We start from the raw sequence: 57,235 nt of genomic DNA on the forward strand, positions 1-57,235 counted from the left end.
TGCGCCTGCTGGCCGGAATTAACGGTTCTGAACTGCATATCTATCGTGACTGCGGCCATTGGGCGCAGTGGGAACATGCCGACAATTTCAACCAGCTGGTGCTGGATTTTCTGGCGCGCAAATAAGGAGCCGTGATGACAACGCTATCTCTCGAACAGCTGGCGCAACGACTGCGCGATGCCGAAGTCCAGGGGCGGGCCATTGAACCGCTGCGCGATCTCCTCGGCACCGATAATGCGGAGGCAGCCTACGCCATCCAGCGGATTAACGTCCAGCACCACGTGGCGAACGGACGGCGGGTGGTGGGGCGCAAGGTGGGGCTGACCCATCCTAAAGTGCAGCAGCAGCTGGGCGTTGACCAGCCGGACTTCGGCACCCTGTTTGCCGACATGTGCTACGGCGATAACGCCGCTGTGCCGTTCTCCCGGGTGCTGCAGCCGAAAGTGGAAGCCGAAATCGCCCTGGTGCTTAAACACGACCTGCCGCATGCCGATACCACCTTTGATGAGCTGTACGCCGCTATCGACTGGGTGTTGCCCGCGCTGGAAGTGGTCGGCAGCCGTATCCGCGACTGGTCGATTGGTTTTGTCGATACGGTCGCCGATAACGCCTCCTGCGGCGTTTATGTCCTGGGCAGTCCGGCGCGGCGTCCGGCCGGACTGGATCTGAAAAATTGCGCTATGCGTATGACCCGTAACGAGGAAGAGGTGTCCAGCGGGCACGGCAGCGAATGTCTTGGCCATCCGCTCAATGCGGCGGTGTGGCTGGCGCGCAAAATGGCCAGCCTCGGCGAGCCGCTGCGGGCGGGCGATATTGTGCTGACCGGGGCGTTAGGCCCGATGGTGGCGATTAACGCCGGCGATCGCTTTGCCGCCCACATTGATGGTTTAGGTTCAGTAGCGGCAACGTTTGCCGCCGAAGAGGGAAGCAGTGATGAGTAAACGCAAAGTCGCCATTATCGGCTCCGGTAATATCGGCACCGATTTAATGATCAAAATTCTGCGCCATGGCCAACACCTGGAGATGGCGGTGATGGTCGGTATCGACCCTGAATCCGACGGTCTGGCCCGCGCCCGGCGCATGGGCGTCGCCACCACTCATGAGGGCGTCGGCGGCCTGATGCAGATGGCGGAGTTTGCCGATATCGATATTGTATTTGACGCCACCAGCGCCGGGGCGCACGTGAAAAACGACGCCGCGCTGCGGGAAGCCAAACCGGAGATCCGCATGATCGACCTGACGCCGGCGGCCATCGGCCCGTACTGCGTGCCGGTGGTCAATCTTGAGGCCAATCTTGCCGAGGGTAATGTCAATATGGTGACCTGCGGCGGCCAGGCGACCATCCCGATGGTGGCGGCGGTATCGCGGGTGGCCAAAGTGCACTATGCGGAAATCGTCGCCTCGATTGCCAGTAAATCTGCCGGTCCGGGAACACGCGCTAACATCGACGAATTCACTGAAACCACCTCGCAGGCTATAGAGAAAGTCGGCGGCGCGGCAAAAGGTAAAGCGATTATCGTACTGAACCCGGCGGAGCCGCCGCTGATGATGCGCGATACTGTATATCTCCTGAGCGAAGCGGCGTCGCAGCAGGAAATTGCCGCGTCGATTGCGGAGATGGCGGCCGCGGTGCAGGCCTATGTCCCGGGATATCGCCTGAAACAGCAGGTGCAGTTTGAGGTGATTCCCGAAGATAAGCCGGTCAACCTGCCGGGCATTGGCCGCTTCTCCGGTCTGAAAACGGCGGTTTACCTCGAGGTTGAAGGGGCGGCGCACTATCTGCCTGCCTACGCGGGTAACCTCGATATTATGACCTCGGCTGCGCTGGCGACGGCGGAAAAAATGGCCCAGTCAATGAATGACGCGGCGGGAGAAGCAGCATGAACGGCAAAAAAATCTATATCTCAGACGTGACCCTGCGCGACGGGATGCACGCGATTCGCCATCAATACTCGCTCGACAATGTGCGCCAGATTGCCCAGGCGCTGGATAGCGCAGGAGTGGATTCTATTGAGGTGGCCCACGGCGACGGCCTGCAAGGTTCGAGCTTCAATTACGGCTTCGGCGCCTACAGCGATCTGCAGTGGATTGAAGCGGCGGCGGAGTCGGTCAGCCGGGCGAAAATCGCCACTTTACTGCTCCCTGGTATCGGAACTCTGCACGACCTGAAAAATGCCTATCAGGCCGGGGCGCGGGTGGTGCGTGTGGCAACCCATTGCACGGAAGCGGATGTTTCCGCCCAGCATATCGCCTTTGCCCGCGAGCTGGGGATGGACACCGTTGGCTTCCTGATGATGAGCCATATGATCAGCCCGGAACAGCTGGCCCAGCAGGCGCTTAAGATGGAATCCTACGGCGCGACCTGCATTTACGTGGTCGATTCCGGCGGGGCGATGAATATGCACGATATTCGCGATCGTTTCCGCGCCCTTAGGGCGGTGCTCAAGCCGGAAACCGCCACCGGGATGCATGCGCACCATAACCTGAGCCTCGGCGTCGCCAACTCCATCGCCGCGGTGGAAGAGGGCTGCGACCGCATCGATGCCAGCCTTGCCGGCATGGGGGCCGGGGCGGGGAATGCGCCGCTGGAGGTCTTTATTGCTGCGGCGGACAAGCTTGGCTGGAACCACGGCACCGATCTGTATGCGCTGATGAACGCGGCCGATGAACGGGTGCGGCCGCTACAGGATCGTCCGGTACGCGTCGATCGCGAAACCCTGGCGCTGGGCTATGCCGGAGTTTACTCCAGCTTTCTGCGCCACAGCGAAGTGGCGGCCGCGCGCTACGGTCTGAGCGCGGTCGATATTCTCGTCGAGCTGGGCAAGCGACGGATGGTGGGCGGCCAGGAAGATATGATCGTCGATGTGGCGCTGGACCTGCTCAACCGCGCGAAATAAAAACCGGCGGCTGGCAACGAATCAGCCGTCCTTCACCTGCACCGTTTTCGCTATCGCACAGGTACCCTATGACCACGACAACCTCTGGATCGGCTTCACGCCTGATGTTAACCATCGGGCTCTGTTTTATGGTTGCCCTGATGGAAGGGCTGGATCTTCAGGCGGCCGGGATCGCCGCCGCCGGGATGGCTCACGCCTTCGCGCTCGATAATATGCAAATGGGCTGGATCTTCAGCGCCGGTATTCTCGGGTTACTTCCCGGCGCGCTGGTGGGGGGAATCCTGGCTGACCGCCACGGCCGCAAACGGCTGCTGATCGCTGCGGTCACGCTGTTCGGCCTGTTTTCCATCGCTACCGCGCTGGCAGGGAGCTTTCCGATGCTGCTGTTGGCACGCCTGATGACCGGTGTGGGGCTGGGGGCGGCGCTGCCGAATCTTATTGCATTGACCTCCGAAGCGGCCGGTCCGCGATTTCGCGGTACCGCCGTCAGCCTGATGTACTGCGGGGTGCCGGTGGGCGCCGCGCTGGCAGCGGTGCTGGGATTCTGGGGGGAAACCTCCGCCTGGCAGACGGTGTTTTGGGTCGGCGGCGTTGTGCCGCTGCTGCTGGTGCCGATGCTGCTGCGCTGGCTGCCTGAGTCCGCCGTCTTTCGCGCCGGTATGCAGAGTGCGCCGCTACGGACGCTGCTGGCGCCGGAAAACGCCAGCGCCACGCTGCTGCTGTGGCTGTGCTATTTCTTTACGCTGCTGGTGGTCTACATGCTGATCAACTGGCTGCCCATGCTGCTGATAGGTCAGGGATTTCGCGCCGGTCAGGCGGCTGGCGTCATGTTTGTTTTGCAGCTGGGAGCCGCCTGCGGCACGCTGCTGCTGGGGGTATTGCTGGATAAACTGAGTCCGCTGCTGATGTCGCTGCTGATCTATTGCGGTATGCTGGCGTCGCTGCTGGCGCTGGGCTGCGCCTCCTCCTTTCCGGCGATGCTGCTCTCGGGTTTTGTGGCCGGGCTGTTTGCCACCGGCGGGCAAAGCGTACTGTACGCGCTGGCGCCGCTGTTCTACCGCACGGAAATTCGCGCCACCGGGGTGGGGACGGCGGTGGCCGTCGGGCGGCTGGGGGCGATGAGCGGTCCGCTGCTGGCGGGAAAAATGCTGGCGCTGGGCGCCGGTACCGTTGGGGTAATGGCCGCCGCCGCGCCGGGGATTCTGCTGGCTGGCGTGGCGGTATTCTGGCTGATGAATCGCCAGAGACGGCAATCAATAGCCTGATGACGGTGCCGGGTTATGTTTCAGGACCCGGCACCGCGCCACCTTGCGCAACGGCAGACTTTGGCATACGGTAAATCATCACCCATTGATCATCTCTGCCGCCATGTCTTTTCAATCCCGGTTACTTAGCGATATTCCCGGCATTCGCTACGCCTTTCTCGATGTCCACGAAACGGCCGCCTTTCCTTACAGCGAAATGGCCCCGGTGAAGCTGGTGCACGGCAATGTGGTTCATCATTTTCAGCAGCCGGCGCCGCTTACCGACCGCCCGCATGCCGACGCGGTTTTTACCGCATCAAGTGGGCAAAAGGTGGGAGTGGTGACTGCCGATTGTCTGCCGATGCTGATGGCTTCCCGCGACGGGCGCTTTGTCTGCAGCGTACATGCGGGCTGGCGCGGTGCGGCGACCGGCATTATTGCTAATAGCCTCGATCTCTTTGCCCGACATGGCATACCGCCGGACGAGGTCGTGGTAGCGATCGGGCCGCATATTCAGGTCTGCTGCTATGAAGTGTCGGCGGCATTTTATCAGGCGCTGTTGGCGACGCCGGTGGCCGGGCTGGTCAAACAGCACCGCGATCGGCTGTTTCTGCACCGCCGTGGCCCTGAGCCTGCGGCGGAAAAAGCGCGGGCGACGGGCGACGACACAATGTGGTTCGATCTGCGGGCTTTTGGCCAGCTGCTGTTACGCCGCGCCGGGGTGCCGGAAAGTCATATTGAATGGCTGGGCAGCTGTACCTACTGTACGCCGCAGTCGCTGGGGTCGTTCCGGCGGCGTACGCACTTCCCGGCAGAGAAAACGTTCCAGTACTCGTGGATTATGCGCGAGGCCTGATATCACCCGGCATCGCGCTGCCGCGCTACAGTACCGTAAACCCGTGGGTCCCGTCGTTTGCCAGCTGGGCCACGAGGCCATACTCCCACTCCAGATAGGCCTGCATCGCTTCGCGGGAATTATCGGTTCCTTCATAGGGGCGACGATAGCGATCGCTACGCGCGCTGATCAGACGGGTTGCGCCATGCTCCAGCGGCAGACCTGAAGCGATCCACCCGGCGGTGCCTCCGCTTAATACCTGCACCGGTTTGCCGGTCAGCGCCGCCACTTCGTCGACGGCGTAGCGTGCCAGCAGGCTGCTGCCACAGGTCAGTACGTAACGGCTGGCAGAGGGAATCAGCGCCAGCGCCTGTTTCAGCCGCGAGCGTATCAGCCAGTATGCCCCGGGAATATGCCGCGCCACATAGTTGGCGCTGGTGGTGAAATCCAGAACCACCGTTCCCGGTTCGCGCAACAGCGCCGCCAGCCGGGATGCGTCGATCTCCTCTGCCGCAGGCGCCGCGGGCAGGCTGGCGGCCGGTACACCGCGTTCGCTAAAGTTCGCCGCGCTCAGACCGCGCAGGATTGCCGTTTCCCAGCCCATTTGCGCCAGCCACGAGGCGGTTATCGCCGCGCGAATACCATCATCATCCACTAAGACCAGACGTGCGCCGCGAACGCTGGCGTGGTGATCGGTCTCCTGGACCAGCTGGCCGCCCGGTGCGCTGAGGCTTCCCGGCAGGTGACCTGCGGCGTACTCCTCCGGACTGCGGACGTCAAAAAGATAGGTGGTGCGGTCGGTCTGCTGCTGCCAGCGCCGGAGCGTGGCCCGGTCGATAACCGCCACTCCGGCTTTTTCCGCCAGCTGGCTGACCTGCTGAAGACGCGCCGTCGAAGCCCGCGATTCCTCGGCATAGCGGCGCTGCTGGTCGCGATCGAGGGCCAGTCCGGCCAGCGTCCAACCGATGGTGCCGTTACGTAAGGCATAGACCGGGTTGCTCACGCCGGCATTGATCAACGACTGGGCGCCGATAATGCTGCGGGTGCGTCCCGCACAGTTGACGACGATTGGCGTCTGCGGCGAATCGACCAGTCCGTCAATACGCAGCGCCAGCTCACCGCCGGGAACGCTGATACCGCCCGGAATACTCATGGTCTGATACTCATCGAACCGTCGGGCGTCGACAATCAGCACCGGCTGACGGCTGTCAATCAGCGCCTTCAGCTCTCCCGCGTCCAGAGAGGGGGTCTGCCGTTGGCTCTCCACCAGCTCGCCGAACGCTTTGCTGGGGGAGTTAACGTCCTGGAAGAGCGCGCCGCCGCTGCGCTGCCAACCCTTCAGGCCGCCTTCCAGCAGCGCGACATCTTGATATCCCCAGCCGCGCAGGCGATCGACGGCCTGGGCGGCCAGCCCCTCGCCGTTATCGTAAACGGTGAGCGGCGTCGTCAGCCGCGGCACCCGACGGTGGATCTCCAGCTCGAGCTTGCTCAGCGGAAGATTGGCCGCAAACAGCGGGTGAGCGGTGGCAAAATCCGCTTCTTCACGCACGTCAATCAGCGCCAGTTCGGCGTGGTCGAGCAGCGACTGGCGCACTTGTGCCGGCTGGCGATAAGTGTGGATGGGCATATTAATTATCCTTCGGGAAATCCCAGATATTGGGTAAGTGGCGATTGGAGTAGCCGGAAATAAAGGGTTTGATGAGACCTTCCGGCGTATAGACGGCACGTTTAACGGCGCCAATATTGCCGCCGTAGACATGGATACTGATCGACACGCTCTCCGCCAGCGCGTTACTGACGCGGTGAATATCACCATCGCGGGAGGAGACTTTTTCGACCTCGCCCGGGGAGAGTCGTCCGGCAATACCGTCGGCCACCGGAAGGCCTGTCGCATCGAGGCGATAGCGCTGATTCTCTTCCGCGCCGCGTAGCATGCCGATGACGCCCCACACGCGGTGATCGTGAATCGGCGTGGCCTGCCCGGGCCCCCAGACAAAGCTGACGATCGAAAAGCGTTGTCCGGAATCGGCGTGCAGCAGGTATTGCTGATAGTGGTGGGGATGCGGCAACGCGTACTCGTCCGGCAGCCAGTCATCCTGCCGGACCAGCCGCGCCAGGCGCTGCGCCACCGCCTCCAGCAGAGGCGATTCGTCAGTGAACTGCCGATGAAGGGCATCAACTTCTTGAATAAAATGGCGTAGTTTTTCCAGTCGTGGTGCGGTCATGTACGGTTCCTGTCAGAGGGACTGGTCATTACGCTAACAAAGGCGTTAATATTATTTAAATGCAATTTACGCATATATTAATATGCAAAATTCACATTAAGGATTCTATGCGCATCGACGACATTGACGCCCTGCTGGCGACGGTACAGTTTTCTTCCCTCAATCAGGCGGCGGAATATCTGGGAATTACCCAGTCGGCCATTACCCGACGGCTGCAGCGTCTGGAGCAAACTCTCGGGGTGACTCTGTTGGAGCGCCAGACCCGGCCGTTGACGCTAACTGCTGCCGGGCACCGGGTTTATGAGCAATGCCTGAGCATCAAGCGGGAGACAAAAAAGCTGTACGGGCTGCTGGATCCGCAGGCCGAACCGCACGGTATTTTGCGCCTCGGCGTACCGCAGAGCGTGGCGGAAATTGCGCTTCAGCCGGCGCTGCTGGCGCTACGCCAGCAGTTTCCGCAGCTCCAGCCGCAGGTCACCTGCGGCTGGAGCGGGTTGCTGCAAAAGCGGCTCGAGAGTGTCGAGCTGGATGGCATGCTGGCGATGGGGCCGGCACAGCAGGTCTTTGCCGACGGCTATGTCGGCCGGTTGCTGTGTTCGCTGGATATTGTGGTGATTGCGGCGAAAAGCCTGCGCCTGCAGGCCGCTGAACTGCGGGACTGCGCGTCTCAGGGCTGGGTGCTTAACCCTGACGGCTGCGGACTGCGGGCAGGGTTAATTCGTGAACTACAGGCTCAGGGGCTGCGGCTTCAGCTGAACGTCGAAACAGCGGGCGCTCACCTGCAAATTGGCCTCGTCGCTCAGGGTCAAGGGTTGGGTCTGGTGCCGCGTGCGGCGCTGGCCGCCAGCCCGTGGCGCGATGAGGTGACAGCCCTGACGTTAGCCGATTTCCAGCCGGCGGTCTGCTTGTGGCAGGTGAGCGCACAGAATCTGGCGAATCTACAGCAGCCGTTCACTTTTTTTGCCGGGAAAATCGTCCAGCAGTTAACTCTATCTGACTGAATAGTATATTAAATTACCAAAATGCTAATTTTGCATATTAAGATATGATAAAAATGCATTTTGCTCATTAACTGCCGATGTATAGGGTAACGACAGGCGCCGCCGCTGCGGCCACCGTTACCCGACGCAAGGAGTTATGTTATGAGCATTCAGTTTCTCGGGATGATCGGCCATCGCCTCTCATCCGAAACCATCGCCCCGGCAGGACCGGTTTTTGACCGCGACTATATCGTGCGCTTTGCGCAAACTCACGAAGCGGCCGGCTTCGATCGCCTGCTGGTGGGGCATTGGTCCGATCAGCCGGATGGCTTTCTGGTTACCGCGCTGGCCGGGTTATCGACGGAGAAAATCAATTTTCTGCTGGCCCATCGCCCGGGATTCGTCTCGCCGACGCTGGCGGCACGTAAGTTTGCTACCCTGGAGCATCTGCTCGGCGGGCGTCTGGCGGTGCATATCATCAGCGGCGGCAACGATGCCGAACAGCGTCGGGATGGTGACTACCTCAACCATGACGAGCGCTACGCGCGTACCGATGCTTTCCTGGATACGGTGCGAAAAGTCTGGACTGCGGAACAGCCCGTTGATATCGACAATGACTTTTATCAGGCCGAGCAGGCGTGGTCGGCAATCCGCCCGCTGCAACAACCGCACATTCCGATCTACTTCGGCGGCTCGTCCGAGGCCGCCATTGCGGTAGCCGGTAAACATGCTGATGTTTTTGCCCTGTGGGGCGAATCGTTAGGGCAAACGGCGGAGACCATCCGTCGGGTGCGGGCCGAAGCCGCGAAGCATCAGCGCCACATTGATTTTAGCGTCTCATTCCGGCCGATTATTGCCGACAGCGAAGCGCAGGCCTGGGAGAAGGCCGAGCATATTTTACATGTCGCTTCCGAACGGGCGGCGCAGGCGGGCCAGGGTTTCAAAGCGAAGCCAGACAGCGAAGGGGCACGGCGCCTGCGGGCCACGGCAGAACAGGGAAATGTGGTGGATAAACGTCTGTGGACCGGTATTGCGAAACTGGTTGGCGGCGGCCATAACTCCACCGCGCTGGTCGGAACGGCGGAACAGGTTGCCGATGCGCTGCTGGATTATTACGACCTCGGGGTGCGCAACTTCCTGATTCGCGGCTTCGATCCATTAAACGATGCGCGGGAATACGGGAAGGCTCTGCTGCCGATTGCTCGCGAAAAAGCGGCTCAGCGCGCGATTCAGGAGCGCGCATCGTGACGCTTTCCGGTCAACAGCCCCTGCGGCCGCAGGCCGACTGGTTGCGGCAGCTAACCCACATTCGTCAGCAGATGGCCGAACAGGCGGCAGAGCTTGACCGCAGCGGCGATTTTCCCCACCACAATCTCGCGCTCCTGCATCAGAGCGGTTTTCTGAGCCTTGCCACGCCGGCGCAGTATGGCGGGGCGGGGGCGGATTTGGCCCGGCTGCAGCAGGCGATTACCGCCATTGCGTGGGGGGAACCGGCGACGGCGCTGATCGTCTGTATGCAGTATCTGCATCATCTGCGTCTGGCGGAGAGCGACGGCTGGGCGGAACCGCTGCGTCGGCAGGTCTATCGCGATGCCGTCGAGCGGGGGGGATTGATCAACAGCCTGAGGGTTGAACCTGAACTCGGCTCGCCGGCGCGCGGGGGCTGCCGCAGACGGTTGCAACACGTACCGCCGACGGCTGGCGTCTTAACGGACACAAACTCTATACCACCGGCGTTGAAGGGCTGAGCTGGCTGGCTATCTGGGCACGAAGCGACGATCTCGACCCGCAGGTCGGCACCTGGCTGGTACCGCGAGAAAGTGACGGTGTCACCATTATTAAAAGCTGGGACCATGCCGGAATGCGCGCGACCGGCAGCCATGAAGTGATACTGAAAAATGTACCGATCCCCCGGCAAAATGCGGTGGATATCTGGCCGGCATCTGCGCCTCCCGCCGCGGATGCCGAACGTTTCCGTCTCTTCGCCAATCGACAGACCGCGCTGTTAGCCGCGATCTATGACGGCGTGGCCCGCGCGGCGCGGGACTGGTTGCTGGGCTGGCTAAGTACGCGGGCGCCGGCCAACCTCGGGCACCCGCTCTCCCGTCTACCGCGTGTGCAGGAAAAAACAGGTCAGATAGAAGGCTGGCTGCTGACGAACCGCTGTCTGCTGCAACAGGCCGCCGGACTGGAATTGACCGCCACCGAGGCCAATCTGGCCAAGGTCACCATTACCGACAACGCGGTGCAGGTCGTGACTCTGGCGCTGGAGCTTACCGGCAATCATGGCCTTAGCCGACAACATCCTCTTGAACGCCACTATCGCAACGTGCTGTGCGGGCGCGTGCATACGCCGCAGAGCGACAGCGCGTGGCAGGCGGCGGGTCAACACGCTTTTCAATCATAAGGATAATGTTTATGCACGAACGAACAATAACAAGATTGGCCGCGGGGCTCTCGCTGCTGGCGCTGAGCGCTTTGGCGTCGGCGCAGGAGCGCATCACCCTGCGAATTGCCGATCAGAAAGGGGGCATGCGCTCGCAGCTCGAAGCGGCCAACGCGCTGCAAAACCTTGGCTATGAGATCAAGTGGGCTGAGTTTCCGGCCGCCGCACCGCTGGCGGAAGCGCTGAACGCCGGCGCGGTAGACGCCGGGATTATTGGCGATGCGCCGCTGTTATTTGCCCTCGCCAACGGCGCGCCGGTAAAGGCCATTGCCGTCGATAAAAGCAACCCGGCGGGCACGGCCGTGCTGGTTCCTCCGGGAAGATCGCTAAAGCGCGCCGCGGATTTAAAAGGTAAGCGGATCGCCACCGGGAAAGGTTCGATCGGTCATTACGTGGCGCTGAAAGCCCTGCAGCAGGCGGGGATCTCACCGACAGAGGTGCAGTGGGTATTTCTCGGCCCGGTCGATGCCAAAGTGGCTTTACTCAACGGCTCGGTCGATGCCTGGGCGACCTGGGAACCCTATACCACCCAGCTGGTGAAAACCGCCGAAGGTCAGATTCTGGTGAGCGGTAAAGGGCTGCTGCCGGGGAATACGTTTCTGGCGGCAACGGATGAAAGCTTAAAGGATCCGGCTAAGCGCGCGGCGCTACAGGATTATCTCACCCGCCTGGCTGGGGCGGAGCGCTGGGCTTACGCCAATCTCGAGAGCTATGGCAAAACCCTTGGTGACATCATCCGTTTCCCGCCGGACATTGCCCGGGCGCAGTTTGCTAACCGCCAGTCGCAGTGGCAGCGTCTGGACTCGCGCACCATTGAACAGCAGCAGGCGACCGCCGACTTTTATCAGGCCAATGGTCTGATTCGCGCGAAGCTGGATGTCACGCCGACCTTTGATACCCGATTTACGCTGCCTGATGTCCCGGCCGCTCAGGAGAACAGACCATGAATCAGTCCGCTTTCTCACGCCGCCGCTTTTTACAGCTCAGCGGTGGAACCATGCTGGCAGCGGCCGCCTGGCCGCTGTGGGCGCATACGATGACCACGATACCGGCGGAGGGCGGAAACGGTGAAAACCTGGCGCTGCGGCTGGCGGAACCCTACAAGCTGAAGCTGGCCATCAACAAGAGCGCGGTTTGCCTCGCGCCGGTGGCGGTCGCTGAGCAGCAGAAGTTTTTCAGCAAATACAATCTTGAGGTTGAGTTCGTTAACTTCGGCAACTCGACCGATGTGCTGTTGGAGGCCATCGCGACCGGCAAGGCCGATGCCGGCGTCGGGATGGCGCTGCGCTGGTTGAAGGCGCTGGAGCAGGGTTTTGACGTCAAGTTGACGGCCGGAACGCACGGCGGCTGTCTGAATCTGCTGACGGCAAAAAATTCGCCGTTTGGCGGCCTGGAGAGTCTGAAAGGGCAGACGATTGGCGTCACCGATATGGCCGGACCGGACAAAAACTTCTTCGCTATTTTGCTCAAACGCCATGGCATCGATCCGATAAGCGACGTGCAGTGGAAAGTTTACCCGGCGGATCTGCTCAGTATCGCGCTGGATAAGCAGGAGATTGCCGCCATCAGCGGCAGCGAGCCCTTCAGCTTCCGCCTGCTGCAAAGCGGGAAATATCAGCTGATCGCCAGCAATATGAGCGGCGATTACGCCAACCTGAGCTGCTGCGTGCTGGGGGTAAGCGGGGCGCTGGCCCGGGATCACAAACCGGTTGCCGCCGCGCTGACCCAGGCGATTCTCGAGGCGCACAGCTACGCATCGGCTCACCCCGAAAGCGTGGCGCAATCGTTCATGGCCCATGCATTAAACACCGATGAGGCCGAAGTCTCGGGGATCCTTCATGGCCAGGGGCATGGACACCACGCCGTAGGAGAAGCCTTTGTGAATGAATTGACCCAGTACGTGAGCGATCTGCAGCGGGTACAGGTGATCAAACCGGGGACCAATCCTCACCAGTTTGCGGAGAGTATTTATGCCAACGTATTCGCCTGATCGGGCGCTGTCGCGCGCCGGGGGGCGCTATCCGTTGTGGTCTGAAGGGCTGCTGGCCGCCGCGCTGTGGCTGGCGGGCGGGATGTTTACTTTGGCGTGGCCGGATGTCGGGCGACGCTGGCCCTACAGCGCGGGGTGGGCGATGAGTCAGCTCGCCATCGCCGGTGGACTGCTGGCGCTGGCGCTAAGTTGCCGCTACTGGCATCAGCGGGGCGGTCGTCTGCTCGCGGCCGGAAAGTGGCTGGCGCTGCTGCCGCTGCTGTTTACGTTATGGCAGTGGCTGACGGCAAAAACAGCGATCCTGCCGGTGCCGTTTTTTGCGCCGCCGCAGGCGCTGATCGAAGTCCTGGTCGACGACTGGCCGCGGCTGCTGGATAGTCTGCTGCACTCTCTGGGGCTGCTCGGGCTTGGGGTGCTGCTCGGCACCTCCTGCGGTTTTATCAGCGGGCTGGCGATTGGCTGGTCGCAGCGTATCGGCTACTGGCTGCATCCGGTCCTGCGCCTGCTTGGCCCGGTGCCCTCAACGGCGCTCTTGCCGCTATGCCTGTTTATTTTTCCCTCCAGCTTTGGGGCAAGCGTGTTTCTGATTGCGCTGAGTACCTGGTTTCCGGTCACCGTGCTGACCTGGTCCGGGGTCATGAGTATCGATAAAGCCTGGTATGACGTCGCCCGCACGCTGGGGGCCAGCCAGCGTTTTCTGATTTTACGGGTGGCGATTCCCGCCTCGCTGCCGAATGTGTTTGTCGGCTTGTTCATGGGGCTGGGCGCATCGTTCTCAGTGCTGATCGTCGCTGAAATGGTTGGCGTGAAATCGGGCATCGGTTTTTATTTGCAGTGGGCGCAGGGCTGGGCGGCTTACCCCAATATGTATGCCGCGCTGCTGGTCATGGCCTTTCTCTGTTCCGGCCTGATAAGCGGGCTGTTTATGGTGCGCGATCGGCTGCTGAAGTGGCAGCGAGGAGGGATGACATGGTAGCGACAGCGGCATCCCAGAACAGCGCCCGGGTTGGCGCGGGCATCGAGATTCACCATTTGCACCATGCCTTTTCCCTCGGCAGGGAAACGGTGCCGGTGCTGGAAAATATCAGTCTGCGGCTGCGTCCGGGAGAGAGCGTGGCGCTACTGGGACCTTCGGGCTGCGGTAAGTCGACGCTGCTGCGGCTACTGGCGGGACTGGAACCCATGCAGGGCGGGCAGATCCGGATAGATGACGCGCCGATGGGCGGTCCGGGGCCCGACCGCATTCTGGTGTTTCAGGATCCGACGCTCTATCCGTGGCTGACGGTGCGGCAAAATGTGCTGTTGGGGCCGCAGGCGCAGGGCAAAAAAGGGCGTGAAGCGCAGGCCGATGCGCTGATAACGCGTATCGGTCTGCAGGGATTCAGCCAGGCGTGGCCCCGGCAGCTTTCCGGCGGGATGGCCCAGCGGGCCGCGCTGGCGCGCGCGCTGCTCAACGAGCCGCGTTTACTGCTGCTCGATGAGCCCCTCGGCAAACTGGACTCGCTGACCCGCATCGGCATGCAGCGCGAGCTGATTACGCTCTGGCAGCAGCAGGGCTACACCAGCCTGCTGGTGACCCATGACATTGAAGAGGCGCTGCTGCTATGCGAACGCGTGCTGGTGATGTCGCCGCGGCCGGGGCGTATCATTGGAGAATTTACGCTACCGCTGGCCTTTCCCCGGCATCGGGATAACCCGCAGCTGTTGCAGCACCGACAGGATATTTTACGCATGTTGGGGCAGGCGGAGGACTGGTAGTCTGGCGCAGGAGCAACGGATGGACCCGGACAGGCCGCGATGGCGCTGTCCGGGCGTGGTGATGCGATCAGAAGTCCATTTTCACCGTAAACTGCACTTCCCGCGGATCGCCAATCTGATTGCCCAGGTTGTTTGTGGCGATGGATGAGGTGTAGTAGGTCTTATCAAACAGGTTCTTCACGTTAACCTGCAGCGTCACCGGATATTGCAGCTTCATCTTATAGGCGGCGAAGACATCGGCGACCGCGTAGCCCTGCAGATAATAGTCCGCGCCGTTGGTGCCGGAGCGTTTGCTCACCGCGCGACCGCCGCCGCCGACGGTCAGCGTATTGCTGTCGTAGACGTTATGGATGTCGTAGCTGAGGAACAACGAACCGGTGTGTTTCGGGACGTTGGGCAGCGGCTTACCGGCATAGTCAGGATCGTCGAGCACTTTCGCGTCGGTATAGCCGTAGCTGGCGATCACGCTCAGGTTATCGGTAATCGAACCGGCCAGATCCACCTCGACGCCGCGTGAACGCACTTTCCCGGCGGTCTTGGCGACAGTCTCATCGCCGACGGCTTCGGTGTACAGCACGTTGCGTTTATGGATATCAAACAGCGCGATGTTGGCGGTGATACCGCTTAACAGATCGAACTTGGCGCCCACTTCATAGGATGTAGACTCTTCGGGCGGCAGATTGCCGATGTAGCTGGCGATCGATGACTGCGGCATAAACGACTGCGCCACGTTACCGAACAGCGACACGGTTGGCGTGAGCTTATACACCAGACCAAATTTCGGCGTCCATTTCTGGTCGCTGCTGTCGGTGTTGACGTTGAACGGACGCCCTTTGCCGGCGTACTGGGTGTAATACTGATAGCGCATCCCGGCGACGGCAATCCACTTGTCGGTCAGATAGAGCGCATCCTGAACGTAGGCGGCGTAGCTCTCCTGCTGAATACGCTGATCGCTATCGGAGTCCGAAACGGTGCTGCAGGTGCCGACAGTGCCGTAGACCGGGTTATAAATATTAAACCCTTTCACATTCTTACAGCGGATCATATCGGTGCGCAGCAGATCGTAATTCTCATAGGCGATGCCGGTGAGGACTTCGTTATAAAACCCGCCGACGACCACGTTGCCCTGTAAATCGGCGCGAGTTGTGTGCATCTTTTGCGTTGAGCCGTGGGTGGCGTCAACGCGGCGGGTCAGATCGCCGGTGGCCGAATCGTAGGCCGTCACCCGGGCCTGGTTATCGTTGTAGTGATCCTGGCTGTAACTGTAGTCAAAGCGGGCGGTCCAGGCATCGTTCAGGCGATATTCGGCGTTCAGCTGCGCCAGATCGGAATAACCATCGGTCACGTTAAACGGCTCGTCAAAGCGCGTTTTCCGATCGACGTTGACCGCGTGACCGGTATTAAGATCGAAGATGGTACCGCGATCGAACGGAGTATTGTAGTCGCGATGGGAGTACGACACGTTCACCGTCGCCCTGTCGCCAAACCAGGTCAGGGAAGGGGCGATAAAGCTGCTTTTCTCTTTACCAAAGTTGCGCCAGTAATCCTCATGTTGGTACTCGCCGATGATCCGGTAGGCCAGCCGCGTGCCTTCGATGGGGCCGGTGACGTCAAACTGGCCGGTACCGCCGCCAAAGCTGCTGGAGGTGGCGGAAATCGATCCGCCGAAGGTTCTCTCCGGGCGTTTCGTGACGACGTTAATCAATCCGCCGGGGTCAAGAATGCCGTACAGCGTGGAGGCCGGGCCTTTCAGTACTTCTACGCGTTCGGTGGCGGCATTAAAGCTGCGCGGCAAAACGGTACGCAGACCGTTGGTCATGATTGAGCCGTCGCGGTTGGCGCCAAAACCGCGGCGGGTAAAGGCATCCTGGGTCCCGCCGAGGGTGTTGGTCTGGACGACGTTGGCGACGTTATACAGCGCCTCGTCAAGGGTAGTGGCGTGCTGATCTTCCAGCACCTTGTCGCTGACGGTATTTACCACCTGCGGAATATCCAACAGCGGCATCGACGTCAGGGTCGCCGTTGAGCTGGCAACCGGCTGATAGCCGTTGGTGTCGCTCTGAGCACCCGCGGCGACCACCGTCATGGTTTCGTCGCCAGCCGTTTTCTCTTTGCTGGCGCTGTTTTCTGCTGCAATTAATCCCGGTGAGGTAAAAGAACCCAAAAATATCAGTGAAAAAAGAGCTCGCCCTTTCAGCGTTGTGAAAGGGATCGTTGATCGCGTCATTTGTCTGTTTCTCGTGAACGAATCTGTCCTTTGCAGACAGAAAAAGCCAATTAAATCATTGCCCTTAAAAATATTATCTGCCTGTTGGTCGCGATGATTTGCGTTCAGACATGTAATTGAGAATCATTCAATCACGAGAGAATGTAGTAGTAAATGTTATGTAAGATAAAAAATTAACCGTTGCAGGATCGGTGATTGTGGCGCTTTTTCTTACCCGTTTTTTTGAGCTAATTTTTTGTTTTTTATGTAAAAAATTTAAACTTCTTTATGCAGGAATCCTGGTAGTGCAGGCAATTTATGTCCGATAAAACAGAGTATTGACTACTACATTCATCCGCAGCATGATCAAAAGAGAATGAGATTTATTTTTGTTTGAGTGCAGAACGTGCTGGCTGATGCCACGCCGTTGCGGCGCAGGAGCGAGTTATGCCACAGCGGGTGATGCCTGCAGAGCAGGGAATCGTGCTGGATTCCCTGTCGGCCGGATACGGCCAGACCCTGATTGTCGATGATATTCAGTTGACGATCCCTCACGGTAAAATGACGGTACTGGCCGGGGCTAACGGCTCCGGTAAATCTACCTTGCTGTCGACGATTGCCCGCATGCTGAAACCGCTTGGCGGCAGCGTGCGTCTGGATGGTCAGACGATTCACACTATGCCGACCCGGGCGGTTTCACGTCAGCTGGGGATTCTGCCTCAGTCGCCGCTCACTCCCGAAGGATTAACGGTCTTTGAGCTGGTTTCCCGCGGTCGCTACCCCTGGCAGGGATTGATGCGCCAGTGGTCTGATGCCGACGAGCGGGCGGTAGAAGAGGCGATGGCGTTGACCGGCACCGCCGAATTTGCCCATCTGCCGGTAGACAGCCTCTCCGGTGGCCAGCGCCAGCGCTGCTGGATTGCGATGGCGCTGGCGCAGGAAACGCCGACGATTCTGCTGGACGAGCCGACCACCTGGCTCGATTTGCGCTATCAGGTCGATATCCTCGAACTGCTGCAAACCCTGACCCGTGACCATGGACGCACGGTGGTCACCGTGCTGCACGACCTTAACTTTGCGGTGAACTATGCCGATATCCTGGTGTTCCTCAAGAAAGGGCGTATTGCCGGGGTCGTGGACGAAAACGCCAGCTGTACCCCGGAGCTGATCAAAACCGTGTTTGACGTTGAGGTCCAGATGTCGCTCAACCCGCAGACCGGTAAACCCTTTTTTATGCCCTTTCGCGCGCGGCAGGAGGAAGCCCAATGAGCGCCTCCGCGCTGCTGTTGCACCGCCGCCGCCAGGCGCGGCCAAAACGCGCGCTCGCGCTCCTGACGCTGCTGCTGATTGTCGGTTCGGTGGTGCAGCTGGGACTGGGGGCTCGCTGGATTGCGCCGGAGACGGTGCTCCAGGCGCTGTTTCACTACGATCCACGTAATTTTGACCAGCGGATTATTGTCGAGCTGCGTCTGGTTCGCCTCGCGGCGGCGCTGTTGACCGGCGCGGCGCTGGGCGTCGCCGGAGTGCTGCTGCAGACGGTGATTCGTAACCCGTTGGGGGAACCGCATATTCTGGGGCTTAATGCCGGCGCCTCACTGGCGGTAGTCGCAACATCGGCGCTGGGTCTGAGCGGAATGACGTCAGGTCGCCCGCTGATTGCCGCCGGCGGCGCTGCGCTGCTGTTTGGCGGCGTCATGCTGCTGGCGACCTCCGGGCGCGGCGGGGCGACGCCGCTACGCATCACGCTCTGTGGCGTGGCGCTCTCCGCCTTTGCCTCGGCGGTCACCGCCGCGATCCTGATTCTGGATGAACAAACGCTGCTGGCGATGCGCACGTGGCTGGCAGGCGATCTTGCCGGACTCAACTGGCCAGTTTTACGATCGGCGACGCTTCCGGCGCTGGCCGGTGGCCTGCTCGCGCTGCTTATCGCGCCTCGCCTGAACGTTCTGGCGCTGGGCGACAAGGTGGCGCTGGGGCTGGGAGTGAACATTCTTCAGACCCGACTGCTGGGGCTGGGTGCTATTGCGCTACTGTGCGGTGCGGCAGTGGCGGTCGCCGGGCCGATCGGTTTTGTCGGACTGGTGGTGCCACACGTTATTCGTCGCCTGATCAGCGAAGATATTCGTCTGGCGCTGCCGCTGGCGGCGCCGGTCGGGGCGCTGGTGCTGCTGTTTGCGGATATCGCCGCCCGCACCCTGGTGGCGCCGCAGGAGCTGGCGACCGGGGCGATGACTGCGCTGGTTGGCGCTCCGGTATTTATCTTTATCGCGGCGAGGTTTTTTAAATGAAAAACGCGGTGCGCCGTGCCGGTTTCCGGCCCCTTCGCGCGGGGAGCTGCCATCTGCTCCTGCGTCCTGCGGCGCTGAACATCGCCGCGGTGCTGATTATTGCCATTCTGCTTCTGGCAAGCTTTGGCCTGACGCGCGGCAGCTTCCCGCTGCCTGCCGGTACCCTGGCGCGTGCGCTCTTTGCCCCGGAAAATGTTGGCGACCAGTCACGCTTTATCCTGTTTGATATTCGCCTTCCCAGGCTGCTGATGGCGCTGCTGTGCGGCGCCATGCTCGGGCTGGCGGGGGCGGCGATGCAGAGCATCACCCGAAACGGACTGGCGGATCCGGGGCTGATTGGCGTCAAAGAAGGGGCCAGCGTGGTCGTGCTGGCGTTGATTCTGTTCTTTCCCGCCGTCGGGCTGGTCTGGCGGCCGCTGGCGGGCATTCTCGGCGGGGCGCTGGTGGCGCTGCTGGTGCTGGTTCTGGCCCGGGATTGCTCGCGGCCGCGCTTCATTCTGATCGGTATCGGCGTCTCCTGGACGCTGGCGGCGGCGGTCGGCATTTTTATGACCACCGCCGATGTGCGCGATGTGCAAACGGCGATGATCTGGCTTGCCGGCAGTCTGCATGCGGCAACCTGGACGCTGCTGCTGGTGGCCTTTTTGTGGGCGTTGCCGGGGACATTGATTCTGTTTCTGACCGCCCGGGCGGCGGATGTGGCGCTGCTTGGCGACCGTACCGCCGTGGGACTCGGCGTACGCCTGCAGCAGCTGACCCTGCTGCGCTTTTTTGCGCCGGTGCTGCTCACCTCCGCCAGCGTCTCCTGCGTCGGTAGCCTTGGTTTTGTGGGGCTGATGGCGCCGCACATGGCACGCTTTCTGCTGCGCGGTGGTCAGGTGTCGCTCCTGTGCGGCAGCGCGTTGATTGGCGCGCTGCTGGTGCTGTTTACCGATACTCTCGGCCGTCTGGCCTTCGCGCCGCTGCAAATTCCGGCCGGAATTGTTATTGCGCTGGTGGGGTGTCCGTTTTTTATCTTGCTGCTGTGGCGTCGTCGTGACGCCCTGTAATGTAGAAGGGTTGCTATGCGTTGGCTTATTTCTTTGCTGTTGTTAGCGGCGGGCGTGACCGGCGCCGCCGAGCGTCAAACACAAACGTTTACTGATGATTTAGGGCGGGTGGTGACGGTGCCGCTGCATCCGCAGCGTATCGTCTCGATGCACGACCTGGATATCACGATTCCGCTGATTGAGCTTGGCGTGCCGCCGGTGGCCAGCCACGGGCGCACCCGCCCCGACGGTAGCCACTATCTGCGCTCCAGCGCCCAGCTGACCGGGGTCGATTTTGATAACAGCGCGATTCAGTTTATCGGCACCGCGGATATTGACCTCGAAGCCGTTGCAGCGGCGAAGCCGGATCTGATTATTACCGAACCGAGTCGCCACGTCTCTGTGGAACAGCTGGCGAAGATTGCACCGACGGTCAGCATTGACCATCTGCAGGGCAGCGCGCCGCGAATTTACAGCAAGCTGGCGCAGCTCACCGGCAGCGAAGCGCGGCTGGCCATTCTTGAGCGCCGCTATCAGACGCAGATAGCCCAGCTCAAAGCGATGGTGGATACCCGCAACATCACGGTGTCGGTTATTCAGGCCAACAATGGTAAAGTCACCGTTCACCACTCTTACCACGCGCTGGGACGGGTACTGCGCGACGCCGGGTTTCGTTTTCCGCCGTTGATCGACAAGATCCCTGACGGCCAGCGTATTGACGTCAGCGCCGAACAGCTGCCGGAGCTGGATGCAGATTTTGTTTTTGCTACCTGGCGCTCGGATACCGGCGGTAAACCGCAGGAGGAGCTGCAGGCGATGGAAGGGGTGATGCCCGGCTGGTGCGACTTTATGCGTGCCTGCCGCACCGGTCGCTATATCCTGCTGCCGCGTGAGGAGGTTATCTCCAACTCCTTTGCCGCTCTGACCCTGATGGTGGCACAGGTGCAGTCGCACATTGCCGGTCGGCCGCTGCCGGCGGAGCTGAAATGAAAACCCCGGTAAAAAGAGAGAAAGGGCGGGTCGACCTGTTCGGCGAACGCTTTCGCGCCCGGGCGCACCAGCTCTCGCCGCGGCAGCTGGCGGTCGTCAGCTATATCAACGAAAACCGGGAAGTGGTGCTGGAGCGCACGGCGATGGAGATCGCCGCGGCGACTCAGACTTCGGATGCCACGGTGGTGCGGGCCATTCAGGCGCTGGGCTTTGCCGGACTGCGCGAACTGAAGCAGACCATGGAGCGCTGGTTCGGCCCCTCCATCACCTCATCGGAGAAGATGCTGTCAACGGTGAATGCGCTCTCCTGCGATGTGAATTCGAGCATTGATTTTGTGCTGGAGGGCCATCAACGCGCCTGTGAAGTGCTCTCTCGCCCCACCAATCGCGCCGCCGTCGCCCAGGCGGTAGCGCTACTCAGCGAAGCGCGGCAGGTGGCGATTTTCGGCATCGGGGCATCGGGGATTCTGGCGGAGTACACCGGCAGGCTGTTCAGCCGTATCGGATTACCGTCCAGCGTGCTCAACCGCACCGGCTTCAGCCTTGCCGAGCAGCTGATCGGTCTGCAGCGCGGCGATGTGATGATTATGATGGGACAAAAATCGCCGCATCGCGAAGGGATGACCGCGCTGCGTGAAGCCCGGCGGCTGGGGATCCCGACGATTTTGTTAACCCAGGCGGTGGACTCACGCTTCAGCCAGGAGGCGCAGGTGGTGATCGACGTTCCGCGCGGCGGCGATAACGGCCGGGTACCGCTGCACGGTACGGTGCTGGTCTGTCTCGAAATGCTGGTGCTGTCGGTGGCGACCACCACGCCGCAGCGGACCATGAAATCAATGAAGCGCATTAACGAACTGCATAAAGCGATTGGTAAATCCGGCGGTAAACGCAGCTAAGTACGCGATAATTCACAGGCTGAAAGGTTTCCTGTTGCAAGTAATCGTGATGATGTGTATTTTTATGCAAAATTAATGCATAAAAAGAGGTTGTCATGATGGGGAAATGGATGAAGGCGTGCTGTCTGTTGGTGGCTCTGGCAGGGAGCGCGCAGGCGGCACAGGAGACGTACGTTGTCGGTTCCGGCGGGACCTACCGCCCGTTTGAATATGAAAACAGCCAGAAGCAGCTGGAAGGTTTTGATATCGATATCATCAAAGCGATCGCCAAAGCGGAAAACTTTAATATCAAGCTGGTGAATACCCCGTGGGAAGGGATCTTCGCCACTCTCGGCTCCGGCGACCGCGACATCATTATCTCCGGGATAACCATCACCGATAAGCGTAAACAGATGGTTGATTTTTCCGCTCCTTACTTCCCGGCTGAACAGTCCATCGTGGTGCCGGCAGACTCCAAAGTGACCTCCCTGGCAGCGCTGAAGAGTGAGAAGGTCGGCGTGGTGAACTCCAGCACCGGCGATATCGTGGTCTCTGATGTGCTGGGTAAAAACAGCACCTCTATTAAGCGTTTTGATAATACCCCGCTGATGCTGCAGGAGCTGTTTGAAGACGGCGTCAGCGCGGCGGTGGGCGATGTGGGCGTGGTGAAATACTACATCAAACAGCACCCGGAGAAGCAGTTCAGGCTGGTGCCGGACGCCAGGTTTGAACGTCAGTATTTCGGTATTGCGGTGGCCAAAGGCAACGCTGAGCTGCAGGCGAAAATCAACGCCGGTCTGAAGAAAATCGTCGCCGACGGCACCTACGCCAAAATCTATAAAACCTGGTTTGACGACAACGTCCCGACGCTGCCTGCGCAATAATTCATCTTTTGGTTTTCATGACGGCTATCGACGCGTGCGATAGCCGTATTTTTTAGGGAAGCACTATGACGGGATTCCGTTGGGAGATCATCGAGGAGTACGGTCCGCTGTTTATGGACGGCGCCTTGATGACCATTAAATGTACCATTATCTGCGTGATCCTCGGTACTCTGTGGGGCCTGACGCTGGGCCTTGGGCGTATGGCGAAAGCGGAACACGGCGCGTGGAAATATGTGCTGCGCTATCTGGTGCAGTATCCGGTGCGCGTTTACGTCAGCGCGTTTCGCGGCACCCCGCTGTTTGTGCAGATTATGGTGGTGCACTTCGCGCTGGTGCCGCTGTTTATCAACCCGCGTGACGGTCTGCTGGTCAGCCATGGGCTGATGAGCGCCGATTTCGCCCGCGAACTGCGTTCTAACTACGGCGCGTTTCTCTCCTGTATCGTGGCCATTACCCTTAATGCCGGGGCCTATGTCTCGGAAATCTTCCGCGCCGGGATTCAGTCGATTGATAAGGGGCAGATGGAAGCCTCACGCGCGCTGGGGATGCCGTGGTGGAAAACCATGCGCCAGGTGATTCTGCCGCAGGCCTTTCGGCGGATCCTGCCGCCGCTGGGGAACAATGCCATTGCCATCGTCAAAGACTCTTCGCTGGCTTCGGCGATTGGTCTTGCCGATCTGGCCTATGCCGCGCGTACCGTGTCCGGCGCCTATGCCACCTACTGGGAACCCTACCTGACCATTTCTCTGGTCTACTGGGTCATTACCTTCCTGCTGGCGCAGCTGGTTAACCGTCTGGAAAAGAGGTTTGGCAAAAGTGATTCACATTAATAATCTGCACAAACGTTTCGGCGACAGCCACGTACTGCGGGGCATCAGCTGCGATATTAAACCGCAGGAAGTGGTCTGTATTATCGGGCCGTCGGGTTCCGGAAAAAGCACGTTCCTGCGCTGTATGAATGCGCTGGAAAGCGTCAGCGAAGGCATCGTCGAAGTCAACGGCTTTGCCGCCCACGACCGCAGCACCGATCTGAACAAGATGCGGGAAAGCGTTGGCATGGTATTTCAGCGCTTTAATCTGTTCCCCCATATGACGGTGCTGGAAAATCTGATCATGGCGCCAGTCAACCTGCACGGCGTGAGCCGTTCGCAGGCGGTGCTGCTGGCGGAGGAGCTGTTGGCGAAGGTTGGATTAAGCGATAAGCGTGACGCCTGGCCCTCCAGTCTCTCCGGCGGCCAGCAACAGCGGGTGGCCATTGCCCGCGCGCTGGCGATGAAGCCTTCGATTATGCTGTTTGATGAGCCGACCTCTGCGCTGGACCCCGAGCTGGTGGGCGACGTGCTGGAAGTGATGAAAAATCTCGCCAGCGAAGGGATGACGATGGTTATCGTCACGCACGAGATGGGCTTTGCCCGTGAAGTGGCTGACCGGGTTATCTTTATCGATCAGGGCATTATTCAGGAAGAGGGGAGACCAGAGCAGATCTTTACCGCTCCGGTCAATCCGCGCACCGCGGCCTTTTTAAGCAAGGTATTATAATACCGTACGACGGCGCGCCATCAGGGAGCATCCGCTGATGGCGCTTGCCGTTGCATCTCAGGCGGTTTCAGTCTGAGCATCGTCGTCATCGCGGTCCTGGCGTTCATTCGCCAGCAGCGTTTTCTCCGTTTTCCCCAGGCACTGAATCAGCAGGAACAACACTCCGCAGGCCAGCAGGGCGATCAGCAGGCCATCATAGCCGGAGACGCTGATCAGCAGGCTACTGACAACCGGCCCGGCAACGCTGCCCGCCGACCAGAAAAAGCCCAGCAGCGCGTTGATCATAATAAGCTTCTGCCCGCTGAAGGTTTTACCGGCGCGCACCAGCGAGAGCGTATATAGCGCCCCCGCCGCCGCGCCAAGGATCAGACACCCGACGATAAGCTGTACAGGCGACGCCAGCAGGAATGGCAGCGCCACCAGGGCGAGGCAAAACACCGCCGCGCAGCTCAGATGCACGCGGCGGATACCAAATTTGTCGGCCACCCAGCCCAGCGGCGCCTGGAAGAAGGCATCGCCGGTTAGCACAATGGTCACCAGCAGGACCGCCATCGCTTCGTTCAGCCCTTTACCCATCCCGTAGAGCGGCAGCAGCGCCAGAATGCTGGCGTCGAAGAAGGCGAAGCAGAAGACGCCGGACGCCAGAACCGGTAAAAACGCGCCCAGGCTACGCCAGCTGGCGCGTTCAGAGAGGCTTTCGCGACTTCCGCTCGGCAGATGGCGCAGCATCAACAGACAGGCTGCGGTCAGACCGACGACGGCCAATAGCACCCAGATTTGATAATCGGCGCCGGCAGAGATCAGCAGCGGCCCGGCCAGCTGGCAGCCGGTGAATGCCGAGGCGTAAATACCGGTCAGCGTCGCGCGGTTTTTACCCGCCGCGCCGCCGGTTATCCAGCTTTCGCCAAGCACGATGATCACCCCGGAGGCGATACCGGTCAGAAAGCGCGGCAGCAGCAGCGGCAGCAGATCGACGGTCAGACAGGAGGCGATGGTGGCGAGCGCCAGCAGGATCAGGTTGGCCGTGAGCAGGGTGCCCATCTCAAAACGACGGCACAGCGCGGGCGAGAGAAACGACGAGAGCATCATCCCCGCCGGCGGCAGTGCGGCCAGCAGGCCGACATAGACCGTGTCTATCTGCTGCTGCGCAAGTTCAAGGCTGATTAAAGGCACCGTATAACCGGTGATAAATCCCACTAATGACGCGGCCATAATCATCGCCAGCGTGGGGGCAAGGCGATTCTGGTCTGGGTTAAACATTTTATTCCCGATAACGGAAGTCAACAGGTGGATAATCCGGCAAAGTGCCGACGACCCTGAATATTAATTAATCGTATGCGCGCTGTCACCGTTGAAATGACTACTAATATTGATACGCGGGTGCGGGCACCCGGCAAAACGCGCCGTTCGGGCCTCCGGGGAGTGTTGTCAGCGCGCTGGCGAAAGGATATAACGAAGAGGGCATTCCGCCAGCGACGGGCGCATGCATAAAATGTATCCCGATTTCATACTCGTTCAGCGTTGATGCTGTGCAGGAAAGGAGTAACACATGGCAGTATCGCCTTCATCGATCGCCGAGGCCATCCGCTGGCGTCGTGATTTTCATGCCTGCCCGGAGCTGGGCTACCAGGAACAGAAAACCTCGCGTCGCGTCGCTGAATTATTGACATCTTTTGGCCTGCAGGTGCATAGCGGGCTGGCAGGTACCGGGGTGGTGGCCACCCTGGAGAACGGCCCCGGGCCGGTTATCGGCCTGCGCGCCGATATGGACGCGCTGCCGATTACTGAACTGGGTGACGTCAGCTACAAGTCCCGTAATCCGGGCGTGATGCACGCCTGCGGCCACGATGGTCATACCGCTATGTTGCTGGCCGCCGCCGCGCATCTGACGCAGACCCGCCGCTTTCGCGGGACGGTGCATTTTGTTTTTCAACCGGCCGAGGAGAACCTCGGCGGTGCGCGCAAGATGGTGGAAGAGGGGCTATTTGAACGTTTCCCGATGGACGGTATCTACGCGCTGCATAACTGGCCCGGGCTGCCGCTGGGGCACGTGGCGGTTAACGAAGGGCCGATGATGGCCTCGCTGGATGCGTTTGAAATCACCCTGACCGGCAAAAGCTGCCATGCGGCGATGCCGGAAAGCGGCGCCGATCCGATTGTCGCCGCCGCGCAGCTGATTATGGCCCTGCAGACGATCCCCTCGCGTCGCCTGTCGCCGCAAGAGTCGGCGGTCGTCAGCATTACCCAGATTAATGGCGGTGAAGCGATTAACGTTTTACCGGACAAAGTGGTGCTGCGCGGCACCTTCCGCTGCCTGAGCAACCGGGTGCGTGAACGAGTGAAAGGGCTGATTGCGCACTATGTCAGTACGCAGCCGCAGGTCTCCGACGTGCAGGGGAGCATTGCCTGGTATCCCGGCTATCCGGTGACCAAAAACCATCGCGCGGAGGCGCTAAAGGTGCGCGAGGCGGCGGTGGCGGTACTGGGCGAGGCGGCGGTGAGCGTGCAGATCGCGCCGTCGATGGCGTCGGAGGATTTTGCCTGCATGCTGGAGGCCTGCCCTGGCGCCTATTTCTGGATCGGTACCGATGGCGAAACGCCGTCGAAACCGCTGCATAATGCCGGCTATGATTTTAACGACGATCTGATTGAACACGGCGTGACGCTGTGGACGGCGCTGGTGGAAAAACTGCTGCCGGCGGGCTGACGCCACGGCGGAACCTGTTGCGATCGCCGTGAAAGGGAGAGGCGATGCCTCTCCCCCAACACTCAGGCGTTTACTGCCGCCTTCAGGCGCGCTTTCATGTCACTGTAGGCGCGCCAGGCAAACTGCTCTGCCCAGAGCTGGTCCTTGATGGCTTCTATCTTCACCGCGCAATATTTGGTTTCCGGCGTTTTCGAGACCGGGTCGAGGTTGTCCTGAGTCAGCTCATTGCAGGCACCGACCCACCACTGGTAGGTCATATAGACGGCGCCGTGGTTAATACGATCGCTGATATCCGCGCGGGTAATCACTTTTCCGCGACGCGAGCTCACCCACACCAGCTGCCGATCGGCGATCCCCAGCCGGTCGGCGTCGGCGCGGCTTATCTGCACGCGACCGGGCTCATCGGCAAGGGATTGCAACGCCGCGCAGTTGCCGGTCATCGAGCGGCACGAATAGTGGCCGACTTCGCGCACGGTACAGAGCACCAGCGGATAGTCGGCATCCGGGGTCTCCGCCGGCGCACGCCAAGGCGCGGCAAACAGCTGACCTTTCCCCGACGGGGTATCAAAGCGGTTTCCTTTATACAGCCATGGCGTGCCGGGATGTTCGAGCGTCGGACACGGCCACTGCACGTGGTTCATATCGCCCATTTTTTCATAGGTGACGCCGTAGAACAGCGGGCACAGTTCACGCATTTCGTCCCAGATTTGCTGGTTGTCGTCGTAATGCATCGGGTAGCCCATTTCGCTGGCCAGCAGGCTGATGATCTCCCAGTCGCGTTTTACGTTGCCCGGGGCCGGGATGGCTTTTTCGAAGCGCTGAAAACCGCGATCGGCGCAGGTGAAGACGCCGCCGTGTTCGCCCCAGGAGGTGGCAGGCAGCAGCACGTCGGCTATTTCGGCGGTTTTGGTCATGAAGATATCCTGCACCACGACAAAATCCAGCGCCTCGATGCCCTTACGCACCAGCCCCAGATCGGCTTCGGTCTGCAGCGGGTCTTCCCCCATGATGTAGTAGGCTTTGATCTCCCCGCTCAGCGCTTTATGCGGAACTTCGGTAATACGGGTGCCGACTTTGTCATCCATTATGGCCGGGTCGATCCCCCAGGCCTCGGCAAATTTGGCGCGGACGTTGGGATCGGTCACCTCCTGATAGCCGGGGAACAGATTCGGCAGCACGCCCATGTCGCAGGCCCCCTGGACGTTATTCTGCCCGCGCACCGGGCCGACGCCGACATGTTCCCGGCCGAGATTACCGGTCAGCAGAGCCAGGCTGGCGAGGCCTTTCACCACGTCGACCGCCTGGCCGAACTGCGTAACGCCCATGCCCCACATAATCGTGGCCGACGGCGCGGCGGCAAACATTCTCACCGCCTGACGTACCTCTTGCGCCGGGACGCCGGTGACCGCTTCCACCGCTTCAGGCGAGTAGGCTTTCACCGCCTCACGGTAGGCGTCCAGCCCTTCGGTAAAGCGTTCGACGTAATCATGGTTATAGAGATCTTCTTCCAGCAGAACGTGGCCGAAGGCGTTGACCAGCGCCATATTGCTGCCGTTGTTGAGCTGCAGGTGGCGATCGGCAATGCGGGCGGTTTCAATTCGTCGCGGATCGCAGACGATGATTTTCGCGCCGTTTTCGCGCGCTTTAATCACCCGACGGGCGACGATAGGGTGGGAATCGGCGCAGTTGTAGCCAAAGACCAGCAGACATTTTGAGTGTTCAATATCGCTGATGGAGTTGCTCATCGCGCCGTTACCCAGCGCCACCTGCAGACCCGCTACCGACGGACCGTGACACACGCGGGCGCAGCAGTCGACGTTGTTGGTGTTTAACACCGCCCGGGCAAATTTCTGCATCACATAGTTGGTTTCATTCCCGGTACCGCGAGACGAACCGGTCGTCATAATCGCGCGCGGGCCATACTGTTCTTTAATCTCCCGGAGTTTTTTAGCCGTATAGCGAATCGCCTCGTCCCAGCTGACCGGGGTGAGTTTCCCCCCTTTCTGGTAGCGAATCATCGGCTGCTTCAGGCGTGGGGTAAGCAGCTGAGTATCATTAAGAAAATCCCATCCGTAATACCCTTTGAGGCACAGCTGATTCTGATTGGTCACCCCATCGGCGGCTTCCGCACGGATAATTTTATTGTTATCGACAACCAGCTTGAGTTTGCAACCCGCCCCGCAATAAGGGCAAACGCTTGTGATTTTTTTCATCAGTAACAGACCTGTTAACAGTGAATGAAGATCGATGGTCAGGCCGGGCCCGGCCCGCCATCGTCATGGAATCCTTTCGCCGCGATGCAAGCGGAAGGCAGGAGCGGTATGCAGAAGTTGTGCCAAAATTAATGCGTTGATATATAAGGGGATTAATTCGTGCTGCGGAGGTGTCGTCGTGATGTCGTCACTAATGACGATGACGTAACAGAACGCCCGGGGAGGGCGTTCTGTCAGGGGCTAGCGCATTTTGGGCTGAAACTGCGCCAGTTCCTGCGCCGGGAATCCGGCTTCCAGCGCCGCTTCGCAGATGGCCTGCCAGCTTCCGGCATCCAGTGGAATGCCCTGCGCCAGGCGCGCCTGACGATTGGCTTCTTCCCATTCGCCCGGCACCAGAATCGGCGTCTGCGCATCGTGAGGCGACTGTTTACACCAGTCGATGAAGGCTTCCGTCTCGCGCTGCATATCCGGTGCGTCGAAGGCTTTCGGGTCGAGAATAATGGTGGTCATGCAGTTGAAGATGGCATCAACGCAGGTCTGTAGGCTCTGCTGGTGGGTGGTCTGGCCGCCGGAAACGGCGCCGCCGAGGATTTCGCACAGCGTGGCGAGGGCGTAGCCTTTATGTTGGGCAAAGGTGAGCAGGGCACCCAGCGGCGACGTCTGCATGACCGCCGGGTCGGTGGTCGGTTCGCCTCGGGCGTCAATCAGTGAACCGGGCGGAACGGCTTCGCCTTTATGCCAGGCGACGCGCGTTTTGCCAAAGGCAATCGCGCTGGTGGCGTAGTCGAGCAGCAGCGGAGGCTGACCTTCTCGCGGGAAGATAACGCACAGCGGATTGGTGCCAAAGCGGCTGTCTTTGCCGCGAAACGGGGCAACCATCGGGTCGCCTACGACGCTGACGAAGTGGATCGAAATAAAACCTGCCGCTGCGCACTGCTCGGCCCAGTAGCCGATGCGTCCGATATGATGCGCGTTGCGCAGGGCGATAGCCGCCATACCGTGTTGCCGGGCTTTCTCAATCCCTTTCTGCATCGCTTCATGGGCTACCACCTGACCAAAGCCTGCGTTGCCGTCGAGCGTCACCACCGCGCCGGCGTCCTTCATCACGCTGGCATGGCGGTTAAGCTGCAGATGCCCCTGCGCATGAGAACGCACGTAGCTCGGGATCATCCCCACGCCGTGTGAGTCGTGGCCGGCGAGATTAGCGGCCACCAGATGGTCGGCGACAAGGGAGGCTTCGGTGGGAGAACTGCCAAGCTGAATGAAGAGAGTGTTGACGAACTGATGCAGATCCGTCGCCTGAAAACGATATCCGGTTTGCACTGATACGCTCCTGTGACCTATTTGATTGTGTTGTTGTTTTGTTAAGTTTGCGCTTCCATGCTGCGCTCCTGGGCGAAGAAGATCAATACCTTGCGCCGAGGAGAGAATTGAGGGGCAGAGAACAGGATTGAGGCCGCAGGTGCTGTTCGCGGCGGCGATAATCACTATGATAAAAATGATAATCAATGTGAAAGAGAAAACCAGAATGAATATCAGCACGCTCTTGTTAATTATCGTCGCCATCGCCCTGCTGGGAATATCCGTCTATTGTTTACTCAGCTATATTAAAGAGCGTAGGGCGACACATTTTAAATCATTCCGCCATCGTTAACGTCAATGCGCGGTTTTAATATGGATAGTTATCGCGCCAGGCTTTCGGCGAGAGATGATATTTTTCGCGAAAGTGTTTGCTGAATAACGGGTGGCTGATGAAGCCGCATAGCCAGGAGACGCGCTCGACGGGCAGATGGGGATTGCTTTCCAACAGCTGTCGGGCGGCCTCCAGGCGGATCTCTTTGATCACCGCCATTACCGAGGTTCCCTGTTCGTTGAAGGCCCGGTCAAGGCTGGCTCGCGAGCAGCGCAGCGTCCGACAAAGCTGGTCGGGAGAGAGCTGGTGTTGATGATAGTTGAGCGTAATAAACGCTCTTGCGCTATTGACGATATGGCTTAATTTTCCGCATGAACGCAGTCCTTTTTCCTTGGCCACATCGGCCAGCACCAGCAGTGAAATTTGATGCAAACTATCGACGATAGCGGCGGTTTCTTGCGGTGATAAACGGTCTGACCGTTGATCGAGGAGCTGCATATGCGATTTTAAAAATAGCGCTAAAGGATGGTTTTCCAGTGAAATAATGGGACTAGTGAGTTTCCCGCTGAATAATGGTTTGACTTTCTCATTATGCGGAATGATATACAGCTGTTTAACATCGTCACATTGATAATGGTAATAATCATTACGCTGGTGAACAATCAACATTCCCGGATTCACCTGCGCGGCGGCAGATTTTTTTCTGCCGTTAATTAACTGGTGGCCGTGGACTAATAATGAGATATAAACAGAGGACTCTGCAACCTGATGAGGATCGAAGAACGTCTCATTCCTTGAGCCCATCGCACTACAATAGTCGCCAGAAACTCCGGAGATGGTTTTGTGATTAGCAATAATGTCTGCCGGATGGCGGTTGTTCACCACCTTGATCCCATAGCAGCTGAGGTTTTGTGCTATTTGCTGATAGCGCTCTTCCGGCGCGATATCCGCCGCGCTTAAAACATGTGGAACGTACAGCGTCGAAGGTCTGGACATGCTTGTCTCTTATCCCGGGTTGACGTTGGCAGGTAGTTCTGTTTTATCCCTCTGATTATAATATTAATCTTCATGAAAGCCAGCGGGCGGCCAGTTTTTTACATTGGCCTGAGGGGAGATTATGCAGTATTGCGTGGAAAGCAATCAATCCGTAGCACATCGCGGTGACAGGCTGGCCGCATCAACCAGCGGAAATCTATTTGCGGTTAACATTTTCGCGGCCTTGAAATATATTATTAATTAATTTTAATTTCTTTTTTTGTATTTTAAGTGGGCGCTTTGAGTTGTTATTTTGACATTTTAATAAAATAAATAAACCCCGTCTTTGTTATTTTTCATCTTCCTCGGGCTCGCGCAACAGCAAAAAAAGAGAGTGGACAGCAGGATGAAAATCATCGCAATCTAAAAAGAGACATTCATTTCGCAACGGGGAAAATACGCGTATGCGCAAGAGTAAAATAATTGTTCTGTCTTTGATGGTTGTTTGTGTTTTATGTTTTGCAATTGTTGCTGTTTATTTTTTATTGCTCAAGGATGACGCTGCGGAGCCGGTCAATGAAGAGACGGAAGCTGCGGTCCTCAACGTCGCCGGATTAACGAACAACGGGCATCGCGACGAGCAAACGTTGAGAGCGCTGTTCGAGGCACGCATCGTGACTCGCCAGCTGAATCTCGATCGCGGCGAGCTGGTACCTGCCGGGCAGACTGGCGAAGAACACCAGCGCTGTGCAGACCTGCCACCGAACCGCGACCCGGCGCAGATCCGGCGTCGCTGCGCGCTGGTGGATATTTACCTGGTCCGTGATACCGACCAGCGTATTCAGCAAATTATTCTGCCGGTCTACGGTAAGGGCGCCAAATCAATGATGTATGCGCTGGTTGCTCTCCGCACGGATGGCCGTACGGTAAATGACCTGATCTATTACCAGCAGAATGAGACGCCGCTGCTGGGGGCGAGGGTGGAAGACCCGCAGTGGCGCAGGCAGTGGGCAGGGAAAAAAATCCGCGATGAACATGGGCGGCCCGCGTTGCAGGTTGTTCAGGACAATACCGGCCAGCATGACGCCTATACCGTTGACGGCATCAGCGGCGCGACCCTGACCTCAACCGGCGTGGAGAAAAGCATCAATTTCTGGATGGGGGAGCAAGGTTACGCCAATTTTCTCCGCCATCTGCAGGATAATCCCGCGATATTAAGCCAGTAACCTTCAGCCGTTTGCCTCCCCGCCGCGACGCCACTTCCGGCGTCGTTTTTTTATCTTGCGGGCGGGGATGGCATCAAAAACGGACGCGCGCAGCCGACACAAAACGTGTTGTTCTTTGCAGCTTTTTACATAAATTGTCACCATTTGACATTTTCATGATCTGGGTCATGTGGACTGCAAGGAAAAATGACAATGATAACTATTATCATTGCCGTTAATGGAACCCGTCATGTCAGCTCCTCGCTCTTTTCTGCTGCTCACCTTGCTCAGCGTCCTGTTCTGCGCCTGCGCGACGGCGCAAACCCGCTACGCGCCGCTGATCGAGGATATTGAGCACCGGCTGGATAAAACGATCGAGCTCTACCAGCAGCAAAAAAACAACGAGGCGCGTCGGGAAGTGCAGGCCGCCTATTTCGAAGTGTTTGAAAACCTCGAAGGCCCTATCCGCATCAATTTTTCGGCGCGCAAAAGTTACGAAATGGAGAGCACTTTCGGTGACATCCGTCGCATGATTGCAGACGGCAAGCCGCTGCAAGAGGTTCAGGCTCGGGTGGACGGACTTAAGAAAGCGCTGCGCGACGTTGAGCCTGTGCTGGATGGCGGTCATCGGCTGGTGGCGGAAGAGCAGCATACCGCTTTGACCCGGGGCGATATCGCATTGCACTGGCAGAACAGCTTCCGCACCATCGACGATCTGCTGGCGCAGGCGGTGAGCGCCTATCAGACGGGAAATTACCCCCTCGCCAGTCAGCAGGTGCAGCAGGCGCACTATCAGGGGTTTAAAAACTCAGAGATGGAAATGTCGGTGCGGCAAAACCGCTCGGCAAAAGAGGCGGCGGCCATTAACCAGCAGTTTACCGCCCTGATTGCGCTGACGTCCCAGCCGGATCGTCTGAACGACGTGGCTTATCAGGTGACGACGCTGTTGCAGGAACTCGAAGACATATTGCCCGGGCTGCCGACGACCCGCGATGACCAGCCGGTGAATGCCCCGACAGCAGACGAAGGGAGCACTCCGCTCGCCGCTGGCGCGCCGGCCGCTGACTGGGCCAACGTTGCAACGGGGATCAACCAGAGTATCGAGGCGGCGCTGACGCGCTACCAGCACGGCGAGGCGTCCGATGCCATTCTGGATATTCAGGACACCTACTTCGATCGCTTTGAAGCCAGCGGGATGGAGAACAAAATCGGCTCCCGCGATGCCGCATTTAAAACCCGTCTTGAGGCCCACTTCACCCGTCTGGTCAGCCTGATGAAGGCCGGGCAGCCGCAGGACAAACTGGTGGCTGAAGCCGCTGCGCTACGAGCCGATCTGCATCAGGCGGTGGCGATGCTGGGCGAGGGGGAAGAGACGCAGTGGAGCCTGCTGCTATACAGCCTGATGATTATTGTCCGTGAAGGGCTGGAGGCGCTGCTGATTGTGGCGGCCATCGTGGCCTGGCTGGTGAAAAATGACCATCACGACAAGCTGCCGCTGATTCGTCAGTCGGTGATCGTAGCGCTGGTTGCCAGCGTGGCGACGGCGGTCGTTTTCCAACTGGTGTTTACCCGCTCCGGCGCCAGTCGGGAGCTGCTGGAAGGGATTACCATGCTGATCGCCGTGGTGATGCTGTTCTTTATGAGCTATTGGCTGCTGTCGAAGGTTGAATCCCGCCGCTGGAAAGCCTGGCTGGAGGGTAAGCTGACGCATTCGCTCTCTCGCGGCTCGCTGGTGGGGCTATGGCTGACCAGCTTTCTTGCCGTCTATCGGGAAGGTGCCGAAACGGTCCTGTTTTATTACGCCCTGGTGGGCGACGCGCAGAGTGTTTCCGGGCATCTTGCCATCGGCGCCGGGTTTGTTATTGGCTGCGTGCTGCTGCTGGCCGCGTGGCTCATCATGCGCTACTCGGTGGTGCGTCTGCCGCTCAAACCCTTCTTCATCTTCACCGGCGGTTTTATGTACCTGATGGCATTTGTTTTTGCCGGTAAAGGTGTCCTTGAACTGATAGAAGGCAAACTGTTTCAGCCTACGCTGGTTGGCGGCGTGCCCGAAATCAGCTGGCTGGGCATTTATCCCTATCTGGAAACCCTGACGCCACAGGTGATTTTACTGATTGCTGCCCTGGTCGCCCTGTGGATTACGCTCCGTCGCAATCACCTACCCACAGCACAGATAAAAAATAATACTTCAACAAATTAAGACGAGAGGATTTGTCAAATGACCATCAAAAAAAGCCTGATTATCGCTGCCACCGTGGCCGCTATTTTTACCGCGCCCGCGGCGCTGGCTTTTAAAGAGTATCCGGCCGGTGAACCGGTCACCATGAATGAGATGGAGATCGCCGCCGTCTATCTTCAGCCGATTGATATGGAACCGCGCGGAATGGGTCTGCCGGCCGCGAAATCAGATATCCATCTGGAGGCCGATATTCATGCGGTTGAAGGGGGAAAGAATGGTTTTGGCGCCGGGGAATGGATTCCCTATCTGACGATTGCCTATACCCTGGTCAATAGCGATACCGGTGAAAAGCAGGAAGGGACTTTTATGCCGATGGTCGCGAGCGACGGTCCACACTATGGCGCCAATATTAAAATGATGGGCGTCGGCAATTATAAAGTGACGTATCACATTGAACCGCCATCAAAAGCTGGGATGCACCGTCATACCGACAGCGAAACCGGGGTTGGCCGCTGGTGGAAACCGTTTGATGTCAGCTATGAATTCAAATACGTCGGCCTGAACTAACGTTCGTCGCGCAGGATGGCCAGCATGCCGTCCTGCGGTGTATTACCGCATGCGGATTGCACATTATCCGCCGAACCGGGTCGAAGTTATGAGTTATTTTTTCGTCACCACGCTGCAGGTTTTTTTCTGCATAACGCTGCTCTCCTCGGTTCTCTGGGGCCGCGGCGAGCCTCCTTCACTGCGCCCCCTCACGTGGACGCTGCTCACGGCGCTGGCCAGTGGGCTACTGGCCGGACTGTTTATTCGCGGGAGCCAGACGCTACAGCTGATGCTGGTGAGCGGAGAAATCCTCCTTTCCCTGCTGTTTTTACTGAGCTTCTGGTGGGCCACGCCGCGTTTGCGCTACGTGTGGCAATGGATCCTCGTATTTGGCGCCGCCCGTCACTGGGCTCTGGATCCCAATCTTGGCGGATTAACCTCCACCCACGTGCTGAATACCGACCTGCTGCTGAACCTGACCGCGCTGGCGCTGGCCGTTGCGCTGCTGTGTCTGGCCGCGGTGCTGTGCGCTCTGCTGCTGCGGCGGATGAGCTGGCCGTACTGGCCGCTGACAATTCTCCTGATGATCCTGCTGTGGCTGCCGCTGTTCGGCAATCTGCTGCTGCTGTTGATGAAGCTGCAAATCATCCCCTTACTGAAGCCGCTGCTGAGTTTTGTGGCCAGGGTGACCAACAATGCCGCCTGGTATAGCTGGCTTGCCGCCGCCGTGCTCCTGCTGCTGTGCCTGTGCTGGACCCCGGCTATCCGTAGCTATGCCCGGGCGGTGAAGGCGGCGACGGCGCCGGTTGCCCGTCGACTGGCGTTGGCCGAGCGGCGCAGCGCTGTCCGCCTCTGGTTAACGACGATCTGCTGTGCGCTGGTGATTTCAGGTGGCCAGCTGTGGTGGGATCTGGTGGCCTCGCAACCGCCGAGGCTCTCGGAAGCTCAGCCGGTCAGCCTTGCCGCTGATGGTCTGGTCCATATTCCGCTTACCCAGGTTCGCGACGGAAAACTGCACCGTTTCGTTTGGGTGGCAGACGACGGAAAGGCGGTTCGCTTCTTTGTCATCAACCGCTATCCCGACAAATTACGCTTTGGCGTGGTATTTGATGCCTGCCTGCTGTGCGGCGATCAGGGATATGTCATGGAAGGTAATCAGGTGATTTGTGTCGCCTGCGGGGTACACATATTCATTCCTTCGATTGGTAAACCCGGCGGCTGTAATCCGGTACCGATCGATGGCTGGCATAACGACGAACGTGAGCTGACGATACCCGGTACGGCGCTGGCCGTCGGAGGCAATTATTTCTCTACCGTGCTGACTATCAACGTGACCGACCCGGTGGACGGGACGGTCCTGACCAACACGACCGCAGAGTATAAATACAGCTACGCAGGCAGAACCTGGTTTTTTGCCTCTGAAGCAAACTACAACCGTTTCCGCAACGCGCCAGAGGCGTTTGTTCCCGGCACGGCGCAGGAGGAGTAACCATGCTGTGGCGAATGATCTATCAGTCATGGGGGCGTAATCTGCGCCGCAAAGCGCTGGCGGTGTTAACCGTTTTCCTGGCCACGAGTCTGATCTCGGCGCTGCTGGCTATTTCTATCGACATCGGTGACAAAATGTCCCGGGAACTGAAATCCTACGGCGCCAATATCTTAATTGAACCGGCAGGGCAGGCAGCGCTACCTGCGTTATTCAGCGAACAAAGCAACCCGCTGGCCAGCGATGATTTCCTTGATGAATCCGAGCTGGCGAATATTAAGGATATTTTCTGGCGAAATAATATCGTTGGGTTTGCTCCCATGCTCAGCGGCGAGGCGACCGTTGACGGGCACGATATCCGCATACTCGGGACCTTCTTCAGTCAGCCGGTCGCGATACCGGATGAAGAGGGCTATGAGACCGGGCAGCGCACGGTCAGTCCGTTCTGGCAGGTTACCGGCAACTGGCCGCAGGAACCTGTAGGCAAGACGCCACAAACATTAGTCGGCCATGCGCTGGCGCGTAATTACGGCTGGCAACCCGGTGACCATCTCAGGCTCCAGGTGGCGAACGAGGCCGTGGATGTGGTGGTCAGCGGCGTTCTCTCCAGCGGGGGGGATGAAGACAACCAACTGGTGATGCCGCTTAGCATCGTACAGCAGCTGCTGGGTCTGACGGGAAAAGTACAGGCAATTCGCGTATCGGCGCTGACGGTACCCGAAAATGAGCTGTCGCGCCGGGCGCGTGAGAATCTCGAGGCTCTCAACGCCGAAGAGTATGACCTGTGGTATTGCACGGCATACGTCTCTTCTATCGCTCACCAGCTGGAGGAGGCCATTTCCGGTGCGGAAGTGCGCCCGGTCTGGCAGGTTGCGGCCTCGGAGGGCGTAGTTATCGATAAAATTCAGCTGCTGATGGCGGTCGTTACCCTGGCGGCATTGGCCGCTGCGGCAATGGGTATTGCCTCGCTGATGACCAGTACCATTATGGAGCGAGCCCGGGAGATCGGCCTGATGAAAGCGCTTGGCGCCCGACAGTGGCAAATTCTGCTGCTGTTTTATCTCGAAGCAGCGCTGGGTGGGCTGGCAGGTGGGGGGCTGGGCTGCATCGCTGGCTGGGGGCTGGCGAAGATGATTGGCCTGATGCTCTTTGCCACGCCGCTCGACTTTGCCTGGGTGGTGGTGCCCTGTGTGCTGGTGATCGCAGTGCTGATTGCGCTTATCGGCACCTGGTTCCCGGCGCGTCGTATCGCCCGACTTTATCCCGTGGAGGTGCTGTATGGCCGCTAAGCGCGACATGCTGTGGCTATTGGTCTGGCGGGCGCTGCGTCTGCGTCTGCAGCGCGTCAGCGTCGTGTTCACCGCGCTGGCGGTTGGTGCGACCATCGTGACGGCGCTTTCCGCCGTGTGGTTTGACATCAACAGCAAAATGAGCGAGGAGCTGCGGACCTTCGGCGCAAATTTTTATATCGGCCCAGGGCACGGTACCCGTATGCCGGAGCCGACACTGCAGGCGATTCTTGACGATGCGCCGAAGGGACTGATTCATGGCGCCAGCCCCTGGCTATACGGCACGGCGCGTACCGAGCTGGAAAAAGTGGCGATCGTCGGCGTGTGGTTTGAGTCGCTGCAAAAGCTGGTGCCGTACTGGCAGGTCAGCGGCAACTGGATCGGCGTCAGCTTTGACGATCGCCATGCGATGGTGGGCGTTAAGCTGGCTCAGCGGCTGGCGCTAAACGTGGGCGATAGCGTCACGCTGGTGGATCATCAGCGGCGCAAAAAACTGCTGGTCAAGGGGATCGTCGAGGCCGGTGACGCGACCGATAACATGCTGATTGTCAGCCTGAACGTGGCGCAGGCGTGGCTGCAAAAGCCCGGTATTATCAGCCACGGCCTGCTGAGCGTCAGTAACGATCTCGGCCAGGTGGAAAACTATGCCGGGCAGCTGCAGCAGCGCTATCCCGCTCTTGAGATCCGCCCGATCCGTAAGGTCTCGGCATCCGAAGGTCAGGTACTGGATAAAATCAAAGGGCTGATGGGGCTGGTTTCACTGGTGATTCTGGCGCTGTCGTCACTGTGCGTGAATACCACCCTGATGGCAATTGTAGGCGAGCGCGCCCGTGAGTTTGCGCTGCAAAAAGCGCTGGGCGCCAGCAATGGCGATATTATCCGCCAGATGCTGCTCGAAACCAGCATTATCACTCTGGCAGCGGTGGTCTGCGGCTGGCTGCTCGGCTATCTGCTCGCCCAACTGCTGGGGCTGACCGTGTTTAATGCCACTATTTCGCTGCGCCTGCCGGTGCTGCCGATTACCCTGGCGCTGTCTTTACTGGTCGCCTTGCTGGCGGCCATTGTTCCGGTACGCCGCGCGGTGAGTGTTGAACCGGCGAAAGTGTTGAAAGGAGAATAACGCCATGACCGTCACGCCTTTACGTCAGATGGCGATTGAAACCCGTCATTTATCTAAGCGCTTCGGAGAGGTTACCGCGCTGGATGACATTAATTTGTGCATCGCCCGCGGTGAATTCGTCGCCATTATGGGGGCTTCAGGCTCCGGGAAAACGACGCTGATGAATATTCTGACCTGTCTGGACACCGCCAGCGAGGGGCAGGTTATCCTCGACGGAACCGATGCCGCGGCGCTGGATGAAGAAGGGCGACGGCGCGTTCGCGCGCAGAAGATAGGCCTGGTGTTTCAGCAGTTTCATCTGATTCCCTTTCTGACGGCGCTGGAAAACATCATGCTGGCGCAGCATTACCACAGCGTCGTCGATGAGGCGGCGGCCAGGGCTGTGCTGGCGCAGGTTGGCCTTGAACATCGCATGACCCATTTACCCAGCCAGCTCTCCGGCGGGGAGCAGCAGCGAGTCTGTATTGCCCGGGCGCTGGTGAATGAACCTCCGGTGATTTTTGCCGATGAGCCCACCGGTAACCTGGATGAAGAGAATGAACAGCGGGTGCTGGACCTGCTGACCGACCTGCATCGTCAGGGGCGCACTATCGTGATGGTGACCCACAACCCGGCGCTGGGAAAATTCGCCGACCGTATCGTTCGGCTCCAGCACGGCAAATATCTCGGTGAGGAGATGAATCCCCATGCGCATGCCTGAAGTGATGATAGCGATACTGCTGGTTCTGCTCCTGGCCGGCTGTAAAGAAGAGAAGCTGGCACGTGGTGAGACGGCACCTGCGCTGGCGGCTTTTGATTTGCAAGGGAAACCTGCCAGCCTGGAACGTTGGGAAGGGAAGGCGGTGTATCTCAACTTCTGGTCGGCCAGCTGCGGAGGTTGTCTCGCGGAAATGGATACGCTGCAGGCGCTCAGCCAACGCTGGCCGGATAAACTGGTGGTGGTGGGGGTGAATACCGACCCGGAGCAGGTGGATATCGCTCCGCTGCTGGCGAAGCATGGCATCAGCTACCCGGTGCTGCGCGATCAGCTTCATATTACTCAGGATCGTTATCAGGTGATCGGGACGCCGACATCGATAGTGATTGACGCACGCGGGCGGGTGCGCGACCTGCATCAGGGGTGGCGAAAACCCGAAGAGCTCCAGGCGGTTTTTACCCGCCTGGCCCAATCTGAATAGCGGCATCCCGGGCGCTGGCCCGGGACAGAGGGGTTATCGCTCAGTCCAGCAGCGAAGGATCGGCATCAATCATCAGCTGCTTCATTTCGGCGAAGTGCTGGCGGGAAAAATCGGCGATATTCTCCCAGTCCTGGGCAGTTTTCTCCGCCACCTCAGCCGACAACACCTTCAGCGGCTGGCCGGTTGACCACGCGGTGACCAGAATCTGGCAGGCCCGCTCCAGCGTCCAGATATCGTCAAACGCCTCGCCGATGGTCGCGGCGGTAACCAGTACCCCGTGGTTGCCCATCAGCAGGCGGCGTTTATCCGCCAGCAGCCCGGCCAGCCTCGCCCCTTCGGCGACGGTATCCGCCATCCCGCCATACAGCGTATCCACCGCCACGCGATTAAAATAGCGCGCGCTATTCTGATCGACCGGCAGGATCTGCGGGTTTGCCAGGCAGGCGACGCTGGTGGTGTAGATCGGGTGCAGATGCAGCACCGCCCGCGCCTGCGGCAGCCGCTGATGGATCTGGCCGTGGATCGCCCACGCGGTGGCGTCCACGTCCGGTCGCTGCGCGGTCGCTTCATCATCGGCATCCAGCAGCAGCAGGTCGCTGGCGCGGATCCGCGAAAAGTGTTTCCACTTCGGATTCAGCAGAAACTGTTTGCCGTCCGGCGACAGGGCCGCGCTAAAGTGGTTGGCGACGGCCTCGTGCATGCCGAGATGCGCGATGATGCGAAAGGTCGCCGCCAGATCGATCCGCGTTTGTTCTTCGAAAGAGTAAGCCATCGCCTTACTCCGCTTTCGGCATCAGGGTTTTCAGGTCGTCTTCCGTCGGCGGCTGGAAGTGATATTTTTTCAGCAGCGCCGCGTATTCCGGCGTGGCGCTGAATTTCTTCAGCCCCTCCTCAAGGGCGCTTTTCACTTCGCTGTTGCCTTTTTTGACGCCAAAGCCGTTCAGCACCGGGTAAATTAAGGTATCGGAAGAGATAACGATCCGGTCGCCCAGTTTCTCAACGACGCCACGCGCCACCGCCGCATCGGTAATCTGCGCCTCCACCGCCCGCGACAGCAGCGCCTGGGTGGTTTGCGGATCGGTGCTGTACTCGCTCAGCACAATGGGCGGCAGGCCTTTCTTCACGCAGTAGTCCGCCGACAGTTTTTGCAGCTGCGCCAGCCAGGAGGTGGCTCCCATCGAGCCGATTTTATGCCCGCAGAACGCTTCCGGAGTTTTAGGCTGATAGCTGGCGCCTTTAAGCGCCAGGATCGATTCGCCGCTTTTCAGGTATGGCACCATGTCAATCACCTTCAGGCGTTCGGCGGTGATATACATCGAGGAGTTGGTAATATCGAACCGCCCGCCCTGCAGACCGGGGATCAGATTAGGAAAACGGGTATCGGTATTCACCGCCTCGCGGCCAATGGTTTTAGCCAGACCGGCGAGAAACTCAATATCAAAACCGGCCGGTTGGTTGTTTTGCATATATTCATAAGGATAAAAGGTCATATCCGAACCGGCGGTAATTTTCCCCGGCTGCAGGAACGCCGCAAAAGTGCTGAACGAGGTCAGGGCGCCGGCGGTGCAAAGAAGCAGAGCATTAAATCGTTTCATAAAAACCTCCAGGGATGACATTACATGCTGGCAAGATCGTGGCCGGCCTGCTGAACGAAGAATGAGGCACCGCGCGGCTTCTGCGGCAAACGTAATTGGTTGGCGGCGCTGCGTACCAGGCCGCTCTCCACGCCGGCTACCAGTTGGCCCGCGTGCAGGCTTGGTAAGGGGTTTTCGCCAAAGGGCAGGGCGTCCTCGGCGGCGTAAACGCTGATAAACAGCGTCCGCGGTAGTTCGGTCTCATTAGGGCTCGAGGCGTGGAGCAGACGGGTATGCATAAAGCACACCGAGCCTGAGGGGCCAAAGCAGGCGGCGGGCTGCTGGCACTGCGCGGATACCACCTCGTCGTCAACCGAACCGGTAAAACGCCCCTCCTGCCAGTGGGACCACAGCGGCCCCTTATGGCTCCCCGGCACCACGTTCAGCGGGCCGTTTTCCGGCGTGACGTCGCTGATCATCAGCAGGGCCGTGATGATGTCGTCATTGCTGTGCGGCGTGAACAGAAAATCCTGATGCCATTTCACCTGCGTCGCGGTAAACGGCAGCTTGGAGTTGATTTTGCTGTGATGAAAACGGGTGCCGCTACCGCCGATCAGCTGGGCGGCGATGGTCGCCATACGCGATTGCAGGGCGGCATGTTCGAAGGCGACGGAAATCTCCGTCGGCGAACTGACCCGGCGCAGCGAGGGGTGATCGGCGCGGTGATCCCCTTCAAGGTCGAAACGCGGGCGACCGTCGAGCGTCTCGCCCCACACCTCGGTGTGGCGGCGGCTCTCTTCGACCCAACCGTCAAAATCCTGCTGCAAGGCGGCGATTTCGTCAGGCGATAGCACCCCTTCGACCACCAGAAAACCCTGCTGATGAAACTGTTCGATTTGCCACTGCGCGATCATAATTTTTCCTTTCACAAACGGAGAGTTAAGCCAGGGAGACATTTTTCAGGAAGGCGTCAACGCGCGGGTGGTTACCGTCGCGCATCGCCTGCGGCGTGTCGTCGCACACCACGCGCCCTTTTTCCATAAAGACAATCCGGTCAGAGACTTTGAAGGCAAAATTCATTTCGTGGGTCACGATGACCATGGTGATGCCTTCATGGGCCAGCGATTCGATAACCTGGAGCACTTCATTGACCTTTTCCGGGTCAAGCGCCGAGGTGGGTTCATCGAACAGCATGATTTGCGGTCGCATCATCAGGGCCCGGGCAATGGCGACGCGCTGTTGCTGGCCGCCAGAGAGCTGGTGCGGATATTTCCACGCGTGCTCCAGCATGCCGACCTTATGCAGTAATTCGCAGGCCTGCTGCTTCAACTCGGCGTCCGGGGCCAGCCGATGGTAGCGCGGCGCCAGCAGCAGGTTGCCGAGAACCGTCAGATGGGGGAACAAGTTAAAACTCTGGAAGACCATGCCGATGTTGAGGCGGTACTGGGCATTCTCCATAAAACGCGGTTTCTGCACGCCCTGGCGATCGAGGTGAATAAACGGCTGGCCGTTGATCCGAATTTCGCCGTTGTCGATCTGCTCAAGTCCGTTGAGCAGGCGGATCAGCGTGGTTTTCCCGGAGCCGGAAGGGCCAATCACTGAAACCACCTCACCCGGCTGAATTTGCAGGCTGACGGCCCCGAGCACTTCCACATTGTTATAGGCTTTGTGCAGTTTTGACGCCTGCAGCGCCGGCTGCGGATTATCGACCGCGCTGCGCACGATTACCGGGCGTGTTTGGGTCGCCAGCCGCTGCATCTCGCTGTCGATGGGGCGGGTGACTTTCCGCCGGGTGACATCGAGATAGCTCTCCAGCCGTTTGAGCAGGAAGTCGAAAACGGTCACGATCAGCACGTAGTAGAACGCCACTGCCGCCATGGTTTCCATCACCAGGAAATTTTGCGAATACAGACGCTGGCCGACCATTAAAATCTCGGTCAGGGAGATGACCGACACCAGCGAACTGAGCTTCACGACGGCAATATATTCGTTGGCCAACGCCGGGAGGGCGACGCGCAGCGCCTGAGGAATAATCACCCGCCATTGGGTGCCGGCATAGCGCAGTCCCAGCGCCCGGGCGGCTTCGCTCTGGCCTTTAGGTATTGAAAGCAGGCCGCCCCGGTGGATTTCGGCGACGTAGGCGGCCTCACTCAGCACCATCGCCAGCAGGCCGGCCCAGAACGGATCGTTGAGCACTGGCGCTGACGACGGCACCGCCTGGGGCAGGTTATAGACGAATATCAGCAGTACCAGCAGCGGCAGGCTGCGGAACAGCCAGATATAGAGCCGCGCCGGAAGATTAAACAGTTTGCGCGGCGACTGCTTGGCCAGGGCGAGAACAAATCCCAGCACAATACTGCAACCCCAGGTCAGCAGACTTAATTTAATGACGGTCCAGGTGGCCTGCCAAAAATCTGCATCGCTGAGCAGACTTAACATGTAGTTCCAGTTAAACGTCATGGGCTATTTCACTCGCCATAATGAATGGACATGAATGCGATACCGATGATCAAAAATGGGGCATCGCCAGGGTTTATCTTGCAATAACACTATGCTGGCAGTTTTCGCTGCGAGGCAATTAGTAAATTTTTGGCCTTTAAGTTTAAAAAAACTATACAGGTAGATTAATTCCAATAAATTTAAAGCAATGAGTACGAAACAAGAACTAAACATTAAAAAAACAATTGCGCGGAAGGGATAACGGAACGGGCGTTTAAATCGCGAGTTGTGCCATATTGGGGCGCGCGAGGAATTAATTTGGTGCAGCCTGATTCAGGTTGGTGCAATTAAGCGGATGCGGCGGTGTCGGTATAATGTTGACTTCGCCGGGACGCTAAATAAATCATTTGCTCAGCGAGGAAATAAGCGAATCCCGGTGAAATGGCACGATGCTTGCAAATTGCATATCAGGAAACTATACCGTTTCCGCTTGTGACAATATTCCGTAAAGGGTGAGGCTATGACGCGATTCACGCTCAAACAACTTAAATACTTCGTCACCGTTGTAGAGACCGAGAGTATCGCTGAAGCCTCCCGGCAGCTCCATATTGCCCAGCCGTCGATCTCGATTGCCATTAAAAACCTTGAAAGCACTTTTGAGCAGCAGCTGTTTATTCGCCATCATGCTCAGGGCGTCTCGCTGACCTCCTGCGGAAGGCGTTTTTATGAGAAAGCAAAAGAGCTGCTGCGGCTCTCCTATGAGTTTGAACAAAACTCCCGCGCCGATAAAGAGCTGGTTTCCGGGACGATTTCCGTCGGCTGCTTTGAGTCCGTCGCGCCGCTGTACATGCCAAAGCTGGTCGCCGGGTTTAAAAAAATGTACCCCGACATCACCCTCCAGCTGTATGACGGTGAACAGCATGAGTTAATGCACGGCCTGCATCGCGGGCGTTTCGATCTGGCGCTGGTCTACGATCTGGAATTAGGTCATTCGGTCAATAAAGAGATGCTGAATGCGCCGCATAAACCCTATGCGCTGCTGCCGGCCAGCCATCCATTGGCGCAGAAAAATAGCGTCACCTTGCAGGAACTCAGCCATGAACCGATGATTTTGCTCGATGCGGTGCCCAGCAAGAATTATTTCATCACCATATTTAAAGAGAAGGGCTATCACCCTGAAGTGGCGTACAGTTCGCCCTCGATCGAAATGGTTCGCTGTATGGTAGGACAGGGACTGGGGTTTTCGGTATTAGTCACCCGGCCGTTGTGCGATATGACCTATGACGGCGAGAAACTGGTGCAGTTGGATATTGAAGATGAGATGCCCGCTTCGACATTAATTATGGCGCATCTTGCCAATAATGAACCAACCCGACCCACGCAACTGTTTATGGACTATTGCCGCAGTATTGAATTAACCCCCGCACATTTTTGAATAAATAAGCCTGCGGTCACTGCAGGCTTATTTATTTCACGCTGCCGTTAAGGCTCGTAATTTTCTATTCAGCGACTCGTTTTATAATAATTTACCCGCGATGGCGGATTAAATAATCTGTGTGGGTTCCATTCGCGGTGGCTAAACCGCTGGCCTGCCAGGGGCACCTTCAGCCGCCTCATCTCTCCACACAGGAAGGTTAGCTATGCAAAATCAGCGTGACCCACATATTGATTCGCAGACCATCGACAGCTATCAGCAGGATGGCGTCGTGTTGCTGAAGGGGGTGTTCAGGCCGTGGATTGAAAGCCTGGCCGCCGGCGTCGCGGAGCTGATGGCCAACCCCAGCGAGTATGGCCACGCCCGCACGGTTGTGCCGAAAGATGGCTCCGCCCCGTTCTTTCAGGATTATTGCAACTGGTCGCGGATCCCTGACTTTGAACGCTTTGTCCTGCATTCGCCGGCGGCGGAAATCGCCGCAGCGCTGATGCAATCGAAGACGGCAACGTTTTTCCATGAACATACGCTGGTGAAGCCGCCCGGCGGCAGCACGGTGACGCCCTGGCATCACGATCAGCCCTATTATTGCGTCGAAGGGCAGCAAAACGTCAGCTTCTGGATCCCGCTGGACCCGGTGGCGGAAGCGATCTCGCTGCGCTGCATCCGCGGTTCCCACCGCTGGGGCGACGAGTTCAGCCCAACCCGTTTTAACGGCTCAAAGCTTTACGCACACAGCCGTTTTAAAGAGCTGCCGGATATTGATGCGCATCAGGACGATTACGATATTGTTAGCTGGGCGCTGGAGCCGGGAGATGCCGTCGCCTTTCATTACCGGACGCTGCACGGCGCGCGGGGCAATGCGACCGCGCGCGCGCGGCGGGTTTTCTCCGCTCGCTGGGTCGGGGATGACGCCACCTTCGCCGATCGCGGCGGAGTCACCTCGCCGCCGTTCCCGGAGCTGACGCTGAAAGATGGCGAGGCGCTGGTCTCGCCGCTGTTTCCCCGGGTCTGGCCGCGAGAGTCATGTTGAATTATCACCGGGCCGTCTCCTCGCGGCCTGAATTTGCCCGGCCACCATTTTCCCCTGTTAGCCCTATCGCCCATATTATTTTCCGCAACGCAATTCAGTGGCGGTAAATTGCCCTCCTGCAGGTCAGTTGTGGCCTGCAGCCATTCTATTGCAGGAAAGGCACGGCGCCCGTTTAATCAACAGCGCCGCTGATTCTTAAGGTTTCTTAATATTCGGTGGCGGGCGGGGTAAATATTCTTCGCCTTATTCCCCGATTTTTTGACCGCCGCGGGCGCCAGTTTATTTAAATTAAGCCAGCGTCACAAAAGCCGGAAAAAAACACCCCCCGTCATTGCAACGTCCTGATGTCTCGCTATATGTTAAATTTGTGTTTAATAAATGATAATTAAGGGTTGGTTTTATGCATAGGAAAATTGGTGGTTTAGTGGTTTCACTGACGACAGTCTTCTCCTGTTCTGTTCTGGCAGAATTACCTCAGGGTTACCCGGCTGATTATCAAAAAGTGGTTGATGCCGGGGTGAAAGAGGGTAAGGTCGTGATCTATTCGACGACGGATACCAAAGCCGCAGGCCCGTTAATTAAAGGGTTTGAGGCGCAATACCCCGGGATAAAAGTTGAATATAACGATATGAACAGTACCGAACTCTATAACCGCTATATCAGCGAGCAGGCGGCGGGCGGCGGGAGCGGCGATGTGGTCTGGAGTTCATCGATGGATACGGCGCTAAAACTGGCGACGGATTATGCCGAAAAGTACGCCTCTCCGGAACTGAGCAAGCTGCCGAAATGGGCGGTCTGGCAGCAAAAAGCCTATGGAACCACCTACGAACCGGTGGTCTTTATCTATAACAAACGTTTGATTCCGCAGGGTGATGTCCCGGATTCGCACACCGCGCTGGCCAAACTGGTCACCGCGCAGGCGGATAAATTCAAAGGCAAAGTGACCACCTACGATATAGAGAAATCGGGGCTGGGCTTCATGCTGGCGGTACAGGACAGCAAAGCCGACGCCAACTATTTCGCCGATCTGGCCGGGATGGCGAAAGGCGGTCTGACCGTGCAGTCTTCAACCGGCACCATGATGGAGAGGGTCTCCTCGGGTGAAAACCTGCTGGGCTATAACATTCTCGGCTCCTACGCCGAGGCGCGGGCGAAAACCGATCCCTCATTAGGCATTTCCTATCCAAAAGATTATGTGCTGGTATTGTCGCGGGTCTCGTTTATTACTCAGGAATCCGAACACCCGAATGCCGCCAGACTGTGGTTCGATTATGTTCTGTCGGAAAAGGGGCAAAGTATTCTGGCCAACCAGGCGGATATTCCCTCTATTCGTAATGATATCGAAGGTAAAAACGATATCGACGGCATGACCAAAATGTTGGGCAATGCGCTGAAGCCGATTCCGGTCGATGAAACGTTACTGGAATATCTGGAACCGAAAAAACGTCTGGAATTTATCAAACAATGGCGTACCGCCGCCGCAAAATAATACCTGCCGGAGGCGCATCATCGGATGCGCCGCCTTTTCGCGCCGGGTATTCCCGGTTTTCAACACCCGTCTGGTTTGTACTCCGCGCCTGACCAAAGGGATAAGCTATGAATGTAATACGCAGAAAGTGGCAGGGGCTACCGCGTGGCATCGTGGTAGTGATAACGGCATTAGTGATTTATATCCCGCTGTTATTTATCGTGGTGCAGAGCTTTCTTTCCGCCCCGTTTTTCGCCCGCAGCAAAGAATTCAGCCTCGGGGCCTTTGAATTTATTTTTACCGACCCCGACTTTTATCTCGCGCTGAAGTCCGGTTTTATTCTGGCGGTGGGGCTGGTGCTGATTGCGATACCGCTGGGCGGGATCCTCGCATTCTTAATGGTGCGTACTGATTTGCCCGGGCGACGGTTTATTGAACCGCTGATTCTGGTGCCGATTTTTGTTTCTCCGATGGTACTGGCTTTTGGTTATGTGGTCGCCGCCGGACCGGTCGGGTTTTTCTCGCAATGGGCAGAGCAGCTGCTGGGGGTTGTGCCGTGGAATATCTATTCCATGTTCAGCATTGTGGTGATTGCCGGGCTGACTCACGTCCCGCATGCCTATCTCTATATCTCCTCCGCGCTGCGTAGCGTCGGTTCGGATGTCGAAGAGGCGGCGCGGACGGTAGGGGCATCTCCGCTGCAGGTGATGACCTCGGTCAGCCTGCCGATGGTACGTCCGTCGATTCTCTATGCCTGCGTGCTGCTGTTTTTCCTCGGCCTTGAAGTGTTTGGTCTGATGCTGGTGCTGGGAGACCCGGAAGGCAACATGGTGCTGGCCACCTACCTGTATAAGCTCACCAATAAACTCGGTACGCCCTCCTATCATCTGATGGCGGCGGTGGCGGTCGTCCTTATCTGCATCACCATTCCGCTGGTCATGCTGCAGCGTCGCCTGATGCGCACGGCCAATCGGTTTGTGACCATGAAGGGCAAAGCGTCGCAGGCGCGAGCGCTACCGCTCGGCAAGTGGCGCTGGGTTGCCGGCGGGGTGGTGGTCTTCTGGCTAACCGTGACTATCGGCGTGCCGCTGATTGGCGTAGCCTTGCGGGCGTTTATCTCCAACTGGGGGGTGGGGGTTTCTATCTGGGATGAACTCTCGCTGGCGACCTTCCGTAATATCTGGCAGCAGCCGAACCTGCTGCGGGCCATCGTCAACTCCATGGCCATCGGTATTTTCGGCGGCGCGCTGGCGGTGATCTGCTACCTGTTTGTCGGGATTGCGATGCATCGCAAAGCGGATAATGTCACGCGCTTTCTCGACTACAGCGTGCTGGTTCCGCGTGCGGTGCCGGGCCTGCTGGCCGGACTGGCGTTCCTGTGGGTGTTTTTATTCCTGCCGATGTGGCTGGATCAGTCGCTGAAAAACGGCTGGCTCTCGGCGCTGCCGGTGGCCGACTGGCTACGCGAACATCTGATTGTGCAGCTGCGGGCGCTGCGCAATACCATTTTCAGCGTCTGGCTGGCCTACACCGTTGTGTGGATGGCCTACGGGCTGCGGTTGATCTCCTCAACCCTGCTCCAGGTGGCGCCGGAGCTGGAGGAAGCCGCCCGGAGCAACGGCGCTTCGCGGGGCCAGGTCACGCGCCACGTTACGGTGCCGCTGTCGCGCTACGGCCTGATTGGTTCCTGGCTGCTGATGTTTCTGATCTTTGAGCGTGAGTATTCCACCGGCGTCTATCTGCTCTCGCCGGGAACGGAGACCATTGGTTCGATGCTGGTCTCGCTGTGGGCGGCGGGAGCCATCGATATTGTCGCCGCGCTTTCGTTTATCAATATCCTGCTGGTGGTGGTCGGGTTAGGTATCGCCCTGCGCTTTGGAGTGAAATTACATGATTGAATTATCAGTAGAAAATCTGCATCTGACCTACGGTGACAACCCGGTGCTGAAAGGGGTGTCGATGACCTTGAAGCGGGGAGAAGTGGTGTCGCTGCTGGGACCGTCTGGCAGCGGAAAAACCACCTTACTGCGTGCGGTTGCCGGGCTGGAGAAGCCCACCGGCGGGCGGATCGCTATCGGCAAGCAGACGGTCTATGACGGCAATCCGCGCAGCGAAATTCCGGCCGAGGCGCGCAATCTTGGGCTGGTGTTTCAGTCCTACGCTCTGTGGCCGCACAAAACGGTATTCGAGAACGTTGCCTACCCGCTCAGGCTGCGGAAAGTCGCCTCTGGCGAAATGAAACAGCGGGTGCAGGCGGTGCTCGATCAGCTGGGGCTGGGGCACCTCGGAAACCGCCATCCGCATCAGCTATCGGGAGGGCAGCAGCAGCGCGTGGCGATTGGTCGGGCGCTGGTCTACAACCCGCCGGTTATCCTGCTTGATGAACCGCTGTCGAACCTTGACGCCAAATTACGCGAAGAGGCGCGGGTTTTTCTGCGCGAGCTGATTATCAAGCTGGGGCTGTCGGCGCTGATGGTCACGCACGATCAGAACGAAGCGATGGCGATTTCCGATCGTATCCTGCTGCTCAACAATGGCGTGATTGAACAGCAGGGGACGCCGCAGGAGATGTATGGCAATCCGGCGACTCTGTTTGCCGCCGAGTTCATGGGCAGCAATAACCGCCTGCACGGTAAGATTACCGATGTGATGGACGGTCGGGCGCGGATTGAAGGGGCGAGCTGGGCGCTGTGGGGAATGGCGGACGGACGGGTCAGCGTCGGGCAGGAGGCGACGGCGGTGATCCGCGTTGAGCGTCTGTGCCTTGGGGCGACGCCCCAGGATAATATGCTGGAGCTACCGCTGTTAACCAGTATGTATCTCGGCGACCGCTGGGAGTATCTGTTCCGTACCCGGGGAGATGATTTCGCTATTCGCGCCTATGGTCCAGCGCTGCGCGACGACGGGCATTGTCACCTGACCTTCCCGGCCAATGATCTGTGGATTTTCCCGCGAACGTAGGCCTGAACGTCTCTGGCGGACGGCGATAGCGTGAGCGCCGTCCGCGAAATAAATAGCGTAATACTGGCGTCATGAAAATATACCGTTAAGAAACAATTTCACTGCGGTAATTCTATATTCTGTCTCTATTCACCGTCGCGGCGAATAATTCATCGCCGGCGGCATTGTGCATTGTCTCTCAGCGAATAAGCATTGCGCGAAATACAGTTAATATCCGTTATTAAGCAATTTAACCGCTCAAATTGTTTACTTTTTACGGAATCTTACGTTTGCACGCTGCCAGACAGCCATGTACCATAAACAAAAAAGCAACATTTGTGATACGTATCACTCTTTTTTGGGAAAATGGTCAGACCTACTTCGGCGCTGATTCCACCCCCATTTCTGCCCTCTGGATATTGCATACGCGTTCTGATTATCAAATGAAAAGGGATATTTTCCTTTTTTTCATGACGGTGTATGAGAATCGACTAATATCCAAACGATAACTCTATAAACATCATCGCCAGCGGCGATTTATTTTTTGTACGACTTAATGGCGTCGTGCCAGCAGGTCCGCTAACGCGGTACCTTTCTGGAATCGGTTCCAAAGCAGCGTTTGCTGGGCTTGTAACAACAAAATCAGTAATTTAATTGACAGGAATGTGAGAATGTCGAGCGAAAAAACCAATAATTCGAGGCGTGATTTTTTAGTAAAATCAATGGCTTTGATACCCACGGTCGTGATCGGTAGCGGCAGCGTCGGCGCGGTTGCCGCCGCCAGCACCGCGCAGGCGGCGGAGCGTGCCACTGCCGGCGGATCCGCTTCCGCGACCACCGGCGACTGGAAACCGCAGTTTTTTAACGAACGCGAGTGGGCATTTATCAACGCCGCGGTGGCGCGCCTCATTCCGGCCGATGAACTGGGGCCTGGCGCACGCGAAGCCGGCGTACCGGAGTTTATCGATCGGCAGATGAATACTCCGTATGCCACCGGTTCCATCTGGTACATGCAGGGGCCGTTTAACCCCGATGTACCAAAAGAGATGGGTTATCAGCTGCCGTTGGTCCCCAAACAGATCTACAACCTCGGGATTGCCGACGCCGATGAATGGTGCCAGGGCCAGTATCACCAGCCGTTCGCCGGGCTGACCCCGGAACAACAGGATGCCGCTTTAAGTCAGTTTGAAGCCGGCAGCGCCGCCTTTAAACAGCTGCCGTCTTCGCTGTTCTTCTCTTATCTGCTGCAAAACACCCGCGAAGGTTTCTTCAGCGATCCGATTCATGGCGGCAACAAAGGCATGGTTGGCTGGACGCTGATTAATTTTCCCGGCGCACGCGCCGACTTTATGGACTGGGTTGAACGGGGTGAACGCTATCCCCTCCCGCCGGTATCAATTAATGGGGAGAGGGCATAACGATGACCACCGTACTGAAAAAAACCGACGTCGCGATTGTGGGCTTTGGCTGGGTTGGCGCCATTATGGCCAAAGAGCTGACCGAAGCCGGATTAAATGTTGTCGCCCTGGAGCGCGGCCCGATGCGCGATACCTGGCCTGACGGTGCTTATCCGCAGGTGGTTGACGAGCTGACTTACAATATTCGCCGTAAGTTATTCCAGGATCTGTCGAAAAGCACCGTCACTATTCGTCATAACACCAGCCAGCAGGCGGTACCGTATCGCCAGCTGGCGGCCTTTTTGCCGGGGACCGGCGTCGGTGGCGCCGGACTTCACTGGTCCGGGGTCCATTTCCGCGTGGATCCGATAGAACTGCGCATGCGCAGCCACTATGAAGAGCGCTACGGCAAAAGCTTTATCCCGCAGGATATGATTATTCAGGATTTTGGCGTCACCTACGACGAGCTGGAGCCCTTCTTCGATAAGGCTGAAAAGGTCTTTGGCACCTCCGGTACCGCCTGGTCGGTGAAGGGACAGGTAGTCGGCAAAGGGCGCGGCGGCAACGCCTTTGCGCCGGACCGTTCGGACGACTTCCCGCTGCCGGCGCAGAAAAACACCTGGTCGGCGCAGCTGTTTGAGAAAGCGGCGCGGGAAGTGGGTTACCACCCCTACAATCTGCCGTCGGCGAACACCTCGGACTCCTACACCAACCCTTACGGCGCGCAGATGGGGCCGTGCAACTTCTGCGGCTACTGCAGCGGCTACGCCTGCTACATGTATTCCAAAGCCTCGCCGAACGTCAACATCCTGCCCGCGCTGCGCCAGGAAAAACGCTTTGAGCTGCGCACCAACGCTAATGTTCTGAAGGTCAATCTGACCGCCGATAAGCAGCGCGCCACCGGCGTGACTTACGTCGACGGACAGGGGCGCGAAATGGAGCAGCCGGCAGATCTGGTGATTATCGGCGCCTTCCAGTTCCACAACGTTCACCTGATGCTGCTTTCCGGCATCGGCAAACCCTACGATCCGCAAACCGGGGAAGGGGTGGTGGGTCGCAACTTCGCCTATCAGAATATGACCACCATCAAGGCTATTTTTGATAAGAATACCTTTACCAATCCGTTTATCGGCGCCGGTGGTAACGGTGTCGGGGTGGATGACTTTAACGCCGATAACTTCGACCATGCCGAGGCCGGCTTTGTCGGCGGCTCGCCGTTCTGGGTCAACCAGGCCGGGACCAAACCCATCTCCGGACTTCCGGTTCCTCCGGGGACGCCGGCGTGGGGCAGCAAGTGGAAATCGGCGGTTGCCGATACCTACACCCATCATCTGTCGATGGACGCCCACGGCGCGCACCAGTCCTACCGCCAGAACTATCTCGATCTCGACCCGAACTACAAAAACGTCTTCGGCCAGCCGCTGCTGCGAATGACCTTTGACTGGCAGGAAAACGACATCAAGATGGCGCAGTTCATGTTCGATAAGATGGCGCCGATCGCCAAAGCGATGAAGCCGAAATATCTGCTCGGCAGCCCGAAAAATGCCAACAGCCACTTTGACACCACCAGCTACCAGACCACCCATATGAACGGCGGCGCGGTAATGGGCGAAGATCCGAAAACCAGCGCGGTGAACCGCTATCTGCAAAGCTGGGACGTGCATAACGTCTTCGTTATCGGCGCTTCGGCCTTCCCGCAGGGTCTGGGATATAACCCGACGGGGACGGTGGCCGCGCTGGCCTACTGGTCAGCAAAAGCGATCCGTGAACGGTACCTGAAAAACCCGGGTCCACTGGTGCAGGCATAAAGGAAGGCAAATGATGAAAATGCAATGGTTATCGGCACTGGTGCTCGGTGCGTTAAGCTGTGCGGCGTTTGCCGAAGAGGCTCCCGCGGACAGCAATTTGATTCAGCAGGGCGAGTATCTGGCGCGGGCCGGGGACTGCGTGGCCTGTCACACCAACGGTAAAGAGGGGAAACCTTTTGCCGGCGGCCTGGCGATGGAGACGCCTATTGGCACGATTTACTCCACCAACATTACCCCGGACAGCGCCCACGGCATCGGCGGCTATACCTTCGAGGAGTTCGACGACGCGGTGCGCAAAGGGGTTCGCAAGGATGGCTCAACCCTCTATCCGGCGATGCCGTACCCGTCATTCGCCCGGGTGAGCGAAGCGGATATGCGGGCGATGTACGCCTACTTTATGCATGGCGTGGCGCCGGTTGCCGAGGCGAATCGCGATACCGATATTCCGTGGCCGCTGTCAATGCGCTGGCCGCTGGCGTTCTGGCGCGGGATCTTCGCTCCGACGCCGGCCGATTTTGTCGCGAATCCGCAGGTCGACCCGGTGCTGGAGCGCGGGCGCTATCTGGTGGAGGGACTCGGTCACTGCGGGGCCTGCCACACTCCGCGTAGCCTGACGATGCAGGAAAAAGCGCTTAGCGAAAGCGAGGGTGACGACTATCTGGCAGGCAGCAATGCGCCGATTGACGGCTGGGTGGCTTCCAGCCTGCGCGGCGAAAATCGGGACGGTCTGGGCACCTGGAGCGAAGCCGAACTGGCGGAGTTCCTGAAAACCGGGCGTAACGATAAGTCCGTGGTCTTCGGGGGAATGAGCGATGTAGTGGAACACAGCCTGCAGTATCTCTCTGACGACGATATCACCGCGATTGCCCGCTATCTGAAATCGCTGCCGCCGCGCGGTGGAAAACAGACCCCGGCGCCGGTTGAAGACAGCGTAGCGAAGGATCTGTGGAAGGGCGATGACAGCAAGCCCGGCGCGGCGCTGTACGTGGATAACTGCGCGGCCTGCCACCGTACCGATGGCGTGGGTTACAAGCGCGCCTTCCCGTCGCTGAAGGGCAACCCGGTAGTGCAGACCGAAGATGCGACGTCGCTCATCCACATCATCCTCACCGGCAGCACCACGCCGGCGGTGAAAAATGCGGTGTCTAATCTGACCATGCCCTCGTTCGGCTGGCGTCTGGATGACCAGCAGGTGGCGGATGTGGTCAACTTTATCCGCACCAGCTGGGGGAACCACGCCTCGCCGGTGAGCGCCAGCGATGTGGCAAAAGTGCGTAAGGACAAGTCGATCGTTCGCGATGAGAAGGCGACAGGTAATGTCGACATCTCGAAACTGCCTGTTTCCGGTCAGTAACCGTCGTGGATGCGCCGCCCGGGTGGCGCATCCCGAACGGATTGTCGACGCTAACGGCGGTCTGAACCAAGGAGAGTACATTCATGCTGCATGCCGAAGGACTGAGCGGCATCTTTGATGACCGGGTGCTGTTCCAGGCGCTGACTCTGACGGTCGGGCCAGGCGAACTCCTGCAGGTGGCCGGCGATAACGGCGCCGGGAAAACCTCGCTGCTGCGGATGCTGTGCGGCCTGACGCGTCCGGAAAGCGGTACGGTGAGCTGGCAGGGCGAACCGCTGGCGAGCGTGCGTGAAGCGTTTCATCGTCAGCTGCTGTGGCTCGGGCATAAGCCCGGCGTCAAAACGGCGCTGACCGCGGACGAAAATTTGCATTTCTTCTTCCCGCAAACCCGGCAGCAGACGCGAGAAGCGGCGCTGGCCGAAATGGGGCTGGCGGGTTATGAAGATGTCCCGCTGAGTCAGCTCTCCGCCGGACAGCAGCGGCGGGTGGCGTTGACCCGTCTGTGGTTGACGTCGGCGACGCTGTGGATCCTTGACGAGCCGTTTACCGCGCTCGACGCGTCGGCTATTGCGACCTTAAGTCGTCGGCTGGAGCAGCATGTTCTGGCGGGTGGCAGCGCGATCCTCACGACTCATCAGCCCCTGCGTCCGCTGGCCTGCGCTCTGCGCACGTTAAGGCTCGGCGCCGGAGAGGAGGAAAACGCATGATGTGGACGCTGTTTGCCCGCGAAATGCGCCTGGCATGGCGCAACGGGGCAGAGATTCTCAATCCGCTGTGGTTTTTCCTGGTGGTGATCACCCTGTTTCCGTTTGGCGTCGGCGCCGACCCGCAGCTGCTGGTACAGATCGCGCCCGGCATTGTCTGGGTTGCCGCGCTGCTGGCGGCGCTGCTGGTGATGGACCGCCTGTTTCGCGACGACTGGCAGGACGGTTCGCTTGAGCAACTGCTGCTGCTGCCGACACCGCTGGTGGCGGTGGTTGTGGTCAAGGTGCTCGCCCATTGGGCGATGACCGGTCTGCCGCTGCTGGTGGTATCCCCGCTGGCGGCGCTGCTGCTGGGGATGGCCCCCCACGA

General features: G+C 58.8%; 50 protein-coding genes and 2 pseudogenes (2 of these 52 running past the window's edge). 41 read left to right on the forward strand and 11 right to left on the reverse strand.

Translation table 11 applies throughout. The features are described from left to right. The 6 genes from mhpC to Q1L34_RS10435 form a co-directional block, all read left to right on the forward strand. Window positions 1-125: the 3' end of a 2-hydroxy-6-oxonona-2,4-dienedioate hydrolase gene (mhpC, locus tag Q1L34_RS10410; protein ID WP_015584125.1), read on the forward strand. The gene continues 742 nt to the left of window position 1, outside the view; 125 of the gene's 867 nt are visible here — the last part of the coding sequence; the start codon falls outside the window, past its left edge; it ends in the stop codon at window positions 123-125. A gap of 9 nt (window positions 126-134) precedes the next feature. Continuing rightward, window positions 135-941 (forward strand): 2-keto-4-pentenoate hydratase, encoded by an 807-nt coding sequence (mhpD, locus tag Q1L34_RS10415; RefSeq protein ID WP_004863149.1) that lies wholly within the window; start codon window positions 135-137, stop codon window positions 939-941. Then, window positions 934-1,884 carry an acetaldehyde dehydrogenase gene (gene mhpF / locus Q1L34_RS10420; protein WP_004863147.1) on the forward strand — a complete coding sequence of 317 codons (951 nt, stop codon included), beginning with the start codon at window positions 934-936 and terminating at the stop codon, window positions 1,882-1,884. The genes mhpD and mhpF overlap by 8 nt, the downstream gene beginning before the upstream one ends. Beyond that, window positions 1,881-2,897, forward strand: a complete 1,017-nt coding sequence (gene mhpE, locus Q1L34_RS10425) for a 4-hydroxy-2-oxovalerate aldolase (protein WP_015584126.1) — start codon at window positions 1,881-1,883, stop codon at window positions 2,895-2,897. Before mhpF ends, mhpE begins: the two co-directional genes overlap by 4 nt. A 68-nt stretch (window positions 2,898-2,965) precedes the next feature. Beyond that, window positions 2,966-4,162: a 3-(3-hydroxy-phenyl)propionate transporter MhpT gene (mhpT, locus tag Q1L34_RS10430; protein WP_097357822.1), complete on the forward strand. Its 1,197-nt coding sequence runs from the start codon at window positions 2,966-2,968 to the stop codon at window positions 4,160-4,162. Window positions 4,163-4,265: 103 nt separating this feature from the next. Continuing rightward, a complete protein-coding gene (locus tag Q1L34_RS10435) occupies window positions 4,266-4,997 on the forward strand; it encodes a purine nucleoside phosphorylase YfiH/LACC1 family protein (protein ID WP_004863137.1) in 732 nt (243 codons plus the stop codon). 25 nt (window positions 4,998-5,022) lie between these two features. Here Q1L34_RS10435 and Q1L34_RS10440 read toward each other — a convergent pair whose 3' ends face one another. Then, on the reverse strand, window positions 5,023-6,603 hold the full coding sequence (locus tag Q1L34_RS10440; protein WP_075808455.1) for a rhodanese homology domain-containing protein: 1,581 nt from the start codon (window positions 6,601-6,603) through the stop codon (window positions 5,023-5,025). 1 nt (window position 6,604) lies between these two features. Further along, complete coding sequence (locus Q1L34_RS10445) at window positions 6,605-7,201, reverse strand: cysteine dioxygenase family protein (RefSeq protein WP_004863130.1); 597 nt, start codon at window positions 7,199-7,201, stop codon at window positions 6,605-6,607. Window positions 7,202-7,308: 107 nt separating this feature from the next. Between Q1L34_RS10445 and Q1L34_RS10450 the strand changes: the two genes are divergently transcribed. From Q1L34_RS10450 to Q1L34_RS10480, 7 genes and pseudogenes are all read left to right on the forward strand, one after another. Continuing rightward, the gene (locus Q1L34_RS10450; RefSeq protein WP_004863127.1) at window positions 7,309-8,202 is read left to right on the forward strand and encodes a LysR family transcriptional regulator; all 894 of its coding nucleotides are present in this window, start codon (window positions 7,309-7,311) and stop codon (window positions 8,200-8,202) included. A gap of 141 nt (window positions 8,203-8,343) precedes the next feature. After that, window positions 8,344-9,430 (forward strand): annotated as a pseudogene (locus tag Q1L34_RS10455) (LLM class flavin-dependent oxidoreductase); the annotation flags it as partial. Window positions 9,431-9,500: 70 nt separating this feature from the next. Beyond that, window positions 9,501-10,588, forward strand: a pseudogene (locus Q1L34_RS10460) (acyl-CoA dehydrogenase family protein). 11 nt (window positions 10,589-10,599) lie between these two features. Further along, the gene (locus Q1L34_RS10465; protein WP_327204492.1) at window positions 10,600-11,574 is read left to right on the forward strand and encodes an ABC transporter substrate-binding protein; all 975 of its coding nucleotides are present in this window, start codon (window positions 10,600-10,602) and stop codon (window positions 11,572-11,574) included. After that, window positions 11,571-12,617, forward strand: a complete 1,047-nt coding sequence (locus tag Q1L34_RS10470; RefSeq protein ID WP_088402116.1) for an ABC transporter substrate-binding protein — start codon at window positions 11,571-11,573, stop codon at window positions 12,615-12,617. The genes Q1L34_RS10465 and Q1L34_RS10470 overlap by 4 nt, the downstream gene beginning before the upstream one ends. Next, window positions 12,598-13,593 carry an ABC transporter permease gene (locus tag Q1L34_RS10475; protein WP_004863112.1) on the forward strand — a complete coding sequence of 332 codons (996 nt, stop codon included), beginning with the start codon at window positions 12,598-12,600 and terminating at the stop codon, window positions 13,591-13,593. The genes Q1L34_RS10470 and Q1L34_RS10475 overlap by 20 nt, the downstream gene beginning before the upstream one ends. Continuing rightward, a complete protein-coding gene (locus Q1L34_RS10480) occupies window positions 13,587-14,375 on the forward strand; it encodes an ABC transporter ATP-binding protein (protein ID WP_064356970.1) in 789 nt (262 codons plus the stop codon). The genes Q1L34_RS10475 and Q1L34_RS10480 overlap by 7 nt, the downstream gene beginning before the upstream one ends. A gap of 67 nt (window positions 14,376-14,442) precedes the next feature. Here the strand turns inward: Q1L34_RS10480 and Q1L34_RS10485 are convergent, their stop codons facing one another. Then, window positions 14,443-16,512, reverse strand: a complete 2,070-nt coding sequence (locus Q1L34_RS10485; RefSeq protein WP_086817543.1) for a TonB-dependent siderophore receptor — start codon at window positions 16,510-16,512, stop codon at window positions 14,443-14,445. Window positions 16,513-17,028: 516 nt separating this feature from the next. On the opposite strand from Q1L34_RS10485, the gene Q1L34_RS10490 reads away from it, so the two are divergent. The 8 genes from Q1L34_RS10490 (at window position 17,029) to Q1L34_RS10525 (ending at window position 24,185) form a co-directional block, all read left to right on the forward strand. Next, window positions 17,029-17,850 (forward strand): ABC transporter ATP-binding protein, encoded by an 822-nt coding sequence (locus Q1L34_RS10490; RefSeq protein ID WP_071359544.1) that lies wholly within the window; start codon window positions 17,029-17,031, stop codon window positions 17,848-17,850. Further along, on the forward strand, window positions 17,847-18,869 hold the full coding sequence (locus Q1L34_RS10495) for a FecCD family ABC transporter permease (RefSeq protein WP_004863100.1): 1,023 nt from the start codon (window positions 17,847-17,849) through the stop codon (window positions 18,867-18,869). The genes Q1L34_RS10490 and Q1L34_RS10495 overlap by 4 nt, the downstream gene beginning before the upstream one ends. Continuing rightward, window positions 18,866-19,918, forward strand: a complete 1,053-nt coding sequence (locus Q1L34_RS10500; RefSeq protein ID WP_004863097.1) for a FecCD family ABC transporter permease — start codon at window positions 18,866-18,868, stop codon at window positions 19,916-19,918. Before Q1L34_RS10495 ends, Q1L34_RS10500 begins: the two co-directional genes overlap by 4 nt. A 15-nt stretch (window positions 19,919-19,933) precedes the next feature. Continuing rightward, a complete protein-coding gene (locus tag Q1L34_RS10505; protein ID WP_004863094.1) occupies window positions 19,934-20,887 on the forward strand; it encodes an iron-siderophore ABC transporter substrate-binding protein in 954 nt (317 codons plus the stop codon). After that, window positions 20,884-21,783: a MurR/RpiR family transcriptional regulator gene (locus tag Q1L34_RS10510; RefSeq protein WP_327204493.1), complete on the forward strand. Its 900-nt coding sequence runs from the start codon at window positions 20,884-20,886 to the stop codon at window positions 21,781-21,783. Before Q1L34_RS10505 ends, Q1L34_RS10510 begins: the two co-directional genes overlap by 4 nt. A gap of 95 nt (window positions 21,784-21,878) precedes the next feature. Beyond that, window positions 21,879-22,646 carry a basic amino acid ABC transporter substrate-binding protein gene (locus Q1L34_RS10515; RefSeq protein ID WP_004863087.1) on the forward strand — a complete coding sequence of 256 codons (768 nt, stop codon included), beginning with the start codon at window positions 21,879-21,881 and terminating at the stop codon, window positions 22,644-22,646. A gap of 65 nt (window positions 22,647-22,711) precedes the next feature. Next, window positions 22,712-23,476, forward strand: coding sequence for an amino acid ABC transporter permease (locus Q1L34_RS10520; RefSeq protein ID WP_004863083.1), 765 nt, complete (start codon window positions 22,712-22,714; stop codon window positions 23,474-23,476). Beyond that, a complete protein-coding gene (locus Q1L34_RS10525) occupies window positions 23,463-24,185 on the forward strand; it encodes an amino acid ABC transporter ATP-binding protein (protein WP_004863080.1) in 723 nt (240 codons plus the stop codon). The genes Q1L34_RS10520 and Q1L34_RS10525 overlap by 14 nt, the downstream gene beginning before the upstream one ends. A 57-nt stretch (window positions 24,186-24,242) precedes the next feature. Here Q1L34_RS10525 and Q1L34_RS10530 read toward each other — a convergent pair whose 3' ends face one another. Continuing rightward, window positions 24,243-25,445 carry an MFS transporter gene (locus tag Q1L34_RS10530; protein WP_327204494.1) on the reverse strand — a complete coding sequence of 401 codons (1,203 nt, stop codon included), beginning with the start codon at window positions 25,443-25,445 and terminating at the stop codon, window positions 24,243-24,245. 289 nt (window positions 25,446-25,734) lie between these two features. Between Q1L34_RS10530 and Q1L34_RS10535 the strand changes: the two genes are divergently transcribed. Further along, window positions 25,735-26,892: a M20 aminoacylase family protein gene (locus tag Q1L34_RS10535; RefSeq protein ID WP_152308722.1), complete on the forward strand. Its 1,158-nt coding sequence runs from the start codon at window positions 25,735-25,737 to the stop codon at window positions 26,890-26,892. 62 nt (window positions 26,893-26,954) lie between these two features. Here Q1L34_RS10535 and fdhF read toward each other — a convergent pair whose 3' ends face one another. After that, complete coding sequence (gene fdhF / locus Q1L34_RS10540; RefSeq protein WP_004863070.1) at window positions 26,955-29,105, reverse strand: formate dehydrogenase subunit alpha; 2,151 nt, start codon at window positions 29,103-29,105, stop codon at window positions 26,955-26,957. A 240-nt stretch (window positions 29,106-29,345) separates the two neighbouring features. Next, the gene (locus Q1L34_RS10545; RefSeq protein WP_004863067.1) at window positions 29,346-30,428 is read right to left on the reverse strand and encodes a malate/lactate/ureidoglycolate dehydrogenase; all 1,083 of its coding nucleotides are present in this window, start codon (window positions 30,426-30,428) and stop codon (window positions 29,346-29,348) included. 211 nt (window positions 30,429-30,639) lie between these two features. Between Q1L34_RS10545 and Q1L34_RS10550 the strand changes: the two genes are divergently transcribed. Next, window positions 30,640-30,759, forward strand: a complete 120-nt coding sequence (locus tag Q1L34_RS10550) for a small membrane protein (protein ID WP_099144820.1) — start codon at window positions 30,640-30,642, stop codon at window positions 30,757-30,759. Between the two features lie 15 nt (window positions 30,760-30,774). Here Q1L34_RS10550 and Q1L34_RS10555 read toward each other — a convergent pair whose 3' ends face one another. Next, window positions 30,775-31,734: an AraC family transcriptional regulator gene (locus Q1L34_RS10555; protein WP_064359792.1), complete on the reverse strand. Its 960-nt coding sequence runs from the start codon at window positions 31,732-31,734 to the stop codon at window positions 30,775-30,777. Window positions 31,735-32,177: 443 nt separating this feature from the next. On the opposite strand from Q1L34_RS10555, the gene nqrC reads away from it, so the two are divergent. The 8 genes from nqrC to Q1L34_RS10595 all read left to right on the forward strand — a co-directional run bounded on the left by nqrC (window position 32,178) and on the right by Q1L34_RS10595 (window position 40,716). Continuing rightward, window positions 32,178-32,939 carry an NADH:ubiquinone reductase (Na(+)-transporting) subunit C gene (gene nqrC / locus Q1L34_RS10560; RefSeq protein WP_327204495.1) on the forward strand — a complete coding sequence of 254 codons (762 nt, stop codon included), beginning with the start codon at window positions 32,178-32,180 and terminating at the stop codon, window positions 32,937-32,939. A gap of 229 nt (window positions 32,940-33,168) precedes the next feature. Further along, window positions 33,169-35,118: an FTR1 family iron permease gene (locus Q1L34_RS10565; protein ID WP_048024838.1), complete on the forward strand. Its 1,950-nt coding sequence runs from the start codon at window positions 33,169-33,171 to the stop codon at window positions 35,116-35,118. A gap of 18 nt (window positions 35,119-35,136) precedes the next feature. Further along, entirely contained in the window at window positions 35,137-35,664 is a 528-nt protein-coding gene (locus Q1L34_RS10570; protein ID WP_004863053.1) for an iron transporter, read from the forward strand. Between the two features lie 88 nt (window positions 35,665-35,752). Then, window positions 35,753-37,132, forward strand: a complete 1,380-nt coding sequence (locus Q1L34_RS10575) for a Fe-S-containing protein (protein ID WP_048024879.1) — start codon at window positions 35,753-35,755, stop codon at window positions 37,130-37,132. Between the two features lie 2 nt (window positions 37,133-37,134). Further along, window positions 37,135-38,418, forward strand: coding sequence for an ABC transporter permease (locus Q1L34_RS10580; RefSeq protein WP_015584139.1), 1,284 nt, complete (start codon window positions 37,135-37,137; stop codon window positions 38,416-38,418). Beyond that, on the forward strand, window positions 38,408-39,538 hold the full coding sequence (locus tag Q1L34_RS10585) for an ABC transporter permease (protein WP_004863046.1): 1,131 nt from the start codon (window positions 38,408-38,410) through the stop codon (window positions 39,536-39,538). Before Q1L34_RS10580 ends, Q1L34_RS10585 begins: the two co-directional genes overlap by 11 nt. 4 nt (window positions 39,539-39,542) lie before the next feature. Beyond that, window positions 39,543-40,238: an ABC transporter ATP-binding protein gene (locus Q1L34_RS10590; RefSeq protein WP_004863043.1), complete on the forward strand. Its 696-nt coding sequence runs from the start codon at window positions 39,543-39,545 to the stop codon at window positions 40,236-40,238. After that, entirely contained in the window at window positions 40,225-40,716 is a 492-nt protein-coding gene (locus Q1L34_RS10595; RefSeq protein ID WP_032717711.1) for a TlpA family protein disulfide reductase, read from the forward strand. The genes Q1L34_RS10590 and Q1L34_RS10595 overlap by 14 nt, the downstream gene beginning before the upstream one ends. Before the next feature lie 40 nt (window positions 40,717-40,756). Here the strand turns inward: Q1L34_RS10595 and Q1L34_RS10600 are convergent, their stop codons facing one another. From Q1L34_RS10600 to Q1L34_RS10615, 4 genes are read right to left on the reverse strand one after another with little or no spacing between them, the layout of a single operon-like run. Next, window positions 40,757-41,488, reverse strand: a complete 732-nt coding sequence (locus Q1L34_RS10600) for a class II aldolase and adducin N-terminal domain-containing protein (RefSeq protein ID WP_004863037.1) — start codon at window positions 41,486-41,488, stop codon at window positions 40,757-40,759. Between the two features lie 4 nt (window positions 41,489-41,492). Beyond that, window positions 41,493-42,311 (reverse strand): transporter substrate-binding domain-containing protein, encoded by an 819-nt coding sequence (locus Q1L34_RS10605; protein ID WP_088883894.1) that lies wholly within the window; start codon window positions 42,309-42,311, stop codon window positions 41,493-41,495. A gap of 20 nt (window positions 42,312-42,331) precedes the next feature. Beyond that, entirely contained in the window at window positions 42,332-43,204 is an 873-nt protein-coding gene (locus Q1L34_RS10610) for a phytanoyl-CoA dioxygenase family protein (protein ID WP_004863029.1), read from the reverse strand. A 25-nt stretch (window positions 43,205-43,229) separates the two neighbouring features. Beyond that, window positions 43,230-44,750: an amino acid ABC transporter permease/ATP-binding protein gene (locus Q1L34_RS10615; protein ID WP_327204496.1), complete on the reverse strand. Its 1,521-nt coding sequence runs from the start codon at window positions 44,748-44,750 to the stop codon at window positions 43,230-43,232. Window positions 44,751-45,249: 499 nt separating this feature from the next. Between Q1L34_RS10615 and Q1L34_RS10620 the strand changes: the two genes are divergently transcribed. From Q1L34_RS10620 to ccmB, 10 genes are all read left to right on the forward strand, one after another. Further along, window positions 45,250-46,164, forward strand: a complete 915-nt coding sequence (locus tag Q1L34_RS10620; protein WP_004863024.1) for a LysR family transcriptional regulator — start codon at window positions 45,250-45,252, stop codon at window positions 46,162-46,164. Between the two features lie 205 nt (window positions 46,165-46,369). Continuing rightward, on the forward strand, window positions 46,370-47,194 hold the full coding sequence (locus tag Q1L34_RS10625; RefSeq protein ID WP_032717708.1) for a phytanoyl-CoA dioxygenase family protein: 825 nt from the start codon (window positions 46,370-46,372) through the stop codon (window positions 47,192-47,194). A gap of 400 nt (window positions 47,195-47,594) precedes the next feature. Beyond that, window positions 47,595-48,683: an ABC transporter substrate-binding protein gene (locus Q1L34_RS10630; RefSeq protein WP_004863020.1), complete on the forward strand. Its 1,089-nt coding sequence runs from the start codon at window positions 47,595-47,597 to the stop codon at window positions 48,681-48,683. A gap of 107 nt (window positions 48,684-48,790) precedes the next feature. Continuing rightward, on the forward strand, window positions 48,791-50,560 hold the full coding sequence (locus Q1L34_RS10635) for an ABC transporter permease (RefSeq protein WP_327204497.1): 1,770 nt from the start codon (window positions 48,791-48,793) through the stop codon (window positions 50,558-50,560). Continuing rightward, window positions 50,553-51,623, forward strand: coding sequence for an ABC transporter ATP-binding protein (locus Q1L34_RS10640; RefSeq protein WP_004863014.1), 1,071 nt, complete (start codon window positions 50,553-50,555; stop codon window positions 51,621-51,623). Before Q1L34_RS10635 ends, Q1L34_RS10640 begins: the two co-directional genes overlap by 8 nt. A 650-nt stretch (window positions 51,624-52,273) precedes the next feature. After that, window positions 52,274-53,020 carry a gluconate 2-dehydrogenase subunit 3 family protein gene (locus Q1L34_RS10645; RefSeq protein WP_004863012.1) on the forward strand — a complete coding sequence of 249 codons (747 nt, stop codon included), beginning with the start codon at window positions 52,274-52,276 and terminating at the stop codon, window positions 53,018-53,020. A gap of 2 nt (window positions 53,021-53,022) precedes the next feature. Further along, window positions 53,023-54,807 (forward strand): GMC family oxidoreductase, encoded by a 1,785-nt coding sequence (locus Q1L34_RS10650; RefSeq protein ID WP_004863011.1) that lies wholly within the window; start codon window positions 53,023-53,025, stop codon window positions 54,805-54,807. 10 nt (window positions 54,808-54,817) lie between these two features. Further along, complete coding sequence (locus Q1L34_RS10655) at window positions 54,818-56,161, forward strand: c-type cytochrome (RefSeq protein ID WP_004863010.1); 1,344 nt, start codon at window positions 54,818-54,820, stop codon at window positions 56,159-56,161. 83 nt (window positions 56,162-56,244) lie between these two features. Continuing rightward, window positions 56,245-56,868 (forward strand): cytochrome c biogenesis heme-transporting ATPase CcmA, encoded by a 624-nt coding sequence (ccmA, locus tag Q1L34_RS10660; RefSeq protein WP_015584146.1) that lies wholly within the window; start codon window positions 56,245-56,247, stop codon window positions 56,866-56,868. After that, window positions 56,865-57,235, forward strand: partial view of a heme exporter protein CcmB gene (gene ccmB, locus Q1L34_RS10665; protein WP_032717706.1) — the 5' portion only. 289 nt of this gene lie beyond the right edge of the window; only the first 371 of its 660 coding nucleotides appear in the window; it begins with the start codon at window positions 56,865-56,867; its stop codon lies off the right edge, out of view. The genes ccmA and ccmB overlap by 4 nt, the downstream gene beginning before the upstream one ends.

This window comes from Klebsiella ornithinolytica, from assembly GCF_030505655.1.
GTDB lineage: Bacteria > Pseudomonadota > Gammaproteobacteria > Enterobacterales > Enterobacteriaceae > Klebsiella > Klebsiella ornithinolytica.

Excerpts from the sequence above, each read along its gene's own strand:
- Q1L34_RS10470 (WP_088402116.1), top strand. The coding sequence starts at position 11,571 with ATGAATCAGTCCGCTTTCTCACGCCGCCGCTTTTTACAGCTCAGCGGT.
- mhpF (WP_004863147.1), top strand. The coding sequence starts at position 934 with ATGAGTAAACGCAAAGTCGCCATTATCGGCTCCGGTAATATCGGCACC.
- Q1L34_RS10625 (WP_032717708.1), top strand. The coding sequence starts at position 46,370 with ATGCAAAATCAGCGTGACCCACATATTGATTCGCAGACCATCGACAGC.
- Q1L34_RS10440 (WP_075808455.1), bottom strand. The coding sequence starts at position 6,603 with ATGCCCATCCACACTTATCGCCAGCCGGCACAAGTGCGCCAGTCGCTG.
- Q1L34_RS10475 (WP_004863112.1), top strand. The coding sequence starts at position 12,598 with ATGCCAACGTATTCGCCTGATCGGGCGCTGTCGCGCGCCGGGGGGCGC.
- mhpE (WP_015584126.1), top strand. The coding sequence starts at position 1,881 with ATGAACGGCAAAAAAATCTATATCTCAGACGTGACCCTGCGCGACGGG.
- Q1L34_RS10630 (WP_004863020.1), top strand. The coding sequence starts at position 47,595 with ATGCATAGGAAAATTGGTGGTTTAGTGGTTTCACTGACGACAGTCTTC.
- Q1L34_RS10585 (WP_004863046.1), top strand. The coding sequence starts at position 38,408 with ATGGCCGCTAAGCGCGACATGCTGTGGCTATTGGTCTGGCGGGCGCTG.
- Q1L34_RS10650 (WP_004863011.1), top strand. The coding sequence starts at position 53,023 with ATGACCACCGTACTGAAAAAAACCGACGTCGCGATTGTGGGCTTTGGC.
- Q1L34_RS10640 (WP_004863014.1), top strand. The coding sequence starts at position 50,553 with ATGATTGAATTATCAGTAGAAAATCTGCATCTGACCTACGGTGACAAC.
- Q1L34_RS10575 (WP_048024879.1), top strand. The coding sequence starts at position 35,753 with ATGAGTTATTTTTTCGTCACCACGCTGCAGGTTTTTTTCTGCATAACG.
- Q1L34_RS10500 (WP_004863097.1), top strand. The coding sequence starts at position 18,866 with ATGAAAAACGCGGTGCGCCGTGCCGGTTTCCGGCCCCTTCGCGCGGGG.
- Q1L34_RS10565 (WP_048024838.1), top strand. The coding sequence starts at position 33,169 with ATGTCAGCTCCTCGCTCTTTTCTGCTGCTCACCTTGCTCAGCGTCCTG.
- Q1L34_RS10505 (WP_004863094.1), top strand. The coding sequence starts at position 19,934 with ATGCGTTGGCTTATTTCTTTGCTGTTGTTAGCGGCGGGCGTGACCGGC.
- Q1L34_RS10530 (WP_327204494.1), bottom strand. The coding sequence starts at position 25,445 with ATGTTTAACCCAGACCAGAATCGCCTTGCCCCCACGCTGGCGATGATT.
- Q1L34_RS10655 (WP_004863010.1), top strand. The coding sequence starts at position 54,818 with ATGATGAAAATGCAATGGTTATCGGCACTGGTGCTCGGTGCGTTAAGC.
- Q1L34_RS10600 (WP_004863037.1), bottom strand. The coding sequence starts at position 41,488 with ATGGCTTACTCTTTCGAAGAACAAACGCGGATCGATCTGGCGGCGACC.
- mhpD (WP_004863149.1), top strand. The coding sequence starts at position 135 with ATGACAACGCTATCTCTCGAACAGCTGGCGCAACGACTGCGCGATGCC.
- Q1L34_RS10480 (WP_064356970.1), top strand. The coding sequence starts at position 13,587 with ATGGTAGCGACAGCGGCATCCCAGAACAGCGCCCGGGTTGGCGCGGGC.
- Q1L34_RS10610 (WP_004863029.1), bottom strand. The coding sequence starts at position 43,204 with ATGATCGCGCAGTGGCAAATCGAACAGTTTCATCAGCAGGGTTTTCTG.
- Q1L34_RS10595 (WP_032717711.1), top strand. The coding sequence starts at position 40,225 with ATGCGCATGCCTGAAGTGATGATAGCGATACTGCTGGTTCTGCTCCTG.
- Q1L34_RS10620 (WP_004863024.1), top strand. The coding sequence starts at position 45,250 with ATGACGCGATTCACGCTCAAACAACTTAAATACTTCGTCACCGTTGTA.
- Q1L34_RS10490 (WP_071359544.1), top strand. The coding sequence starts at position 17,029 with ATGCCACAGCGGGTGATGCCTGCAGAGCAGGGAATCGTGCTGGATTCC.
- Q1L34_RS10510 (WP_327204493.1), top strand. The coding sequence starts at position 20,884 with ATGAAAACCCCGGTAAAAAGAGAGAAAGGGCGGGTCGACCTGTTCGGC.
- Q1L34_RS10520 (WP_004863083.1), top strand. The coding sequence starts at position 22,712 with ATGACGGGATTCCGTTGGGAGATCATCGAGGAGTACGGTCCGCTGTTT.
- Q1L34_RS10465 (WP_327204492.1), top strand. The coding sequence starts at position 10,600 with ATGCACGAACGAACAATAACAAGATTGGCCGCGGGGCTCTCGCTGCTG.
- Q1L34_RS10435 (WP_004863137.1), top strand. The coding sequence starts at position 4,266 with ATGTCTTTTCAATCCCGGTTACTTAGCGATATTCCCGGCATTCGCTAC.
- ccmA (WP_015584146.1), top strand. The coding sequence starts at position 56,245 with ATGCTGCATGCCGAAGGACTGAGCGGCATCTTTGATGACCGGGTGCTG.
- Q1L34_RS10535 (WP_152308722.1), top strand. The coding sequence starts at position 25,735 with ATGGCAGTATCGCCTTCATCGATCGCCGAGGCCATCCGCTGGCGTCGT.
- Q1L34_RS10635 (WP_327204497.1), top strand. The coding sequence starts at position 48,791 with ATGAATGTAATACGCAGAAAGTGGCAGGGGCTACCGCGTGGCATCGTG.
- Q1L34_RS10570 (WP_004863053.1), top strand. The coding sequence starts at position 35,137 with ATGACCATCAAAAAAAGCCTGATTATCGCTGCCACCGTGGCCGCTATT.
- Q1L34_RS10605 (WP_088883894.1), bottom strand. The coding sequence starts at position 42,311 with ATGAAACGATTTAATGCTCTGCTTCTTTGCACCGCCGGCGCCCTGACC.
- Q1L34_RS10580 (WP_015584139.1), top strand. The coding sequence starts at position 37,135 with ATGCTGTGGCGAATGATCTATCAGTCATGGGGGCGTAATCTGCGCCGC.
- Q1L34_RS10495 (WP_004863100.1), top strand. The coding sequence starts at position 17,847 with ATGAGCGCCTCCGCGCTGCTGTTGCACCGCCGCCGCCAGGCGCGGCCA.
- fdhF (WP_004863070.1), bottom strand. The coding sequence starts at position 29,105 with ATGAAAAAAATCACAAGCGTTTGCCCTTATTGCGGGGCGGGTTGCAAA.
- Q1L34_RS10450 (WP_004863127.1), top strand. The coding sequence starts at position 7,309 with ATGCGCATCGACGACATTGACGCCCTGCTGGCGACGGTACAGTTTTCT.
- Q1L34_RS10445 (WP_004863130.1), bottom strand. The coding sequence starts at position 7,201 with ATGACCGCACCACGACTGGAAAAACTACGCCATTTTATTCAAGAAGTT.
- Q1L34_RS10515 (WP_004863087.1), top strand. The coding sequence starts at position 21,879 with ATGATGGGGAAATGGATGAAGGCGTGCTGTCTGTTGGTGGCTCTGGCA.
- Q1L34_RS10645 (WP_004863012.1), top strand. The coding sequence starts at position 52,274 with ATGTCGAGCGAAAAAACCAATAATTCGAGGCGTGATTTTTTAGTAAAA.
- Q1L34_RS10590 (WP_004863043.1), top strand. The coding sequence starts at position 39,543 with ATGACCGTCACGCCTTTACGTCAGATGGCGATTGAAACCCGTCATTTA.
- mhpT (WP_097357822.1), top strand. The coding sequence starts at position 2,966 with ATGACCACGACAACCTCTGGATCGGCTTCACGCCTGATGTTAACCATC.
- nqrC (WP_327204495.1), top strand. The coding sequence starts at position 32,178 with ATGCGCAAGAGTAAAATAATTGTTCTGTCTTTGATGGTTGTTTGTGTT.
- Q1L34_RS10615 (WP_327204496.1), bottom strand. The coding sequence starts at position 44,750 with ATGACGTTTAACTGGAACTACATGTTAAGTCTGCTCAGCGATGCAGAT.
- Q1L34_RS10555 (WP_064359792.1), bottom strand. The coding sequence starts at position 31,734 with ATGTCCAGACCTTCGACGCTGTACGTTCCACATGTTTTAAGCGCGGCG.